Below are 55,444 nucleotides of genomic sequence, written 5' to 3'. Positions count from 1 at the left end.
CGCGGGCCGCTCGACGCTCGTGCGCTGCCACGCCGGGCTCAACCGGTCGGGCCTGGTCGTCGCGCAGACGCTCGTCGAGCTCGGGCTCACCGTGCCGGAGGCGATCGCACTGGTCCGGCAGCGTCGGTCGCCGTGGGCGCTGCACAACGAGCTGTTCGTGCAGTACCTCGAGAGCGGGCTGCCGACTGCGCGCCTGCTGGTCGGGCTCGGATCTTGAGAGCCTCCGGCGCACCGGGGTGCGCCGGAGGGCTCGGCTAGCAGTCCCGCAGCTCGGGGCTCTGGTTGAGCAGCTGGCCGCGCGGCGAGACGAACGCGCGGTAGCGGTCACCGTCCATTTCGGACGTCTTGAACACGGCGACCCGGTGGCAGTTCTGGAAGGCCAGCTTGACGCCGAAGTGGCGCTCGAGGCCGCCGCGGATCGCGTCCGAGGCCAGGGCCCGCAGCAGCTGCCCACGGGCCGTCTCGCTCGGTGGCGGCGTCTCGTTGTCGGCGAAACCGTCCGCCGCACCCTCGGCGTCGGCGATGACGCCGGTGATGACCTCCCAGGCGTACGGCAGGGATTCCTTGACGCAGGTGACGAACTCGGCGTCGGTGACCTCTCCGCGCTCGGCCTTCTCCAGCAGCGCGGGTGACACGTCCAGGGACATCGAACCTCCAGTTTGAGCAGGGCCACTCTCTTGGCTACCGGCCGGGCGACCCCGCCACAAGAGAAAACGATGATCATCACCAATATGGCGGAAGCGCCGGTCACTCCCAGCGGAAGAAGCGCGCCGCCAAGGCCGTTCCGAGCACCGCGAAGCCGGCGAGCACGACGAGTTGCAGCGGCTGCACGCCGGCGCCGACCCAGGCGTCCTGCAAGGGCTGCGTGCCCGGCGGGACGTAGTCGCCGATCCGCCGCAGGACCTCCGGCAGCAGTGGCCGCGGCAGGTACACGCCACCGAAGAACATCGTCGGCAGGAACGCGATCAGCGCGAACGCGCCCGCGGCCTTCGCCGTCCGGGCGACCGCCGCCGCCAGCAGGCCGAACGAGAACATCGAGACCGTGCCGAGCAGCAGCGTCAGCAGGAACAGCAGCGGGTGCTTCGGCATCGGGACGTCGTAGGCCGCGTGGGCCACCCCCAGCGTCAAGCCGATGCCGGCCAGCGCGACCACGACGTGGATCAGCAGCTGTGCGCCCAGCAGGTTCGCCGGGTGCACCGGCGTCGTGGCCAGCCGGCGCAGCACGCCCTGCTCGCGGTAGGTCGCGACGGCGCCCGGGATCGACTGCAGTGCCAGCATCGCGAGGCTGATGACGATCACCGATGGCACCCAGGCGTCGATGAACCGGAGGCCGCCGGCCGCCGGACTGGGTTCCGTCATGCCCGGGATGGCGCCGACCGCCAGCAGCACCGCGGCCGGCAGCAGGAGGCCCGCGATGGCCATGAACGGCGTGCGGAGGAAGAGTTTCGCTTCGGTGGTGGTGATCTTGGCGAACGTGTTCACCGGGTGCTCCTCGTGAGCGAGACGAACGCGTCGTCCAAAGTGGAGGCTCCGGCCGCGGCGCGGAGCTCGGTCGGGGTGCCGGTCGCGACCACGCGGCCGGCGTCGAAGACGGCGACGCGGTCGCAGAGCCGCTCGGCCTCGTCCATGAAGTGGGTGACCAGCAGGACCGTGACGCCGGTGGCGCGCACGCCTTCGACCAGCCGCCACGTCTCGCGGCGGGCGTGCGGGTCGAGCCCGGTGGTCAGCTCGTCGAGGATGGCCAGTTCGGGGTTGCCCACCAGCGCGAGCGCGATGGATACGCGCTGCTTCTGGCCGCCGGAGAGCTTGCCGAAGAAGGCGCGCTGGTGGTCGCGCAGGTCGAGCCGGTCGAGCAGGACGTCGACGTCGGCCGGGTCCGGGTAGAAGGACGCGAACAGCTCCAGCGCCTCGCGGACCCGCAGCTTCGCCGGCAGCCGGCTTTCCTGCAGCTGGACGCCCACGCGGCGGGTCAGCGCGGCGCGGTCGGACGCGGGGTCGAGGCCGAGCACGGAGATCTCGCCGCCGTCGGCCTTGCGGAGGCCCTGCAGGCATTCGACGGTGGTGGTCTTCCCGGCGCCGTTCGTGCCGAGGATGCCGAAGATTTCGCCGCGGTCGACGGTGAAGGAAACGCCGTCGACCGCGACCCGGGAGCCGTAGCGCTTGCGGAGTTCGGTGACTTCGATGAGTGGCATGGCTACGAAACTACGAAGCTTCGGCGTCGCGCAGAATGACGCTGAATCCCCAGCTCAAGTAGGGTTTTGCTGACGCGGGGGTGGGGCTGGGCCCACCCCGGTCGTGGGGCTTCGGGCAGTGCGCGGGCAGCGGTGGTTCAGCGAAGATCCCGGGGGAAGGAGGTGCCGGATGACGTACCTGCGTGCCCTCGGGCGGGCCTGCGCGCTGGCCGCGTTCGCGTTCGTCAGCTGGTTCGACGTGCTCGTCGAGCTGGCCGCGTTCGCGCTGCTGTGCGTCGGGCTGGTCTTCTTCCTCGGGCCCGCGGTCGAATGGGCGCGCGGCCGGGCGCGGGTGGCGCGGACGCTGGCCGCGCGCTGGTGCGGCGTCGAGGTCCAGCCGCCGTACCAGGCCGAGCCGCCGGAGCCGGCGCGGGAACGCGACGGCTGGTACCGCGACGGCAACCAGCTCTACAAACGGGTCTTCTGGATCCGCTGGCAGCGCCGGCTCACGTGGGCGCTGGAGGACCCGGCGGCCGGACGCGAGTTCACGTGGCAGCTGCTGAACCCCCTGGCCACGGTGCTGCTGCCGGTCGCCGTGCTGCTCGGCGGGCCGGCGGTGCTGCGGGGCTACGGTCGGTGGACGCGCTGGTGGATCGGTGTCCGGCCGCCGTCGAAGCCGCACCGGAACTGGCTGCACCGGCACCTCGAGTCGCTGGGCCACCAGCTCGCCATTCTCGCGCTTTCCCTGGTGCAGCTGGTTTTCTCGATGTGGCAGCTGATCGTCATCGTCGCGGCCGCGCCGGTGGCGGCGCCGGTCGTGCTGTGGAGCCGGACCATCACCGACACGCTGCGCCGCGAGGCCGGGAACTGGACCGGTGTGCGGATCGGACGCCCGTACCTGCCGCCGCCCGGCCTGCCGGTGCCCCGCGCGGACGGGCTCTTCCAGGTCGGCAGGCAGCTGTACGAAGAGCCGTTCTGGCCGGTCCAGCACGCTCGCAGGCGGTGGATCCTGCGCGACCGCGCCACGTGGCGCGACCTCGCCGGTGGCGGCCTGATCCCCCTCGTGTCGCTTGCGCTCACGCTGCCGACAGTCGCGCTGACCGGCTGGGGTGTGGTCGGCCTGCTGACGCTGTGGGTCTGGCGGCCGCTGGCGAGGTCGGTCGCGTGGTTCCCGCTACCCGAGGTCTCGACGCACTTCGGCGCCGCCGTGCAGACGCCGGTGGCGCTCGCGTTGATCGTCGCCGGGATGGCGCCGACGACGTGGCTGGCCCGGCAGCAGGCCCGCTTCGCGCGGGTTTGGCTGGGGCCGACGGACGCGACCCGGCTCGCCCAGCGCGTCGAACGGTTGAAGCAGACGCGCGCGGACGTCACGGTCACGCAGGCGGCGGAGCTGCGGCGGATCGAACGCGACCTGCACGACGGCATCCAGTCGCGGCTGGTCGCGATGGGGATGAAGCTCGGCGCGGTCGAGGCGCTGGTGGACACCGATCCGGCAGCGGCGAAGCGGCTCGCGGCCGAGCTGCGCGCGGCGTCGTCGGAGGCGCTCACCGAGCTGCGGGTGCTGATCCGCGGCATCCACCCGCCGGTCCTGTCCGAGCGCGGGCTGCTGGACGCCGTGCGCGCGCTGGCGTTGGACAGCCCGCTGAAGGCGCAGGTCACGGGCTCGCTGCCGGGGCGCGTCGAGGAGCCGGTGGAGGCGTGCACGTACTTCGCGGTGTCGGAGCTGCTGGGCAACGCGGCGAAGCACGGCGCGGGACGGGTGACGATCGACCTCGGGTTCGCCGACGACCAGCTGACGGTGGTGGTGACCGACGACGGCAAGGGCGGCGCGAACCCGGCGCTGGGCTCGGGACTGCGCGGGATCGAGCGTCGGCTGGGTGGCTTCGACGGTAGGTTGACCCTGACCAGCCCGATCGGCGGGCCGACGAGGGCGACCGTGGAGATTCCGTGCCAGCTCGACCCAGAACCGTCATCGCCGAGGATCAATACCTCCTCCGAGACGGCCTGACGCACCTACTGGCCGCGCACGGTTTCGACGTCGTGGCGGCGGTCGGCAGCGGTCCCGAGCTGGCGGCGGCGCTGCGGTCGCACCGACCTGATGTGTCCATTGTGGACGTCCGGATGCCTCCGACGAACACGGACGAAGGCCTGCAGGTTTCGCTGGCGGCCCGCCAGGAGTTCCCGGGGTTGCCGATCCTGGTGCTGTCCCAGCACGTCGAGCAGCTGTATGCGCGCGAGCTGCTGGCGGACGGCACGGGCGCGATCGGCTACCTGCTGAAGGACCGCGTGTTCAACGCGGACCAGTTCATCGACGCGGTCCGCCGCGTGGCCGCCGGCGGCACGGTGATGGACCCCGAGGTGATCGCCAAACTGGTGGCCGGCAACGCTTCCGACCCACTGGCAGCGTTGACGCCCCGCGAGCGTGAGGTCCTCGGCCTGATGGCGGAGGGCTGCTCCAACGCGGCGATCGCCGGAAGGCTGCACTTCAGCGAAGGCGCGGTCGGCAAGCACACGGCGAACATCTTCCAGAAGCTCGGCATCTCGGCTTCGGACGATTCGAACCGTCGTGTGCTGGCCGTACTCGCGTACCTCGGTGCCGGTTAGCCGCGCGAAACCCGCGTCATCTCTTCGCGCTCCACGACCTTGATCCGCTCGCGACCGGCAGCCAGGCCCAGCGACTTCTCGTGCGAGTCGAGCTTGCCCCAGCCTTCCCAGGTCGTGAACGGGATTCCCCGCGTCGCCAGGAATTCGAGGATCGCGTCCGGGGACGAGTACTTCGGGGCCGCCAACGTGTCCGCGTCCGAGAGCAGACTCGCGATCGTCTCCGCCGCGTCGCCCTTCGTGTGGCCGATGAGGCCCACCGGGCCGCGCTTGATCCAGCCCGTCACGTACACGCCCGGGAGCTGGTTCTCGTCCAGGTCCAGCACGCGGCCCGCCTGGTTCGGCACCACGCCGGCCGCGTGGTCGAACGGGAGCTCCGGCAGGTGTGACGACAGGTAGCCCACCGCGCGGTACACCGCCTGGACGTCCCAGTCGTGGAACTCGCCCGTGCCGCGCACGGTCCCGTCGCCCGTCAGCTCCGTCCGTTCCGTGCGCAGGCCGGAAACCCGGCCGTCCGTGCCCAGAACTTCCGAAGGCGAGTGGAAGAAGTGCAGGTGGAGCCGCTTCGGCCGCGAACCCGGCTCGCGGATCGCCCACTCCTGCAACGTCTTCACGACCATGTCGATCTGCTTCGACGCCCGCAGCGCCGCGATGCTGCCGTCGTCGAACTCGATGTCCTCCGGGGCCACGATGACCTCGACGTTCGGCGAGTGGTCCAGCTCGCGCAGCTCCAGCGGCGTGAACTTCGCCTGGGCCGGGCCGCGGCGGCCGAACACATGCACGTCCGTGACCGGGCTGGTCTTGAGCCCCTGGTAGACGTTGTCCGGGATGTCCGTGGTCAGCAGCTCGTCGGCCGTCTTCGCCAGGATCCGCGCGACGTCCAGCGCCACGTTGCCGACACCGAGGACCGCGACCGAAGACGCGGTCAGCGGCCAGGTGCGCGGCACGTCCGGGTGGCCGTCGTACCAGGAGACGAAGTCCGCGGCGCCGTGGCTGCCGGCCAGGTCGATGCCCGGGATGTCGAGCTCGCGGTCGGCGGACGCGCCCGTCGAGAAGATCACCGCGTCGTAGAACTCGCGCAGCTCGTCGAGCTTGATGTCGGTGCCGTAGTCGATGTTGCCCAGCAGGCGGATGTTCGGCTTGTCGAGCACCTTGTGCAGCGCCGTGACGATGCCCTTGATGCGCGGGTGGTCGGGCGCGACGCCGTAGCGGATCAGCCCGAACGGGGCGGGCATCCGTTCGAAGAGGTCGATCGTCACGTCGGCGTCGGACTTGTCCAGGATGTCGGCGGCGTAGATGCCCGCGGGACCAGCGCCCACGACGGCTACGCGAAGAGATCGGCTCACGCCCTCCACGGTAAGTTAGGGTCGCCTAACCAGAAATGTGATTTACCGTACGGTCCACCAGTTGGGAGCCGGTAGGCTCGACGCCATGCGTGTTCTCGTCGTCGACAACTACGACAGCTTCGTCTACAACCTGGTCCAGTACCTGGCCCAGCTCGGCGCCGACTGCACGGTCTGGCGCAACGACGTCGTGGACCTCGACCGCGTGCCCGAGTTCGACGCCGTGCTCGTCTCGCCTGGCCCGGGAACCCCCGAACGCGCTGGTCAGAGCATGGACGTCATCCGCAAGTGCGCCGAGACGCGCACGCCGATGCTCGGGGTCTGCCTCGGCCACCAGGCGCTCGGCGTCGTCTACGGCGCGACCGTCGACCGCGCGCCCGAGCTGCTCCACGGCAAGACGAGCCAGGTCCGCCACGCCGGCGTCGGCGTCCTCAAGGACCTGCCGGAGGAGTTCACCGCCACCCGGTACCACTCCTTGACCGTGGTCCCCGACACCATCCCGGCCGACGTCTTCGAGGTCACCGGCCGCACGGAGTCCGGCATCGTGATGGGCATGCGCCACCGCGAGCTGCCGCTGGAAGGCGTCCAGTTCCACCCCGAGTCGGTGCTCACCGAGGGCGGCCACCGGATGCTGGCCAACTGGCTGGCCGCGGCGGGCCACCCCGTCGACCCGGCCCGCGTGAACGAGCTCGAGCGGGCGACCAAGGCGCTCCAGAAGGCCGCTGTTGCGTGATCCGGCTCGAGGGAGTCGGCAAGCGGTACGGGCGCGGTGACTTCGTCCTCCACGACGTCGACCTGAGCGTCGAGCCCGGGCACGTCGTCGGCGTCCTCGGCAGCAACGGCTCCGGCAAGTCGACGCTGCTGCGGATCATGGCCGGCGTCTCGCACCCGACCACCGGCACCCTCACCGGCACGCCGCGGATCGGCTACCTGCCGGACCGCTTCCCGGCCGGCCAGCGCATGGGCGCGCGGGCGTACCTGCGGCACATGGCGCGCATCCACGGGCTCGCCGACCTTTCGGTGATCGACCCGCTGCTCGAACGGCTCGCGCTGGTCGGCGGCCCGACGGCGCCGCTGCGCACGCTGTCCAAGGGCAACGCGCAGAAGGTCGGGCTCGCGCAGGCCGTCATGGTGCGGCCCGACCTGCTGATCCTCGACGAGCCGTGGTCCGGGCTCGACGTCGGGACGCACGCCATCCTCGGCGAGGTCGTCGCCGAGACGCGGGCGCGCGGCGCGAGCGTCGTGTTCACCGACCACCGGCCGCAGGTGGTGCACGACCACGCCGACGTCGTCCACCTCATGAACGACGGCAGGCTCACGGCCGAGAGCGCCGAGCCGACGACGCGGATCGTGCTGCGCGGCCACGGGACCGATTGGGCCGACGAGCCCGGCGTGCGCCACGCGGTCGTCGAGGGCGCCCGGATCGTGCTCACGGTCGAGGTCGCTTCGGTGGACGCCGTGCTGCTGCGAGCGTTGAAAGACGGCTGGTCCGTGCGGGAGGTGGCGCCGTGCTCGCCATGACCCGCTACTACTTGGCCCTGCTCGGCCATTCGCAGCGGTACCTGCCGGCGCTGCTGGCCTACCTCGCGCTGTGCGTGATCCTCTACGCCGACCCGCACTCGCCGCCGCTGCCCTTGTTCGGCGTGAGCGCCGGCGGGCTGCTCGTCGTGTCGTGCTGGCTGACGATCGCGCTGCTCGACATCGAGGACCCGGTGCAGCGGCTGGTCACCCTGAGCCACGCGCGCCAGTGGCGGCGGATGATCACCGGCGCGATCTTCACCGTGCTGGTCTGCTCCGCGGTCCTCACCGTGATCACCGAGGTGTGGTCGGCCGTCAAGTCGTTCAAGGTCCAGCCGTCGGCGCTGGGCATCGGGCTGCTCGCGCACCTCGCGTGCGCGTTGCTGGGCATCGCGATCGCGCTGCCGTGCTCGCGGCTGCTCGTGCAGCGGGTCGGCTGGACGGTGCTCGCCGCCGTGGTGACGCTGATCGTCGTGCTGCTGGCGAAGATCCCGCTGGTCCACCCGCTGCTGCACGCCCTGACCGACGAGGAACCGGTCGGCGGCCCGCTCGTCTTGGCGGTGGTGACGTCGGTGGCGGTGCTGGCCGCGAGCTTCCTCGTCGTTTCGCGGCTCGTGCAGCGTCGTTCCTGAGTGCAATTTGCAATCTTCAATTTCCGCGACAGGCTTCCGGCGGGTCATCGGAGCCGACTAAGGTTCGGGTCCTCTCCGAATCTGGGCGAAGGGAGACCGGGTGACGGCTGGGATCGTCGCGATCACCGGGCCGGACTCCGACGGCGAGCTCCGGGACCTCGCCGCCTGGCTCCGCGGGGAAGACGAGCTCCGCGGCCGCGTCCAGCTGTTCGACGCCGTCGTGGTCGGCGTGACCAGCAACTCCGCCGGCGTCTTCTGCCGTTCACTGTTCGCTTGGCTGCGGCGTTGCCGCGAAGCCAGTGTCTCCCTGAAGATCAAGCGCTCGGGCGCGGCCGAGGAGCTGGAGCTCGACTGCGGTCCCGCGAGCGATGCCGAGCAAGTTCTCGGTGCCGTCCAAGGATTTCTCGACAAAGCATGAACGACGAAGAAGGCCCGCACGGCGAACCCGTGCGGGCCTTCTTCGTGTCATCGGAATCAGGGGCCAGTGGAAGACGTGGGGAACAACGGGCCCTCCGAAACCCCGACCGTCACGTTCTGGTCCTTGTCGATCTGCGTACCCGGCGGGACGCTCTGCTTGGTGATCGTGCCCTCGGGCTTGTTGCTGGTCCGGTCGGACTGCTGCCGGAGCTGCTGGGTCCAGCCCATGCTTTCCAGCTTCTGCTGCGCGTCGTCGACCGTCATGCCGATCAGGCTCGGCATCTCGATCTTGTTGTCCGGCTGACCCGTGGAGACGGTCAGGGTGATCGTGCTGCCGACGGGCACCGAACCGCCGTTCGGCGTCTGCTGGACGACCTGTTCCTTCGGCTGGTCGGACTGCTGTTCCACCCGCTTCACGGAGAAGCCCAGGCCGGTGAGGGCGGAGTTGGCCTCGCTGAAGGTCTTGCCGATGTAGTTCGGGACCTGCTTTTGCTGCTTGCCCTTGCCGATGGAGATGGACACGCTCGTGCCCTGCTGGACGTCGTTGCCCGCCTGCGGCGTCTGGTTGACGACCTTCCCCACCTCGTCCGGGTCGTTGGTGTCGACTTCCTGCACCGACGGGCTCAGGGTCAGGCCGGCTTCCTTCAGCTTCGTTTCGGCGTCATCGCGGGAGAGGCCGTTCAGGTCCGGGACTTTCGCCGTGCCCGGCTTCTGGCCGATCGTGAGCGTGATCTGCGCCGTGGTCGCGACCGGCGTGCCCACCGCGGGCGTGATGTCGATGACCTGGTTGATCTGGTCGGTGGTGCACGGCACGTTGCCGCTCGCGTCCGGAATCCCGCACGGCACCATCTTGTTCGGCGCGAAGTTGTTGAGGTTCTTCTCGCGCAAGGTGTTCTTGGCCGCCAGCTCCGACTGCCCCTTGACGTCGGGGATCGGGACGGTGGTCGCCTCGTCGTTGCTCTTGAACGCGTTCGACAGCCACATGATCAGCAGCACCGCGCCGAGCACGAAGACCGCGGCCAGCACGGCGAGGATCGTCCGGCGTCGCCGCTTGGCCTTCGGGTCCTCGTCGTCCGGGGTGTCGTACTCCTCGTAGCGCTGCGGCTGCCGCCGGTCGGAGTTCATCACCTGCGTGCGCTCGTCCTCGGACATCACCATCGGTGCCGCCGGGCGCTGGCCCGAGAGCGTGCGCACCAGGTCCGAGCGCATCTCCGCCGCCGACTGGTAGCGGTTCGCCGGGCCCTTGGCCAGTGCCTTCAGCACGACCGCGTCCAGCTCGGGCGCCACCGCCGGGTTCACCGACGACGGCGGGCTCGGGTCTTCACGGACGTGCTGGTAGGCGACCGCGACCGGGGAGTCCCCGGTGAACGGCGGCTCGCCGGTGATCAGCTCGTACAGCACGCACCCGGCGGCGTAGACGTCGGAACGGGCGTCGACCGACTCACCGCGGGCCTGCTCCGGCGACAGGTACTGCGCCGTGCCGATCACCGCGGCGGTCTGGGTCATGGCGGACTGGCCGTCGTGCATCGCGCGCGCGATGCCGAAGTCCATCACCTTGACCGCGCCGTTCTTCGTGATCATCACGTTGGCCGGCTTGACGTCGCGGTGCACGATGCCGTGGCGGTGGGAGAAGTCGAGCGCCGCGCAGACGTCGGCCATGACCTCCATGGCCCGCTTCTGCGACATCGGGCCCTCGGTCTTGACGATGTCGCGCAGCGTCCGGCCTTCGACGTACTCCATGACGATGTACGGCAGCGGGCCGAACTCGGCGTTCGCCTCGCCGGTGTCGTAGACCGCGACGATCGCCGGGTGGTTCAGCGCGGCGGCGTTCTGTGCCTCACGGCGGAAGCGCTCCAGGAACTGCGGATCCCTGGCCAGGTCGGCACGGAGGATCTTGATCGCGACTTCCCGGCCCAGTCGCACGTCGTGGCCGTGATGGACCTCGGACATGCCTCCGTAGCCGAGCGTTTCGCCCAGCTCGTACCGGTTGGAGAGCAGTCTGGGTGTGCTCATCTCTGGGTGCCGTTCCATTCCGTCCAAGGTGTGGTCATGATGCCTTGCTGGCCATCGTCGGTCGTGCCGGGAGCGTCCGCCGGGTAGGCGCCGGAAGCGGGGGGCTCCTCCGCGGGCGGCTGTCTGCCCGGGACCACCTGGCTCGTCGTCTGGCCGGTGTGCGGTGGCGAGCCCGAGCTGCCGATCATCTTCGCCACCAGGACGATGCCCGCCACCAGGACAACGAGCAGGATGGCCGCGAGGAGCGCCCACCAGCCCCACTGGGTCTTCTTCCGGGTCACCGGCACCATGACCGGACGCATCACGGGCCGGGACGGCGGGCCGATGGCGACCATCGGGTTCACCGCCGGCGACGGCGGGCCGACCGGCATGTGCTGCTGCTGCGGCGGGACCTGCTGCTGGACCGGCGGTTGCTGCTGCTGCGGCGGTTGCTGCACGGGCTGCTGGCCCGTCGCGTACGCGGCGTTGACCAGCCCGCGCGGCGTCGGCAGCGGCATCCCGGCGCGGACCGCGGCGACGGCGGCCGCGAACTCGCCGCCGCTGTTGTAGCGCTGCCGCGGGTCCTTCACCAGCGTCGCCTCGATCACCGCGCGAGCGGCGGGCGGGACGTCCGGCGGCAGCGGCGGCGCGATGTCGCGGATGTGCATCATCGCGACCGTCACAGCGTTTTCGGACAGGAACGGCCGGTGCCCGGCGAGGCATTCGTAGCCGCACACCGCCAGCGAGTAGACGTCGGACGCCGGCTCGGCCGCGTGCCCGAGCGCCTGCTCCGGCGCGATGTAGTGCGCGGTGCCCATGACCATGCCGGAGCGGGTGACCGGAGCGGCGTCGGCCGCCTTCGCCACGCCGAAGTCGGTGATCTTCACCTGGCCCGCCGACGTCACCAGGATGTTGCCCGGCTTGACGTCGCGGTGGACCAGGCCTTGCTCGTGCGCGGCCTGCAGCGCGTTGCCCGCCTGCTCGAGCATGTCGAGGGTGAACTCCGCCGACAGCCGCCCGTGCTTGGCCAGCAACCCGGCCAGCGGGTCGCCGTCGACGAGCTCCATCACCAGGTAGGCGATCGAGAGGTCACCGTCGAAGATGGTCTCGCCGTAGTCGTGCACCGCGGCGATGCCGGGGTGGTTCAGGGACGCCGTCATCCGCGCTTCGGTGCGGAAGCGGTGGAGGAACTCGGCGTCGCCGGAGAGTTCGGCCTTGAGGATCTTGACGGCCACGGTCCGGTCCAGCCGGGTGTCGCTGGCCTGCCAGACCTCGCCCATCCCGCCGACGGCGATCCGGCTCGTCAGCTTGTACCTCTCGGCCAGCAGCTGGCCCGAGGACAGCATTCGCTATCCACCCCCGAGCTTGGCGTTGATCGCGGCGCGGCCGATCTCCGCGGCGACCGAGCCGCCGGTGGCCGCGAGCCCGCGGTTGCCGCCGTCTTCGACGATGACGGCGACCGCGATCTGCGGGTCGTTCGCCGGGGCGAAGGCGGTGTACCAGGCGTGCGGGGCGGTGTTCTTGGAGTCCGTGCCGTGCTCGGCGGTGCCGGTCTTCGACGCGATCTGGATGTCCGGGCGCTTGCCGCCGCCCTTGGTGAAGCCCTCGGAAGCGATCATCATGTCCTTGAGGATCGCGGCGTTCGACGACGAGAGTGCCGCCGTGCCGGTGAGCTCGGTGGGACTGTAGTCCTCGATGGTGGACAGGTCCGGCGCCAGTACCGACTGCACCAGTTGCGGCTTCATCGCCATCCCGCCGTTGGCCACGGTGGCCGCGAGGAGGCAGTCCTGCAGCGGGGTCAGCCGGACGTCGCGCTGGCCGATGCCGCTCTGGTAGAGCGCGCCCTGGGAGTCCAGCGGGCCGACCGTGGACGGCGCGACCTTCATCGGCACGGTCAGGTCGGTCTGCCCGATGCCGTAGTTCGCCGCCGTCTTCTTCATCTTGTCCGCGCCGAGCTGGCCCGCGAACTCCGCGAACGGCACGTTGCAGGAGTGCGCCAGCGCGTCCTTGAACGTGGTCCCCGGGCAGGCTTCGCCGGCGTAGTTCTCCAGCGTGACGCTCGTGCCGGGCAGCTTCGTGTTCGGCGCCGGGTTGACCGGGGTGTCCGGCCCCTTGCCGTCCTCGAGCGCGGCCGCGGCGGTGACCAGCTTGAACGTCGACCCCGGCGGGTAGGTCTCCGAGATCGCCCGGTTCAGCATCGGGTTCTTGTCGTCCTTGACGTACGAGTTCCAGGCGTCGGTCTGCGCCTTCGACGTGTGCGACGCCAGCTTGTTCGGGTCGTACGACGGCGTCGACACCATCGCCAGGATCCGCCCGGTCTTGGGCTCCAGCGCCACAACGGCGCCGGTGTAGTTCCGCTGCGTCATCAGGTCGTACGCGGCCTTCTGGACGGCCGGGTCGATGGTCAGCCGGACGTTGCCGCCACTGGGGTCGCGGCCGGTGACCATGTCCGACAGGCGGCGCACGAACAGCCGCGGGTCCGAGCCGTTGAGGACGTCGTCCTCGGACCGCTCGAGGCCGCCGGAGCCGTAGTTGATCGAGTAGTAGCCGGTGACCGGGGCGTACATCGGCCCGTCGACGTACGACCGGGTGTACTTGTACTTGTCGTTCGACGGGTCGACCTTCGCCAGCACTTCGCCGTTCGCCTGCGAAACGATCTGGCCGCGGCGGCGGGCGAACTCGTCGTAGAGGACCCGCGCGTTGCGCGAGTCGGTGCGGTAGTCGTCGGCCTTCACCACCTGGATGTAGGTGGCGTTCGCGAGCAGCAGGACGACCATGACGAGCATCGCCATGCCGACCTTGCGCAGCGGGGTGTTCATGCCTGGGCACCCCCGTCCGCCGGCGGGCGCTGCACGAGGACGGTGTGCGCCTCGGCGATCGGCGCCTGCGGCTGGGCCTGCGGCTTCGGGCGGGCCGTGGGGCGCCGGGCCGCGTCGGAGATCCGGAGCAGCAGCGCGACGAGGATGTAGTTCGCCAGCAGCGACGAACCACCCTTCGACAGGAAGGGAGCGGTGATACCGGTCTCCGGGATGAGTTTCGTGACCCCGCCGACGACGACGAAGATCTGCATGACCATGGTGAACGCCAGCCCGCCGCCGAGCAGCTTGCCGAACGTGTCCCGCACCGCGAGCGCGCTCCGCATGCCGCGCATCGCGACCAGCAAGTACAGCATCAGGACGGCGGCGAGGCCGATGAAGCCGAGCTCTTCGCCGATCGCGGCGGTGATGAAGTCGGTGTTCGCCTCCGGGACCATGTCCGGGCGGCCGGCGCCGAGCCCGGTGCCGCCGATGCCGCCGGTGCCGAGCCCGAACAGGCCCTGCGCGATCTGGTAGCCGCCGCCGAGCTTGTCGTAGGTGGCCAGCGGGTCGAGCCAGTTGGCGACGCGCTGCTGGACGTGCGTGAAGAGGTTGTAGGCGATCAGGCAGCCGCCGACGAAGAAGCTGAGGCCGAGGACGACCCAGATGATCCGCTCGGTCGCGACGTACAGCATCATCAGGATGACGCTGAAGAACAGCAGCGACGTGCCGAGGTCCTTCTCGAACACCAGGATGCCGATGCAGGCGACCGCGGCGATGAGGATCGGGCCCAGGTCACGGGCGCGCGGCAGCTCGACGCCGAGGAACTTCTTGCCCGCCACCATGAACAGGTCGCGTTTCGACACCAGGAACGAGGCGAAGAAGATCATCAGCAGGATCTTCGCGAACTCGCCCGGCTGGATCGAGAACCCCGGCAGCTTCAGCCAGACCTTGGCGCCGTTGACCTCCGACAGGCTCGACGGCAGCAGCGCCGGCAGCGCCAGTGCCACGATCCCGACCAGGCCCGCGGTGTAGCCGTACCGGGTCAGCGTGCGGTGGTCGTTGACGAAGACCAGCACCGCGACGAAGAACGCCAGCGAGATGACCGTGAACAGCACCTGCGCGGTGACGGCGGGGGTGTAGTCCTTGCCGTTCTGCGCGGCCCGCTCGGCCAGCGCCAGGTCGATCCGGTGGATCATCACCAGGCCGATGCCGTTCAGCAGGGCGACGCAGGGGAGCAGCACCGGGTCCGCGTACGGCGCCCACTTGCGCACCGCCAGGTGCGCCGCGGCGAAGATCGCGAGGTAGGCGAGACCGAGCCAGACGATCGACCAGGTGAGCTGCTGCTCCTGGTTCGCCTCCACCAGCACCAGGGCGATGGTGACGATGAACGCGGCGAACCCCAGCAGCACCAGCTCGGTGTTGCGGCGGGTCGGGACGTCGCGCGGCGGGTTCGTCTGGAACTGCGCGGCGAGCGGCTCGGCGGCACGCGCGGCGGGCTGGCTCATCAGTTACCGCCTCCCGTCGTCGGTGCCGTCGAACTCGGCGTCGAGCAGTCCCTCCCCGCTGGCTGGTTCGCCGACGACGGAGCAGTGGAGCCGGCCGGGGCCGACGGAGTGGACGTCGGCGTGACCGTGGGGGTCGGCGTCGGGGACGGTTGACCGCCCGCCGGCGCGCAGTTGTTCAGGCGCTTGTGCAGCTGCAGGAAGTCGTCGATGTACTTCCGCGCGTCGTCGAGGCTGTCCTTCTTGACGCCGTTCTGCACCGCCAGCCGCGCGTCCTCCTGGAGCTGGTTGACGCGCAGCTTGTCCGTGCACACCTGGTTGGGCGGGCAGGAGCCCTGCTCGTAGGTGTGCAGGTCGATGCCGAGGATGCTGCCGGGGACGCCGCGGTAGATCACGACCTCCTCGTCCGCACCTTCGCCGACATAGTACTGACTCAGGACGAAGTACCGGGTCGCGATGGCGGCCGCGGCGAGCACGACGAGGACGACCAGCGCACCGGCGAGCCAGCGGAACCGCTTCCGGCGCTTGGCCTTCGGGTCCACGCTGGGCTGCGGCAGCTCCGGACGCGGCTGCTGCGGCGGCTGGGTCAGCGCCCGCGCCCGTGCCGCGGGCGAGTCGCCCTGGTGCAGCTCGTCGCTGCCGTCCCCGGCGGCGCCGCCCACGATGGGCGCGTCCTCACCGAAGTCGACGTCGACGACGTCGGCGATGATCACCGTGACGTTGTCGGTGCCGCCGCCCTTGAGCGCCAGCTCGATCATCCGGTCCGCGCACTGCTGCGGGTCCGGGATCTGCACGGCTTCGGTCAGCGTCTCGTCGCTGACCATGCCGGACAGGCCGTCGGAGCAGATCAGGAGCCGGTCGCCGGAGCGGGCTTCGCGCACGGTCAGGCTCGGCTCGACCTCGTGACCGGTGAGCGCCTTCAGCAGCAACGACCGCTGCGGGTGCACCGCCGCCTCTTCGGGCGTGATGCGGCCCTGCTCGAGCAGTTCGTTGACGAAGCTGTCGTCGCGCGTGATCTGCGCGAACTGGCCGCTCCGCAGGAGGTAGGCGCGCGAGTCGCCGACGTGCACCAGCCCCAGGCGGGTGCCGGCGAACAGGACGGCCGTGAGCGTCGTGCCCATGCCGTCCAGGTCGGGGTCCTGCGAGACGAGCTCGGCGATCGCGGCATTGCCGTTCGCGACCGCCTCTCGCAGCTGGGCGAGCAGGTCGTCGCGGGGTTCGTCGTCGTCGAGCGGCGCGAGCGAGGCGATGACGACCTTGCTGGCCACCTCACCTGCCGCGTGGCCACCCATACCGTCGGCGAGCGCGAGCAGGCGAGGGCCGGCGTACACGGAGTCCTGGTTGCTCGAACGCACCAGGCCCCGGTCGCTGCGGGCTGCGTAGCGGAGGACGAGAGTCATGGGCGAAGCTCGATCACCGTCTTGCCGATCCGGATGGGGACTCCGAGCGGGACCCGGAGGGGTGCAGTGACCTTAGCCCGGTCGAGATACGTCCCGTTCGTCGAGCCCAGATCTTCCACGTACCAGTCCTCACCGCGCTGGGCGATCCGGGCGTGCCGGGTCGACGCGTAGTCGTCGTCGAGCACCAGCGTGGAGTCGTCGGCACGGCCGATGAGGATCGGCCGTCCGTCGAGCGCGATGCGGGTTCCGGCCAGCGCGCCATGGGTCACCAGCAGCTGCTGCGGCGACTTGCTGTTGCGCGGCTTCTTCTCTTTCTTGCGTCCGAAGGTCGGCACCTGGACGCGCATTCCCGACGCCGCGTAGAGGTCCGAGCGGACGACTCTGAGCGCGGCGAACACGAAGAGCCAGAGCAGCACAAGGAAGCCCACCCTGGTGAGTTGTACGACCAGCTCTGGCACTTGGTGTGTCCGCTCCCGACTCGTCCGTGCAGCCGCGACGCGGGTACGCCGCGGTCCCCCCGCACGTCAATTCTGCGGGAACAGTATTCCGTGCCCCCAGTCAGCCCTGCGTACGGAACACGAGCGAGGAGTGCCCCACCCGGATGACGTCGCCGTCCGCGAGCTGCCAGGTCTGGACCGGAGTGCCGTTCACGGTCGTTCCGTTGGTCGAGCCGATGTCGGCGAGCGTCGCGCTCTGGCCGTCCCAGGTGATCTCCAGGTGCCGGCGCGAGACGCCGGTGTCCGGGAGGCGGAAGTCCGCGTCCTGGCCGCGGCCGACGACGTTCCCGCCCTGCTTGAGCGAGTACGTGCGGTTCGAGCCGTCGTCGAGCTGCAGGCTCGCCGCGAGCTGGCGGCCGGCCGCGGGCGGGGCGTACCCACCCTGCTGCTGGCCGTACGGGTCGGCGGCGGCCGGCTGGCCGTACGCCTGCTGCTGCCCGTACTGGTCGTAGCCGCCCTGCTGCTGGCCGCCGTACTGGTCGTACCCGGGCTGCTGCTGGCCGGCGTACTGGTCGTAGCCACCCTGCTGGTAGCCGCCCTGCTCGTAGCCGCCCTGCTGGGGCTGGGCGTAGCCGCCTTGGTCGTAGCCGGGCTGCTGGCCCTGGCCGTAACCCTGGTCGTAGCCGCCCTGCTGGGGCTGGGCGTAGCCGCCCTGCTGGTCGTAGCCGGCCTGCTGCTGGCCGTACCCCTGGTCGTAGGCACCGCCCTGCTGGGGTTGGCCGTACTGGTCGTAGCCACCCTGCTGCTGGCCGTAACCCTGGTCGTACCCGGGCTGCTGGCCACCCTGCTGTCCGTAGCCGTACTGGCCCTGCTGGCCGTACGGGTCACCCTGGTCGTATTGGCCGTAGCCGGGGGGCTGGCTCATTGCTGGGTCTCCTGCGTTGCTGGGTCGTGCCGCCCGCGGTGAACCGGCGCCTGAGGGGCGGGCGTCGGGATCGACGGACGAACGGGTCTTGAACTGTCCAGTATGCAGCGCCTCGTTGCGCTCGAGTGATACGACGACGTCACCATAGGTGTCCAGGCCTTCGGCGGCGAGGTGTTCCGCCACCGCCTTGGCCAGCACCTGGGTGACCCGTTGCTCGTCACCGGCCATGCGCTCGTGGTCAGCCGCCCCCAGGGACACGATGTAGTGATTGGGGGCGAGCTGCCGACCGCCTGCCAGCTCACGAACGTTCTCCTCACTCTCCCGCTCCAGGGCGATCGCCACTTCCTGCGTGACGACGTTGCCACCGAACATGCGCGCGAAAGTGTTCCCCACCAGGTTCTCGAGTCGTCTGTCAAAACGCTCGACGCGGCTCACCGGGGAAAACCTCCTCACACGTGTGCTTCCGCTATCGATCCTATCCGGGTGAGCCCGCCTCGACACGGCCCCCGGTGAAACCTGTGGAAACCACCTGCTAGTCTTCTCCTCGCTGTCAGTGAGAAGCACTCGGGCGAGTGGCGGAATGGCAGACGCGCACGGTTCAGGTCCGTGTGTCCGAAAGGACGTGAGGGTTCAACTCCCTCCTCGCCCACATCGAAAGGGCCCCGGCTGGTTGCCGGGGCCCTTTTTCGTGTGCATCGGACGGGCGGAGTCCTTCTGCTCAGGTGGGGAATATCACCCGTTTGGCTCTGCGTGGTGTTCGCTCACGGCTGAGTTCTGGGTGTATCAAGCCGTCGTTTTGGCGATCCACGCTGCCAGGATGTCGACTCGGCTCGCCGTTTCGATGCCCGCGTGGGGGCAGCCCGGGCCCGTCGCCTCCACGGCCACCAGTTCGGTCCCCGTGAAGTAGGGGGCTCCGGAGTCGTACGTGCAGGCGCTCGTCGTGATCTCGGGAGCCGCGCCGCGGACACCCAGGGTGGTCGGCTCCACCTTCGCGACCGCGACCGTGCCCTGCTGCATGCGGCTCGCCGGCTTGGGGTCCGTGCCCGTCAGGCTGCCCCAGCCCGCCAGGGTCAGCTGCCGGCCCACCTTCGGCGCCGTCGAGCCGGCCTTCAGGGGCTGGACCGTGCTCACCGGGGTGTCGAGCTTGATCAGGGCCACGTCGTTCTCGGTGGCCTGGACCACCTCGGTCACCTTGCGGGCGACGCCGGACTCCGTCGCCTCGTCGACCAGGCCCAGCGTCGCCGTCGTCGGGTAGGGGACCTTGCCCGAGACGCGGTTGCGGTTCGCGTCGTGGAAGCAGTGGCCCGTGGTCAGGACCCAGGCGGGCGCGATCAGGGAGCCGGTGCAAAAGCTGCTGTACGTCGAGCCGTCCGGACGCGGGATCTTCGTCATCGCGAGCTTCGCGACGAACCCGAACTGACCCGGTGGGACGTCCGAGCCGTGAGCGACCCTGGGCGCGGCGAAGGCGGCGGGGGCGGTGGTGATGGTCAGGACAACAGCGGCGAGCAGGGCGCGCAGGCGCATTCTTCCCCTTCGTCGAATCGATGGTCGACGTTCGACGTTAGGGCCGCCGCGCTCCCCGCGGAATTCCCTGGCCGGGCGTCACCCGGTGGACCACCGGGTGACGCCCGGACGGGTCAGCCGGTGTGCGAAGCGATCCAGTCCGCGACCACGTCCACGCGCGAAGTGGTCTCGAGCTGGTTGTGCGGGCAGTCCGGGCCGGTCGACTCGACGGACACCAGCTGCCCGCCGGACCCGCCCGCGACGAAGTAGGGCGCACCCGAGTCGTACACGCAGGCGCTGGTGGTCGTCGTCGGGGCGACACCCTGGACGCCGACCGTCGAGGCGGCGACCTGGCCGACCTTCACCGTGCCCTGCTGCAGCTTCGTGGACGGCGTCGGGTTGGTGGCCGTGAGGCTGCCCCAGCCGGCGAGGGTCAGCAGCTGCCCCACCGACGGCGTGACCCGGTTGACGGTCAGCGGCGTGATGCCGGTGACGTCCGCGTCCAGCGTCGCGATCGCGATGTCGTTGGCGCTCGCCTGGTAGACCGTGACGACGTTGCGCGTCACGCCCGGCGTGCTCTGGTCGACGGTGCCGAGCAGCACCGACGTCGGGTAGGGCACCGGTCCGGAGACGCGGTTGCGGTTGGCGTCGTGGAAGCAGTGGCCCGCGGTGATGATCCACTTCGCGGCGATCAGCGCGCCGGAACACGCGCTGTTGTACTTCGTGCCGTCGGGTTTCGGGATGTTCGTCATGGTCAGCTTCGCGGCGAACTGGAACGTCCCCGCCGGGACGTCGGAACCGTTGGCCACGGCCGAGGCCGGCGCCGCGGTCGCGAGACCGGCGGCCAACGTCAAAAGGGCAGCAGAGAACACAGCGCGAACGCGCATCGGTGGATCCCCCTTGTCACGCACCGGCGGTCCGGCGCCGGTGATCACCTTCGAGGGTAGCGACGGCTCGCGGCGCCGAACTGCGCTGCTTGGAGCAATAAAACGGCCCCCGGCGCGCTGCCGGGGGCCGTTTTGCCGGGAATCAGTCGGATCAGCCGGTGTGCGAGGCGATCCAGTCCGCGACCACGTCCACGCGGGCGGTGGTTTCGGCCTGGTCGTGGGGGCAGTCCGGGCCGTCGCTCTCGATGGACACCAGGCGGCCGCCGTTCTTGCCCGACGGGACGAAGTACGGCGCGCCCGAGTCGTACGTGCACGCGCTCGTCGTGGACGTCGGGGCCAGGCCCTTGATGCCGGTGTAGAGCGCGTCGACCGTGGCGACCTTCATCAGGCCCTGCTGGAGCTTCGTGCCCGGCGTCGGGTCGACGGCGGTGAGGCTGCCCCAGCCCGCCAGCACGACCTTCTGGTCCACCACCGGCGCCTTGTGGGCGATCGACAGCGGCTCGATCCCGTACACCGCCTTGTCGAGCTCCGCGATCGCGATGTCGTTGCTCGGTGACTGGTACACCGTCACGACGTTGCGGGTGACGCCCGGCTTGTCCACGGTCGTCGTGCCGAGCAGCACGGACGTCGGGTACGGCACCGGGCCGGACACCGGGTTGCGGGCCGCGTCGTGGAAGCAGTGCCCGGCCGTGATGATCCACTTCTTGGCGATCAGGGAACCCGAGCAGGCGCTGTTGTACTTGCTGCCGTCGGGTTTCGGGATGTCCGTCATGGTCAGTTTCGCGGCGAACTTGAACGTCCCCTGCGGGACGTCGGCGCCGTTGGCCACGGCCGAAGCCGGTGCCGCGGTGACCACCGCCGCGGCGAGCGCGAAGAGCGTTGCGGACAGAAGAGCGCGAGTGCGCATGGAAGAACCCCCGTTCAAGGCCGGCTTCGAGGCCGGCGACGGGGGCGAGACTAGCGAAAACGACCAAGCGGTGGCGGGAATCCCCCGCCACCGCCGAAAGTCAGTTAACGCCGACGAGGTCGACGACGAAGATCAGGGTCTCGCCGGGCTTGATGACGCCGCCCGCGCCGCGGTCGCCGTAGCCCAGGTGCGGCGGGATGACGAGCTTGCGGCGGCCACCGATCTTCATGCCCGCGACGCCCTGGTCCCAGCCGGAGATGACCTGGCCGGCGCCGAGGCCGAAGCGCAGCGGCTCACCGCGGTTCCAGGAAGCGTCGAACTCTTCGCCCGTCGAGTGCGAGACACCGACGTAGTGCACGGTGACGGCCTTGCCGGGCGTGGCCTCTGCGCCGTCACCAACCGTGATGTCGGTGATCTCGAGGTCGGCCGGAGGGGTGCCCTCGGGGCGGTCGATCTGGGGCTTTTCCAAGGTCATGGCACTCACCGTACCCACGCGCGCGAGGCTGCGCCGAACGGACTACGTCCAAGGGCTGAAAAACGCGAAAAGTCTTCACACTTCTGCTACTGCTCGGTAGCGTGCGCTTCGTCACTCTTCTGACTGAGGGGAGCCCGGCATGCGACGTGGCATCCGCGCCCTGACCTTGACGGCACTGGGGGCCCTCGTGGCCGGCCTCACCCAAGTCGCCGTCACCGCTCCGGCCGCCCAGGCGGCCGCGTCGCCCGACGACTACTGCGGGGGGCAGTGCAACGACATCCTGCCGCCCGGCGAACAGGGCAGCGCCACCCTCGCCGAGATCCTGGCGCACAAGGTGCTCGGCACCCGGCCCGACCACGCGGCGGACCAGATCGGCAAGTACTCGTCCCTGGCGGGCGGCTACAAGACGCTGACCACCGGCACGATCAGCCAGTACTTCAACGACTCCTCGTTCGGCGTCGCGGCCGACCAGGTCGCCAGTACGACGAAGCCGCGTTCGGACGTCACGATCGTGCGGGACAAGGCACTCGGCGTCCCGCACATCACCGGGACCACCCGCGCCGGCACCGAGTTCGGCGCCGGGTACGCCGCCGCGCAGGACCGGCTGTGGCTGATGGACGTGCTGCGCCACGCCGCCCGCGGTCAGGTCACGCCGTTCGCCGGTGGCGCCGAGGCCAACCGCGAGCTCGAGCAGCAGTTCTTCTCGAACGCGCCGTACACCGAGACCGAGCTGCAGCAGCAGATCGACCGCGTCGCGAGCAACGGCCCGCGTGGCGCGCAGGGTCTCGCCGACGCGCAGGCCTACATCGACGGCATCAACAAGTACATCGACGACTCCCACAGCGGCCGGTACTTCCCGGGCGAGTACGTGCTGACCGGGCACGTCGACGCGATCACCAACGCCGGCACGATCGACCCGTTCAAGCTCACCGACCTCGTCGCGCTCGCCTCGCTGGTCGGCGCCGAGTTCGGCGCGGGCGGCGGCGGCGAGGTGCAGAACGCCGTCGCGAAGCTCGCGATGCAGGAGAAGTACGGCGTCGTGCAGGGCGAGAAGGTGTGGCAGAGCCTGCGCGCGGAGGACGACCCCGAAGCCGTCAAGACGCTGCACGACGGCCAGACCTTCCCGTACGGCAAGACGCCGGCCAACGCGGCCGGGCAGGCCCTGCCGGACAAGGGCTCGGTGACCGGGCAGCAGCTGGTGTTCGACAAGACCGGCTCGGCCTCGACCGCGACGCCGTCCACTGTGGACGTCCCCGCGCCCGCCGAGCAGGAGCCCGCCCGCGGGATGTTCGACAACGGCGTGCTGCCGGGGAACATGCTGAGCGAGAAGCACGGCATGTCCAACGCGCTGCTCGTCTCCGGCGCGAAGACCGCCAGCGGCCACCCGGTCGCGGTGTTCGGCCCGCAGACCGGCTACTTCGCGCCGCAGCTGCTGCTGTTGCAGGAGCTGCAGGGCCCGGGCATCAGCTCGCGCGGCGCGGCCTTCGCCGGCCTGAGCATGTACACGCTCCTCGGCCGCGGCCAGGACTACTCGTGGAGCGCGACGACGTCCGCGCAGGACATCATCGACACCTACGCGCTGACGCTGTGCGACCCGAGCGGCAAGGCGCCGACGAAGGACTCGAACTACTACACCTGGCAAGGCCAGTGCATCCCGATGGACACCGTCGAGGTCAAGAACGCCTGGAAGCCGACCGTGGCCGACGGGACCGCGGCCGGCTCGTACACCTTGCGCAGCTACCGGACGAAGTACGGGCCGGTGCAGAGCCGGGCGACCGTGGGCGGCAAGCCGGTGGCGTACGCGGCCCTGCGCTCGTCCTACTTCCACGAAGTCGACTCGCTGATCGGCTTCCAGGAGCTGAACGACCCGGGCTTCGTCAAGTCCGCGGCCGACTTCCAGAAGGCCGCGGCCGACATCAACTACACGTTCAACTGGTTCTACGCCGACTCCAAGGACATCGCCTACTTCAACTCCGGCAGCAACCCGTCCCGGCAGTCCAATGTGGACCCGAACATGCCGGTGTGGGGCGACCAGGGCCACGACTGGAACGGCTGGAACCCGGCCGGCAACGTCGCGAACTACACGCCGGCGTCGCAGCACCCGCAGTCGATCAACCAGGACTACTACGTCAGCTGGAACAACGCGCAGGCCAACGGCTACGCGGCCGCGGGCGCGGACAAGTCCGCCGTGCACCGCGTCGACCTGCTCGACTCGCGCGTCAAGCAGCTGATCTCCAGCGGCACCAAGGTGACCCGGGTCAACCTGACCCAGGCCATGGAATCGGCCGCGCTCGCCGACCTGCGGGCCGAGCGCGTCCTGCCGCTGCTGCTGCAGGTGCTCGACAAGACGCCGACCACCGGCGCGGCCGCGGACGCCGAGGCGAAGCTCAAGACGTGGCTGACCCACGGTCAGCAGCGCACGGAGACTTCGCCGGGCAGCAAGGCGTACTCCGACGCCGACGCGATCCGCATCTTCGACGCCTGGTGGCCGCTGCTCGTCCAAGCCGAGTTCAAGCCGGATATGGGCGACGACGTCTACAACGCGATGACCGGCGTGCTGGGCATCAACGAAAGCCCGTCCGGCTTCCAGAACGGCAACGGCCAGCACACCGGCCAGCCCCACAAGGGCTCGTCGTTCCAGTTCGGCTGGTGGGGCTACGTCAGCAAGGACATCCGGCAGGTGCTCGGCCAGCCGGTGGCCGGCCCGCTCGGCCAGACGTTCTGCGGCGGCGGGAACGTCACGACGTGCCGCCAGGCGCTCGTCGACTCGCTGACCACGGCCGCCGGTCAGGCCGCGAACACCGTCTACCCCGGTGACGCGTCCTGCTCGGCCGGCGACCAGTGGTGCGCCGACACGATCGTGCACACCGCGCTCGGCGGCATCACGCAGGACAAGATCAGCTGGCAGAACCGCCCGACGTTCCAGCAGGTCGTCGAGTACACCGCCCACCGCGGGGACAACATCGCGAACCTCGCGCCGGGGAAGACGGTCAGCGCCACGAGCGCCGAGACCGGCTTGTACAACTCGCCGGCGTCGAACGCGATCGACGGGAACGCCTCGACCCGCTGGGCCAGCGACTGGAGCGACGACCAGGCGATCACCGTCGACCTCGGTTCGGTGCAGCAGGTCTCGCGGGTGGCGTTGAGCTGGGAGTCCGCGTACGGCAAGAGCTACAAGATCCAGACTTCGCCGGATGCGGTGAACTGGACGGACGCGGCGGTCGTCACGGACGGGAACGGCGGGCAGGACACGATCTCGTTCGCGCCGGCGTCGGCGAGGTTCGTCAAGATGCAAGGCGTCCAGCGCGGCACGAAGTACGGGTACTCGCTCTACGAGTTCGAGGTGTACACGCACTGAACGAGCCAGGCCGGGTCGCCCGCGGACGCGCGGACGGCCCGGCCGTCTTCGTCACAGTGACCGGCGCATGACCTGCGGTTACCGTGATCGCATGGACGACTGGACGCCCCGCACCAAGGCCATCGCCGCCGGCCGGCCGCACGGCCCCGGCGAGCCGCTCAACACCCCGCTCGTCGCCACCAGCACGTACCAGGCCGGTGGTGATTTCGTGTACGCGCGCGGCGACGGGACGCCGACCTGGCACGCGCTCGAGGAAACCATCGGCGCGCTGGAAGGCGGGATCGCGACGGCGTTCGCGTCCGGCGTCGCGACGCTGTCCGCGGTGCTGGACCTGCTGCCGGTCGGGTCGCGGGTGGTCGTGCCGACGTTCAGCTACGCCGTGACGCGCGGCGTGCTCGCCCACGCGCAGAAGCTCGGCAAGCTCGCTGTCACCGAGCTCGACCCGACCGACACCGAGGCCTGGGTCGCCGAAGCCGCGACGTCCGACCTGGTCTGGCTCGAGTCGCCGACCAACCCGACGCTCGACGTGATGGACATCGAGACGATCGCCGCCGCCGCGCGCGGCCGGGTCGTCGTCGACAACACCTTCGCGACGCCGTTGCAGCAGCGGCCCCTGGAGCTGGGCGCCGACGTCGTCGTGCACAGCGCGACCAAGCTGATCGGCGGGCACAGCGACCTGCTGCTGGGCATCACGGTGGCCAAGGACCCGGCTGTCGCGGAGGAGCTTCGCGGTGCACGGACGCGCGTCGGCTCGACGCCGGGCGCGCTCGAAGCGTGGCTCGCGCTGCGCGGCTTGCGGACGATGCCGGTCCGGCTGGCCGAGCAGTCCCGCACCGCAGCGCTGCTGGCGTCGCGCCTGGGCGAGCACCCCGCGGTGACTCGCGTGCGTTACCCCGGCTTCGGGATGATGGTCGCCTTCGAGCTGGCCGACGCCGAAACGGCCGACCGGTTCTGCGCGTCGGTCCGCCTGATCGTCCCGGCGACGAGCCTCGGCGGCGTCGAGAGCCTGGTCGAACGGCGCGCGTGGCTCCCGGGCGAAGAGCGTGTGCCCGCGGGTTTGATCCGGTTCAGCGTCGGTCTTGAGGATCCTGACGACCTGTGGCGGGACCTGAACAGCGCGTTAGCGGAGTAACGCCCGTCGGCGAATCCTCGATAGTCGCGGCAATCAGGTCAACCGCCGTTGGGAGTCATCGTGGGTAGAACGCTGAACCGGGTCGCGGGTGTCGTTTCGGCGGCGGCGCTGGCCACCTTCGTCGCCGCGCCGGTCGCGCTGGCGCAGGAGACGGACACCACCACCCCGGAGACGACGACCACGACGTCCACTTCGGAAACGACGACGACCACGACGGCTCCGACCTCGACGACGGCGACCACGACCCCGTCGACCCCGGTCACCACCACGACGACGGGAACCACCTCGGCGCCGTCCACGACCGGCACCAAGCCGGAGACCTCGACTTCGACTTCCGCATCCAGCGAACCGCCGAAGGACGACTACCAGGACAACACCGGCCACGGCTTCGTCGGCCTCGGCGGCGAAGGCGTCCTGGTCATCGCTTGCGCGTCCGGCAAAATCGGTCCGGTCGAGACCCAGTACCTGACCATCACCGGTGGCCCGGACCAAGACGAGGCCGACCCTCGCCTGCACAACTACTCGATTCGTGTCGTCGACGCCCCGGCCGGCACCACGACGGCCAAGTTCAGCTGGACCTGCGACGGCGTCGAGGGCAACGGCATCGTCGACTTCCAGCAGCCGGAGGAGCCGCCGACCTCGACGAGCCCGAGCACCAGCACGGTCCCGTCGAGCACCGCACCGGTCACCACGGCGACCAGCTCCGCTCCCGGCAACGCTGCTCCGAAGGCCCAGGTCAAGGTCACGCCCCAGGGCGGGATCGAGACCGGCTTCGGCGGCACGGCCAGGTGACGATCCGCCGGGCGGGCGCGGTCCTCGCGCTCGTCCTGACGCTGGCCGCCTGCAGTACTCCCGAGCAGCCGAAGGCGGCGGCGCCGGTTCCGGCCTCGGTGCCGGTGACCGCGCCGTTCAAGGGACTCCGGCCGACCTCGGTGAAGATCCCCAAGATCGGCGCGGAGTCCAGCCTCCTCGCCGTGGCGGTCAAGACCGACGGCTCGATCTCCGTTCCCTCGGTGCACCAGCCGATGCAGGCGGCCTGGTACAAGCTTTCGCCGGTGCCCGGGGACGTCGGCCCGGCTATCGTGCTCGGGCACGTCGACGGCGACAAGAAGCCCGGCATCTTTTACAAGCTCAAGGACCTCGCGCCCGGCGACGAGGTCGACATCGACCGCAGTGACGGTAGGACGCTGAAGTTCGTCGTCGACCGCGTCACGCAGGTTCCGAAGGACACGTTCCCGAAGGACGCCGTGTACGGCAACAGCGACAAGCCCGAGCTGCGGCTGATCACCTGCGGTGGCGCGTTCGACCACGCCGAGCACAGCTACGAGGACAACATCGTCGTCTACGCGAACCTCGCGGCTTAGCCGACGCCGCCCGGGTACGGGAACTTCGGCTCGAGCACGGTCCCGGGACACACCCAGCGGCGCATGCCCGCGTCGCAGGCGGCGTAGCCCCAGTTGATCAGGTTGTCCTGCACCTTTTCGGACATCCTGGTCAGCCGCGTCTTGGTTTCGGCCAGCGCGCGCGTCCGATCGATCGGTGCGGGCAGCGCGTCCGGCAGCCCGAAGTGCGTGATGTCGCTGTAGGTCGCCCAGTACGTGCCGGCGAACTGCTTGTCCTGGTAGGACTTCAGCAGCGAGCCGGTGCGCAGCTCGCGGACCTGGTTGTCCATCACGGTCAGCACGCGGAACAGCTGCATCGGCCAGTTGTGCTTCGGCCGTTCCTCGTGCTTCATCTTCTTGCCCGCGTCGCTGACCAGGACGGTCGCGCGCTGGTTCTCGATCGGGTCGAGGCCGAGGTTGTCGTACACGCCGGCGTCGCTGAGCACGATCTTTCGGTCCGGCTTGTGCGGATCCGGGATCACGACCGGGGAAAGCAGCGGCGGGAAGGCCGACGACGCGGCCACGGCGGTCGCCAGCGGCACCTGCCCGTGCGGGCCCTGCTGCCGGAAGAACCACCACAGCGAGCCGTCCTGCAGGCTGGTCGCGGTGAACACGAAGTTCGGGCCGGCCGGGTCGAGGTCCGCGAGGCGGCAGTCGCCGAAGAGGTGCTTCGCGTAGCGGCGACCCAATTCCTCACCGGCGCTGCGCCACGGCATCACCATGGCCTTCAGCGTCACCGGGACGTCGAGGTTCGTGCGGGCCAGTTTCCGCAGCGGCTGCAGGACTTCCTTGCCGAAGTTCTCCGCGACGCCGTCGTCGCCGAACCACAGCCTGTGCCACGCGTGCGCCAGGACACCGGCGGCGATCGAACCGCCGGAGACGCTGGAGACGGTGGTCAGCTTCGGCAGCCAGCCGAGTTCGTTGAGCCGCCAGAGCGCGCCGGCGTGGAAGAGCATCGCGCGGTAACCGCCCCCGGACAGCGCGAGCCCGACGCCGTCCCGTTTCGCCGTGTCCATCGCGCCCAGTCTAGGACCGCAGCAACGGCGCGAGCAGCGGCCGTTGCGCGGCGGGCACGTATTCGGCGTAGTTGTCGTACAACGCCTGCTTGGCCAGGTGGGCCGCGCCGGCGCCGTCGGCCGAGCGGATCGCGTCGAGCACCTCGGCGTGGTGGGAGAGCCACGCGCGCATCAGCGACGTCCGGTTGCTGGCGTGTTCCAGCTTGTCTTCGATCAGTTCCAGCACGACGCCGCGCACGACTTCTTCGCTGACCACCAGCAGGGGATTGCGCGAGATGCGCGCGATGACTTCGTGGAAGGCGACGTCGGCGCGGCTGAACTCCGCGTAGCCGTGTGAGACGCCTTCGCGCATCGCTTCCCACGCCGCGTCGAGCCCGGCCAGGTCGTCGTCGGTGCGGAGCTCGGCGGCGAGCAGGTGGGCCGAGCCGTCGAGGATCATCCGGAACTGCAACAGCTCGGCGAGCCCGACGTGGTCGGCGCGCGCGAGCCGGTGCATGGACCGGTGCAACGCGGCGGGTGACGCGGCCAGCACCTCGGGCCCACGCGGGTCGCCGGGTCGCGACCGGATCATCTCCGCGGCCTGGAGAACGCGCAGGGCTTCCCGGACCGTCGAGCGGCCGACACCGAACTGCGTCATCAGCTCGCGTTCGCTCGGCAGGCGTTCCCCCGGCTTGAGCGCGCCGCTGACCACGGCCTGCTCGATCTGCTCGACGACCCGCTCGTACGCGCGGACCGGAGCCACCGGTTCGAACCGCATCCCTTGACCTCGTCGTCCGCTCAGTGCAGGCTACTGGTCAGACCAGTGTACCGACCTGGAGGCCGAATGAAAGCCCGACTTCACGTGCTGGCAGTGGCGCTGCTGCTCGTGGTGTCCGGCTGCTCGGCCGGCTCGTCGGCCAGCGTTTCCGCTGGTCCGGACACACTTTCCGTCGGCTTCACGGCCGAGCCGGCGAACTTCGACTTCACCCGCACCGACGGCGCCGCGATCCCGCAGGCGCTGCTCTACAACGTCTACGAAGGCCTGGTGAAGCTCGACTCGCAGGGCCGGGTCGTGCCGTTGTTGGCAAAGTCGTGGACGATCAGCCCGGACCGGAAGACCTACGACTTTCAGCTGCAGCCCGGCGTCAAGTTCAGCAACGGCGCGCCGTTCACCGCCGAGGACGTCAAGTTCTCCTTGCTGCGCGTGAAGACCGACTGGACGATCTCGATCAAGTCCACGATGGACGTCGTCGACCACGTCGACGTCGTCGCGCCGGACCACGCGCGGGTCGTGCTCTCGAAGCCGTCCAACGGCTGGCTGTTCAGCCTCACCAGCCGGCTCGGCGCGATGTTCAGCCCGACCGGTGTCGCCGACCTGGCGAACAAGCCGATCGGGACCGGGCCGTACGTCGTGGCCGCTCGCAAGCGCGGCGACTCGGTGGTGCTGAAGGCGAATCCGGCGTACTGGGGCCGGAAACCGGCGTACAAAACGGTCGTCCTCAAGTACATCAAGGACCCGACGGCGTTGAACAACGCGCTCTACAGCAACGGCATCGACGTCATCTCGGCGATCACCGCGCCGGACTCGATCCCGCAGTTCCAGGCCGACGACCGGTTCCAGGTCGTCCAGGGCACGTCGAACAGCGAGGTCACGCTGGCCATGAACAACGCGCGGGCGCCGCTCAACGACGTCCGCGTGCGCCAGGCGCTGACCTACGCGATCGACCGGAAGGCGTTGCTGGACACGGCATGGGCGGGTCGCGGCACGCTGATCGGCAGCATGGTCCCGCCGACCGACCCCTGGTACGAGGACCTGGCGAATGTCTACCCGTTCGATCCCGCGAAGGCGAAGGCGCTGCTGACCGAGGCCGGCGCGACGAACCTGAACCTGCGGCTGCGGATCCCGAACCTGCCGTACGCGGTGTCAGCGGCGCAGGTCGTCCAGTCGCAACTCGCCGACGTCGGCGTGCGGACGACGATCGAACCCCTCGACTTCCCTGCGGTGTGGCTGAAGCAGGTGTTCACCGACCACGACTACGACCTGTCGATCATCCAGCACGTCGAGGCCCGTGACATCACGACGTTCGGGAAGCCGAAGTACTACTGGGGTTACGACAGCAAGCGCGTCCAGCAGCTGCTCGCCGACGCCGACAGCGGGACGCCGGAGCAGCAGGTCGCGGACATGAAGCAGGTGGCGCGGCAGCTGAACACCGATGCCGCCGCCGACTGGCTGTTCCTGTTCCCCAACGTCATCGTCGCGAAGGCCAAGGTCGGCGGGTTCGTCCAGAACCAGGTGAGCGAGTCGTTCGACCTCACCGGATTGGCACCGCGATGACGGCCAGGGTGCTACGCCGGGTGGCGATCTTCGTGGTCAGCGTGCTGGTCGCGTCGATCGTGGTGTTCCTGTTCATGGCCGTGCTGCCGGGCGATCCGGCGCAGGTCGCGCTGGGCGTCAACGCGACGCCGGAGCTGCTGGCCAAGACACGCGCGGAGTTCGGCATCGACCGGCCGCTGGTCACGCAGTACTTCGACTGGATCGGCGGCGTGCTGCACGGCGACTTCGGCCGCTCGTACGTCACGCGTGACACCATCGGCCCGCAGCTGCTCGACCGGCTGGGCGTCACGTTGTGGCTGGTCGGCGCGGGAATGCTGGTGGCGCTGGTGATCGCCATCCCGGCGGGCACGTTCGCCGCCGTGAAGCACCGGAAGGCGTCCGGTGCGGGCGTTTCCGGGCTGTCGCAGATCGGCGTCGCGATTCCCGCGTTCCTCGCCGGGATCATCCTCGTGCAGATCTTCGCCGTGCAGCTGCGCTGGCTGCCGTCCGGCGGGTGGACGCCGCCGGACCAGGACTTCGGCGAGTTCTTCCGCGGGCTCGTTCTTCCCGCGTTGTCCCTCGGTTTGGTGCAGGGTGCGGTGCTCACGCGCTATGTGCGGTCGGCCGTGCTCGACACGCTGGGCCAGGACTATCTCCGGACCGCGCGGTCCAAAGGTCTGCGCCCGGGACAAGCGTTGGTGCGTCACGGATTGCGCAACGCGTCGGTCCCCGTCGTCACCGTGCTCGGCCTGCAGCTGGCGACGCTGCTGATCGGCGCGGTCGTCGTCGAGCGCGTGTTCGTGCTGCCCGGCCTGGGCTCGATGCTGCTGGACGCGGTGTCGTCGCGTGACCTGCTGACCGTGCAGGGAATCGTGCTCGTCCTGGTGGTCGGAGTACTGCTGGTCAACTTCGTCGTCGATCTCCTCTACACCGTGCTCGACCCGCGATTGCGAGGTTCGTGATGCGCAATCTCGTCATCGGCGGGGTGCTCGTCGGCCTGGTGGTGCTGGCCGCGGCGCTGTCGTTCTTCTGGACGCCGTTCGACCCGGTGAAGGTCGACGCGGCCCACCGGCTGCTGGGTTTCGGCGGAGAGAACCTCTTCGGCACCGACAAGTTCGGCCGTGACCTGCTCAGCCAGATCATGGTCGGCGCGCGGACCACGCTGTACGTCGGTGTGGTCGCGGTCGGCATCGCCGCGGTGATCGGCACGCCGTTGGGCATCCTCGCCGGCATGTCCCCGCGGTGGCTGGGTGAGTTCGTCATGCGCGTCAACGACCTCGTGCTCGCGTTCCCCGCGCTGCTGCTGGCGATCATGTTCGGCGCGGTGTTCGGGGCGGACACGCTGACCGCGATGGTCGCGATCGGCATCGCGACGATCCCGTCGTTCGCGCGGATCGCCCGGTCCGGGACGCTGCAGGTGATGAGCACCGAGTTCGTGCTCGCCGCGCGCGCCGGCGGCCGGTCGAAGCTGACCATCGCCGTTCGGCACGTGCTGCCGAACATCTCGGGACTGCTGATCGTGCAGGCGTCGGTGTCGTTCGCGATCGCCGTGCTCGCCGAAGCGGCGCTGTCGTTCCTCGGGTTCGGCACGCGGCCGCCGACGCCGTCGTGGGGCCGGATGCTGCAGGAGTCCCAGGAGCTGCTGACCGTGCAACCGCGGCTGGCGCTGGTGCCGGGCATCGCGATCGCCATCGCCGTCCTCGGGTTCAACCTCCTCGGCGACGGCCTGCGCGACCGCCTGGACCCCCGATTGGCGGCGAAGGTATGACGGTCTCGGTGTCGGGGCTCAGCGTTTCTTCGCTCGTCCGTGATGTCTCGTTCGAGATCGGCGAGGGCGAGCGCGTCGGGCTGATCGGAGAGTCCGGGTCCGGGAAGTCGTTGACGGCGCTGTCGATCATGGGCCTGCTGCCCGAGGAGCTGCGCGCGTCCGGTTCGATCCGGCTCGGCGACCGCGAGCTGCTCGGAATGTCCGAAAAGGACCTGTCCCGGCTGCGCGGCAACGAGCTGGCGATGGTCTTCCAGGAGCCGATGACGGCGTTGAACCCGGCCATGCGCGTCGGCCGCCAGGTCACCGAACCCGGCCGGATCCACGGCCGTCGTCACCGCGCGGAAGCACTCCTCGACGCGGTGGGCCTGCCGGGCACGGCCCGCGCCTACCCGCACCAATTGTCCGGCGGCCAGCGGCAGCGGGTGGTGCTGGCGATGGCGCTGGCCAACGAGCCGTCGCTGCTGATCTGCGACGAGCCCACGACCGCCCTCGACGTCACGGTCCAAGCCCAGATCCTCTCGCTCATCAAGACGTCGCTTTCCCGTGAAAGCTCCCTTCTCTTCATCACCCACGACCTCGCGGTGGTCGCGTCGGTGTGCGAGCGCGTGCTGGTGATGCTGGACGGCGAGATCGTCGAAGCGGGCTCGACGCGCGAAGTCCTGACGTCGCCGAAGCACGAGTACACGCGCAAGCTCCTCGACGCCTCGGACCTGGAGGCCCGGCGATGACGATCATCGAAGTCCGCGACCTCGAACGCCGGTACGCCCGGCGGGACGTGCACGCGCTGCGCGGCATCAGCTTCGACGTCGAAGCGGGGCAGCGGTTCGGCATCGTCGGCGAGTCCGGCTCGGGCAAGTCGACGCTGGTCCGGCTGCTGGCCGCGCTCGACAAGCCGACCGCCGGCAAGGTCTCGTTCCAGGGCCGGCGCATCGACGACCTGCCGGAACGCAAACTCGGTTTCCTGCGGTCGGAGCTGCAGATCGTCTTCCAGGACCCGATGGGTTCGCTCGACCCGCGGATGCGCGTCGCCGACATCATCTCCGAGCCGCTCGGCCGCCGGAACTCCAAACTCGTCGACGAACTGCTGGCGGCGGTCGGACTTCCCGCGGACGCGGCGGGGCGGTACCCGCACCAGTTCTCCGGCGGCCAGCGGCAGCGGATCTCGATCGCCCGCGCGCTGGCGCCGAACCCGAGCGTGCTGATCGCCGACGAGCCGGTCAGCGCGCTCGATGTGTCGGTGCGCGGCCAGATCCTCGACCTGCTCGCGTCACTGGTGGAGCAGTTCGCGCTGACGCTGATCTTCGTGTCGCACGACCTCGGCGTCGTCCGGCACGTCTGCGATCGGGTCGCGGTCATGCGCCACGGCGAGATCGTCGAGCTGGGAGACGCGTCGCAGGTCTATGACGCGCCGCAGCACGAATACACCCGGGAACTGCTCGCCGCCGCACCGAACCTGCGCGCGGAGCTGGCCCGGTTGAGCGGAGGTGAAGATGGCTGACTACCCGGACGGCCTGCCGGTCGGCACCGGCTGGGTGTCCACTGTGGATACCGAAGAAATCGTTTTCCCTTACGACGGGAGTGTCGTCGGCACCGCGCCGATCGGGACGCCGGAGCTGGCTCGACGTGCTGTCGACGAGGCTGTCGCCGTCGCGCGTGAAGTGGCTTCGCTGCCTTCGCGGACTCGCCGCAAGCTGCTCAACGACGTCGCTGCCGCACTGGCCGAGCGGCGGGGAGAGTTCGAGAACCTGCTCGTCCTGGAAACCGGAAAGCCGCTGGTCGACTGCCGCGTCGAGGTCGCCCGCACGATCGTCACCTGGGAAGCCGCGGCCGAAGAGGTGTCGCGGCTGCACGGCGAGACCGTGCCGCTGGACCTCCTGCCCTCCGGCGACGGACTAGTCGGGTTTTGGAAGCGCAAGCCGATCGGTGTCGTCGTCGGCATCGCGGGTTTCAACTACCCACTGCTGCTGGCGTCGCACAAGATCGCGCCCGCCATCGCCGCGGGCTGCCCGGTGATCGTCAAGCCGGCGCCACAGACCCCGCTGGCCACGCTCTGGCTGGTGCACCTCGTGCGTTCGATGGCGCCGCTCGCCGCCATGGTCCAGCTGGTCACCGGGGACGCGTCCGTGGGTGCGGCGCTGACGACCGACCGCCGGATCGGCGCGGTGTCCTTCACCGGCTCGGCCGCGGTCGGGCACCGCATCGCCCGCGACGCGGCCCCGACGAAGACGCTGCTGGAGCTGGGCTCGAACGCCGCCTTGGTCGTCGCCGGCGACGCCGACCTCGAGGCCGCGGTGGACGCCGTGGTGCGCGGCGGCTTCTACGCGTCCGGCCAGGCGTGCATCTCGGTGCAGCGGGTCTTGGTCGTTTCTTCGATCGCCGAGGAGTTCACCGGACGGCTGCTGGCCCGGCTCGACGAGGTCGTCGTCGGCGATCCGCGTGACGAGAAGACGCGCGTGTCGGCGCTGATCGACGCCGGGTCGACCCAGCGGGTGTCGGCTTGGATCCAGAAGGCCGTCGACGCCGGCGCGCGGCAGGTCGGCGGCGGAATCGACGGCACGGCGCTGCGTCCGACGGTCCTCCTGGACGTCCCGGACGGCGTCGCGGCCTGGGACGAAGAGATCTTCGGCCCGGTCGTCTGCCTGCGCACAGTGTCTGATGTGGACGAAGCGTTCGCCGCGGTGAACGCCTCCCGCTACGGTCTCCACGCCAGCGTCTACAGCCGGTCCCTGAACACGGCGTTCCGCGCGCTCGACGAGTTGGAGGTCGGGGGCGTCGTCGTCAACGAGGTGCCCGGCTTCCGCTCCGACACCATGCCCTACGGCGGGGTGAAGGACTCCGGCATCGGCCGCGAAGGGCCGCGGTTCGCCGTCGAGGAACTGACCGTGACGAGGATGGCGGTGCTGCGCCCGTGAACTACGAGAACCTCTTCCGCCTGGACGGCCGCCGGGCCGTCGTGCTCGGCGCGGGCGGCATCGGCCGCGAAGCCGCGCGGGCGCTGGCCGCGCACGGTGCCGACGTGGTGTGCGCCGACCGCGACCTCGAAGCCGCACGCGAGACCGGCGTCGGCGAGGCGTACGAGATCGACCTGCTCGAACCCGGCGCCGTCGACCGCGCCGCGACGGACCTCGGCCCGCAGGACGTCGTCGTGCTGACCGCCGCGACGAACGTCCGCAAACGTTTGCTGGACTACACGCGGGACGAGTTCGACCGGGTCATCGCGCTGAACCTCGGCGTGAGTTTCGAGGTCGTCCGCGTCTTCGGCGCCGACATGGTCGCGCGCGGGCGGGGGAGCATCATCGGCTTCTCGTCGATCCGCGGGACGACCGTCGAGCCCGGTCAAGGCCCGTACGCGGCAACGAAAGCCGGTCTCGTCCAGCTGTTCCGGACGGCCGCCGCGGAGTTCGGCCCGGCCGGGGTGCGGGTAAACGCGATCGCCCCCGGCGTCGTCGAAACCCCGCTGACCGCGCAGATCAAGGCGAACCCCGAGTGGTACGACGCGTACGCGACGAAGGGCGCCTTGGGGCGCTGGGCGCGTCCGGACGAGCTGGCCGGCGCCGTCGTGTACCTCGCTTCGGACGCTTCGTCGTTCGTGACCGGCTCCGTGCTCGCCGTCGACGGTGGCTGGACCGCCGTCGACGGCCGCTTCGAACCGCCCGCCTCTTGAGGAGCGTTCATGCCTGAGTTGCCCGACCTGACCGCCGTCGAACTCGTCGCGCAGTACCGCGCGAAGACGCTCTCGCCGGTCGAGGTGACCGAAGCCGTCCTCGCGCGCATCGAGGCGCGAGAGCCCGAGCTCCACGCTTTGTACGCGTACGACCCTTCGGGCGCGCGAGAGGATGCGAAGGCGGCTGAAGCGCGTTGGCACTCAGGCGAACCGCTGGGCCCGATCGACGGCGTCCCGCTGACGCTCAAGGAGAACATCGCGACCCGCGGCACGCCGGTTCCGCTGGGCACGGCGGCCACCGCGCTGGTCCCGGCCGCCGAGGACGCGCCGGCGGCCGCGCGCGTCCGTGAATCCGGCGGTGTGCTGCTCGCCAAGACGACGATGCCGGACTACGGGATGCTGACGTCCGGGCTGTCGAGCTTCCACGAGACGGCGCGGAACCCGTGGCGGCCGTCGGCTTCGCCGGGCGGGTCGAGTGCGGGTGCGGGCGCGGCCGGCGCCGCGGGGTACGGCCCGCTGCACGTCGGCACCGACATCGGCGGCTCGGTCCGGCTGCCCGCGGGCTGGTGCGGGCTGGTCGGGCTGAAGCCGAGCTTCGGCCGCGTGCCGGTCGACCCGCCGTTCCTCGGCCGCGTCGCCGGCCCGATGACCCGCACGGTCGCCGACACGGCGTTGCTGATGAGCGTCCTGTCCGGACCCGACGCGCGGGACCACCTGAGCCTGCCGCCGGCCGAGCTGGACTGGTCTTCCCTCGACTGTTCTCTCCAAGGACTGCGTGTCGGCCTGCACCTCGACCCCGGCGTCGGCCTTCCGGTGGACCCGGCGACGCGCGACGCGGTCACGGCGGCGGCCCGGGCCTTCGAAGCCGCGGGCGCGGTCGTCGAGCCGGTCGGGCCGTTCCTCACGCGCGAGATGCTCAGCGGCCTGGACGTCTTCTGGCGCACGCGCGCCTGGTCGGACATGGTGGCGTTGCCGGCGGAGCGCCGCGCGAAGGTCCTTCCGTACATCGCGGACTGGGCCGCGGGCGGCGCGGAGCTGTCCGGAGTGGACGTCTACCGCGGCTTCGCCCAGATCGACGCGATCAGCGTGGCGGCCCTGCGCGCGACGTCGGCGTTCGACATCGTGCTGTCGCCGACGTGCCCGGTCGCGGCCCCGCCGGCGGAGTGGGCGTCGCCGACGAACGACCCGGCCCGCCCGTTCGAGCACATCGCGTTCACGGTGCCGTACAACATGTCCGGCCAGCCGTCGGTGTCGCTGAACTGCGGCTACACGGACGACGGCCGTCCGATCGGCCTCCAGCTCACGGGCCGCCGCTTCGACGACGTCGGCGTCCTGCGCGCGGCCGCGGCGTACGAAGGCCTTCGCGAGCCGCAGCGACCCTGGCCGATCGGATAGGGAAGAAAGTCCGGGCCCGCGGCGAAGTGGTGGTGAAGCTGTCGCCGACGGGAAGGGACCCCATGACAGAGGCAGGCCCATGACGGCCGCCCCGGTGCTCGGCACCGAGCAGTTCACCGACGTCCACGACCGTCATTTCGCCGCGATCTACCGCTACGTGGCCGGACGGCTCGGCGCGCAAGCCGCCGAGGACATCGCCGCCGAGACGTTCCTCGTGGCCTTCGACCGCCGGAAGACGTTCGACCCCACCCGCGGCGACCTGCGTGCCTGGCTGTTCGGCATCGCGACGAACCTGGTGTCGCGGCACCGCCGCAAGGAAGCCCGGCACTACCGCGCGCTGTCGCGGCTCGAGGCTCCCCGGCCCGCCGAGGGCCACGAAAACCGCGTCGTCACGAGCGGGCAGCTGGGAAAAGCGTTGACGCGGCTGACCGCCGGCGAACGCGACGTCCTGCTTCTGGTCGCCCTCGCCGACCTCGGCTACGCGCAGGTCGCCGAGGCACTCGGCATCTCCCCGGGCACGGTCGGCTCCCGGCTGACGCGCGCCCGCAAGAAGCTCACCCCCGTTCTCGCTCCGGAGGCCACCGATGAATGACCTCGAGACCCTGCGCACGGCGCTCCTGCCCGACGAGCCGTCCCAGGACGTCGTCGACCGCAGCCGGCACCGGCTGCAGAACCGGATGCTCGGCCGCCGCCGGCGGATCCGCCCGCTCGCGGTCGGCGCCGGCCTCGTCGCCACCGCGGCGGTCGCCGCCGGCGTCGTGGTGGTGGTGACCCGGCCCGCCGCCCCCGTCGAAACCCCGCCCCAGGCCGTGGCACCGGTCGAGACCGGTCCGGCGGTCCTGCTGGCCGCCGCCAAGGTCGCCGAGCACGCCCAGGTCGGCACCGGGAAGTACTGGCACACGACCACGAAGGTGGGCAAGGCGACCTGGGAGTACTGGACGACCACCGATGGGCAGGAGTGGTACCGCGACGAGAACCACGGCGGCAAACTCAGGCACATGCCCCGCGCCCGGCCCATCCGGATCAACGGCGACGACATCGTCACCCTCAGCACGATCTTGACGCTGCCCCCGGACCCGGCGGCCCTGCGAAACTGGCTCGTGGACGGGCTCACGCGGAGCCACTACCCGGCGGACCAGCTGGACATGGCGGTGCTCGGCTCCCTGATCGACCTGGTCTCCACCGTGCCGTCGCCCCCGGCGGTCCGGGCGGCGGCCTTCCGCGCGATCGCCGCGTACCCGGGCGTGCGCCCGCTGGACGACCGGAGCGTGCGGCTGCCGGGCGGCGGCCGTCTCGTCGTCGACCCGAAGACCGGCCAGGTGGACGGGTCATCGGTGTTCATCGGCCCGGACGGCAAACCGGTCACGAACGGGAACGGCGACACGTTCGCGGTCAGTGGCGAGTGGACGGACGACCTGCCGAAGTGAGCCGTCGGACCGGGGCCGTCAGCTCTTGACGGCCTCGGCCAGCGCCAGCACTCGCCGCGCGTTGTCGACGTGCAGGTTTTCGATCATCCGGCCGTCCACGGTGACCACACCGCTGCCGGCCTTCTCGAAAGCCTCGATGATCCGCCGCGACCGGTCGATCTCCTCCTCGGACGGCGCGAAGATCCGGTTGCACGGCTCGACCTGGCCCGGGTGGATGAGCGTCTTGCCGTCGAAGCCGTACTGACGGCCCTGCTTGCACTCCTCTTCGAACCCGGGAAGGTCCTTCACGTCGTTGTAGACGCCGTCGAGGATCACCTTGCCGGTCGCGCGCGCGGCCAGCAGGCACAGCGACAGCCCGCCGAGCAGCGGGCCGCGGCCCGGGACGAACTCCGCGTGCAGCTCCTTGGCCAGGTCGTTCGTGCCCATCACCAGCACGGTCAGCCGCTCGGAAGCCGCCGCGATCTCCTCCGCGTGCAGCATCGCGACCGGCGTCTCGACCATCGCCCAGATCTTCGTGTGCTCCGGCGCGCCGCCCAGCTCCAGCGCGCGCTCGATGTTGTGCACCTCGGCGGCCGAGTTCACCTTCGGCACGACGACCGCCGCGGGCCCGGCCGAAGCGGCCGCGCGGAGGTCGGCGTCGTGCCATTCGGTGTCGAGGCCGTTGACGCGGATCGTCACTTCGCGGTCGCCGTAGTCCCCGGAGGAAGCAGCCGCGCAGACGCGTTCGCGAGCGGCTTCCTTCGCGTCCGGCGCGACGGCGTCCTCCAGGTCGAGGATCAGCGCGTCCGCCGGGATGGTCTTGGCCTTCTCCAGCGCACGCTCGTTGGCGCCGGGCATGTAGAGAACGGAACGTCTCGGCTTCAGCTCGGTCATCCGAGGGCCTCCTTGGTGGCGGCGTCGTAGGCCGCGGCGAGCTCGGGGTCGTCCGCCGCGAGGGCGTCGGCCAGTTCGGCGACCACGCGGCACTGCTTCACCGACGCGTCGTCCTGCATCTTCCCGTCGATCATCACGGCGCCGGTGCCGTCGCCCATCTCGGCGATCACCTTGCGCGCCCAGGCCACATCGGACGGCGAAGGCGAGAAGACCTTCTTCGCGATGTCGATCTGCACCGGGTGCAGGCTCCACGCCCCGACGCAGCCCAGCAGGAACGCGTTGCGGAACTGGTCCTCGCACGCGACGACGTCGCGGATGTCCCCGAACGGCCCGTAGTACGGCAGGATCCCGTGCATCGCGCAGGCGTCGACCATCCGCGCGACCGTGTAGTGCCAGAGGTCCTGCTGGTAGGTCGTCCGGCCTTCGGTCAGGTCGTCGCCGGTCGGGTCGGTGCGCACGAGGTAGCCGGGGTGGCCGCCGCCGACGCGGGTCGTCTTCATGCGGCGGCTCGCGGCCAGGTCGGCCGGGCCGAGCGAGATCCCCTGCATGCGCGGGCTCGCGCCGGCGATCTCCTCCACGTTGGCCATGCCGCTCGCCGTCTCGAGGATCGCGTGCACCAGCAACGGCTTCGTCAGCCCGGCGCGCGCTTCGAGCTGGGCCAGCAGGCGGTCGACGTAGTGGATGTCCTGCGCGCCCTCGACCTTCGGCACCATGATCACGTCGAGCTTGTCGCCGATCTCGGTGACGAGCGTCACCAGGTCGTCGAGCACCCACGGCGAATCCAGGCTGTTGACCCGGGTCCACAGCTGCGTCTTCCCGAAGTCGTTCGCCTTGGCGATGGCGACGAGCCCGGCGCGCGCGGCCTCCTTGCGGTCGGCGCGCACGGCGTCCTCGAGGTTGCCCAGGAGGACGTCCACCTTCTTCGCGATGTCCGGCACCTTCGCCGCCATCTTCTCGTTGCCCGGGTCGAAGAAGTGGATCATCCGGGACGGCGTCACCGGGATCTCCCGCACGGGGGCGGGCGCGCCCAGGGCGAGCGGGGCGAAGAAGTCCTTCGGGGAGCGCATCGGTCCTCCACGGCGGCGACTAAGTGACTGGTGGGTAACTTTAGTCCGGGGCACGCGACACCGCTGCGGCGTAAGTCACCGCCGTGTGGGTGACGGTAGACATGCGCAGCTCAGCGGCCCGCGTCCACTGTGGATTTTCCCCGGGTTGCGCCGAACGGGCTAGTCGGGCCCGGTAGGCGAATCCTGCCCCCGGTAGTCGGTCGCGGGCGGACGGTAGTGCCACTCACCCCGCGATCACTCGGTTGGCCGCACCGTTCGACCGAAGTCGGATGACCGCCTACCGACCGGTCATCGACCGCTGGGCGCCGCCGATCGCAGCCACTCGCACTACCCGGCGACGCCGCGCCGCCACGCTGTTAGACAGATTGAGTGCCGGTTTTCACCGGTCACGAAGCGGTGCAGGTTAGAAGGAGGCGGACTCGTGGCGGCTACACCTCAGAACACCGAGCGCTCGACGGTCGCCGGTGGCGCGAAGCGCAGCCGGTCGATGCCGAGCCGGGTGGTGCCGCCGATCGAGCTCCCCGCGAGCGTCGACGAACTCGCCCGCACCGCCGCCGCCCAGCTGGGCTGGAACGGCATCGTCCTCCCCGAGACCACCATCCTCGGCCGCAAGGTCTGCGTGGTCGCCAAGCTTCGCACCGACGTGCACGCCGAACGCATCGCGATGGGTGCCGGCCCGGTGGCCGACCGCGCCACCGTCGACACCTGGACCTGGCCGGAGCTGGCCGGAACCGCCCCCGCCCCGGCCGCCGAGATCGTCGGCGTCCTGGCCGTCGCGCGCCACTGGCGCACCGCGATGGCCTCCGCGGTTCCGTTCGCCCGCTACGGCGAGGCCGCGATGGTGCTGCCGTCGCCGGCCGTCCTCACCGAGGACTACGTCGGCAACTGTCTGCCGCGGGCCCGCGCGTACGGCCTCGCCGTCGTGACGGCCGACCCGAACGCGGTCGTCGACCTCGACCTCGAGGGCCGCACCGAGCGCGTCGTGCTGGCCGAGGACCCGGTCTCCCGCTTGGTGAACGAGCTCGTCTACGACCACCTGCTCCGCACGGCCGAGGCCCCCGCTTCCCTCGACTGACGGTCCGGAACGAACAGTAATAGGGTCGGCTCATGCGAGTCGTCATTGCAGGTGGACACGGTCAGATCGCGCTGCGGCTCGAGCGGCTGCTCGCCGCGCGCGGTGACGAAGCGGTCGGCATCATCCGCAACCCCGCCCACGCGGCGGACCTCGAGGCCGCCGGCGCCCAGGCCGTCGTGCTCGATCTGGAGAACTCCGATGTGGACGCCGTCGCCGAGGTCCTGACGGGCGCCGACGCCGCGATCTTCGCGGCCGGCGCCGGCCCGGGCAGCGGCACCGCCCGCAAGGACACTGTGGACAGGGGTGCTGCGGCGCTGTTCGCCGAAGCGGCGGAGCGAGCCGGGGTCCGGCGGCACATCCAGGTCGGCTCGATCGGTGCCGACAACCCGGAGAACCCCGACGTCACCGAGGAATTCCGGCACTACCTGCGCGCCAAGCGCGCGGCGGAGGACGACCTCAAGGCCCGCGACCTCGACTGGACGATCCTCCGGCCCGGGCAGCTGACCGACGATCCCGGCACCGGCCTGGTCCTGCTGGCCGAGCAGACCGGCCGCGGCCCGATCCCGCGCGACGACGTCGCCGCGGTGCTCGTCGGCCTGCTGGACGCGCCGGAGTCCGCGCGGCGCACCCTGACGCTGATCTCTGGTGAGGTCGCGATCGGCGAAGCGATCTCCGCGCTGTGATCAACCAGGCTTCGAGAGAGATCGCCGTCTTCAGCGGCAGCGCGCACCCCGAGCTGGCCGAAGAGATCTGCGCCCAGCTCGGCGTTCCGCTGCGGCCGGCCGAGGTCCGGCGGTTCGCGAACGACTGCCTCGAGGTGCAGCTGCAGGCGAACTGCCGTGAGCGCGACGTCTTCATCATCCAGCCGCTCGTGAAGCCGGTGCAGGAGCACCTCGTCGAGCTGCTGCTGATGCTCGACGCGGCGCGCGGTGCGTCGGCGTCGCGGATCACCGCCGTGATGCCGCACTACTCGTACGCGCGCTCGGACAAGAAGGACGCGCCGCGCATCTCCATCGGCGGCCGCCTGGTCGCCGACCTGCTGACCACGGCCGGTGCGAACCGCGTGCTCGCGATGACCCTGCACTCACCGCAGGTCCATGGCTTCTTCAGCGTCCCGGTCGACCACCTGCACGCGCTGCAGGAGCTGGCCAAGCACTTCCGCCAGTACGACCTCTCGCGCACCACCGTCGTCTCACCCGACCTGGGTAACGCGAAGGAGGCGTCGCACTTCGCGCGGCTCCTCGGCGTCCAGGTCGCGGCCGGCGCGAAGGAGCGCTTCCCGGACGACCGCGTCCAGATCAGCTCGGTGATCGGCGAGATCACCGGCCGCGACGTGATCGTGCTGGACGACGAGATCGCCAAGGGCAGCACGGTGCTGGAACTGCTGGACAAGCTGGCCGAGCTGGAGCCGCGGTCGATCCGGGTGGCGTGCACGCATGGGCTGTTCGCGGCGAAGGCCATCGAGCGCATCGGCAGCCGGCCGGAGGTGCTGGAGATCGTCTGCACCAACACGGTCCCGGTGCCCGAGGAAGAACGCACCGAGAAGCTGAAGATCCTGTCGATCGCGCCGGCCCTGGCCGAGGCGATCCGCCGGATCCACAACGGCGAATCGGTGTCCGCGCTGTTCTAGCCGACGGGCCCGAGAACCCGGTCAAGGTAGGTGTTCGTGAAGACGCCGCTCGGGTCGGTTTCCTTGCGCACACGCAGGAAGTCGTCGAAGTGCGGGTAGCGCGAGCGGAGGACGCCGGCGTCGAGGTCGTGCATCTTGCCCCAGTGCGGGCGGCCGCCGACCGCGCCGGCGATCTTCTCGAACGCGCTGAAGTACTCGCGGTACGGCATGCCGGTGAACTGGTGGATGGCGATGTAGGCGGAGTCGCGGCCCTGCGCCGTCGACAGCCAGATGTCGTCAGCCGCGGCGACGCGGACCTCGACCGGGAACATCACCGGGTCCTTCAGCGTCGGCACTACCGCCCGTAGCTCGGCGAGCACGTCGAGCACTGATTCACGTGGAACAGCGTATTCCGTTTCGGTGAAGCGGACGTTGCGCGCGGTGACGAAGACGCGGTGGGAGAGGTCGCTGTACTCGCGCGCGCTCAGGACGTTCGACGCGAAGCTGCCGAGCGACGGCACGAGCCGCGGCATCAGCCGGCCCGTCCGGCAGAGGCCGCCGAACGCGACGTTCTCCATGATCTGGTAGTCGACGAACTCGCGCACCTTGCTTAGCGGCTCGGCCGTCTCGCACCGGTTGTTGCGCTTGACCAGCGCGTTCTTGCCGTAGGGAAACCAGTAGAACTCGAAGTGCTCGTTCTGGTCGGCGAACTCGTGGAAGCCCTCGAGGACCTGCTCCAGCGGCTCCGGCCGTTCCTGCGCGCGCAGCACGAACGACGGCTCGCACTTGAGCGTCACGGTGGTGATCACGCCGAGCGCGCCGAGCCCGACGCGAGCTGCGGCGAAGAGATCGGGTTTCTCCTCGGCGGAACAGGTGACGACCGAGCCGTCCGCGAGGACGAGCTCGAGCGCGGTGATCTGGGTGGCGATGCCGCCGAGGCGTGCGCCGGTGCCGTGGGTGCCAGTCGAAATCGCGCCGGCGATGGTCTGTGCGTCGATGTCGCCGAGGTTGGTCATGGCCAGCCCGAGCGCGTCGAGCTCGGCGTTGAGCTGCTTGATCGTGGTACCCGAGCGGACGGTGACCTGGCCGGTTTCGAGGTCGGCGCGCTCGATGCCGGTCCAGTGGCGCAGGTCGAGGGCATCGGAGTCGGCGACGGCGATCGCGGTGAAGGAATGTCCGCTGCCCCAGGGGCGCACGGTCCGGCCGGCTGCGGCGATGCCTTCGACTGTCGCCGCGATCTCCGCCGCGCTGCGCGGCTGGTGAACGTGTTGTGGCGAGGCGGACGCCGTGCCCGCCCAGTTGGTCCACCGGGTCATGCGCGCACCCTCCATCGGTCGAGTGCCCGAAACAGTATGTGAACAGTATTCGCGTTTCAAGCCTTCGTGTCGTACTTTAGACCTCGTGACCAGTGCGACGGTGTACGACTTGGCGACCAAGGACCTCGATCCACCCTTGGCCGTGGTCGACTTGGCGGCCTTCGACGCGAACGCCGGCGACCTCCACCGCCGTGCGGGCGGCAAGCCGATCCGCGTCGTCAGCAAGTCGGTCCGCTGCCGGGCGTTGCTGGAACGCGTGCTCGCGATGCCGGGTTTCGAGGGCCTGATGTGCTACTCGCTGGCGGAAGCGATCTGGCACGTCGAGGAAGGCACGACGGATGACATCGTCGTCGCCTACCCGACGGCCGATCACGAAGCCCTCCGCCGCCTGGCCGCATCCGACAAGGCTCGCGCGGCGATCACGATCATGGTCGATTCGCCGGAGCACCTGGACCTGGTGGACGCGGCTCTCGGCCACGGCCACCCGGAGATCCGGGTGTGCCTGGAGCTGGACGCGTCGTGGCGCCCGCTGCCGGGAGTCCACGTCGGCACCCGGCGTTCCCCGATCTTCACGCCGAAGCAGGCGTCGACGTTCGCCCGGCAGGTCGTGGCGCGGCCGGGCTTCCGGCTGGTGGGCGTGATGGCGTACGAGGGTCAGATCGCCGGCCTCGGCGACGCGGCCGGCCGCAGGGTGAACCAGGCGGTGATCGGCTGGATGCAGCGCCGTTCCGCGGCCGAGCTGAACCGCCGCCGCGGCGAAGTGGTCCGAGCGGTCCTCGAAGTGGCGGACCTGGAGTTCGTGAACGGCGGCGGCACGGGAAGCATCGAGTCCACGGGCGCGGACGCGGTGGTCACGGAGATCGCGGCGGGCTCGGGTCTGATCGGCCCCACGCTCTTCGACGGGTACACGCGCTTCAAGCCGCGCGCGGCGGTGCTGTTCGCGCTGCCGGTGGTCCGCCGCCCGACGCGCAAGATCGCCACGCTGTACTCCGGCGGCTACATCGCTTCGGGGCCAACGGGTCCGTCCCGCCAGCCGACGCCGTACCTCCCGACCGGCCTGAAGTTCCTCGGCTTCGAGGGAGCGGGAGAGGTCCAGACCCCGGTGACGGGCCGAGCGGCCCGAACCCTGAGCCTGGGCGACCGGGTCTGGCTGAGGCACGCCAAGGCGGGCGAGCTGGCCGAGCGCTTCACGCACTACCACCTGGTGATGGGCGACCGGGTGGAGCGCACGGTCCCGACGTACCGCGGTGAGCACCAGAACTTCGGCTGACCCAAGGCCGGAACCCCGCCCGGCTCTCGACCGACGTGCCCCTTTAGGTGTCCCGGCAACGCCCGGCGCAGGTCGGTGCCAGCGGTGTCTTGAATGAGTCATTCAGGGCATCCAGCGTCCTGAATGACTCATTCAAGACGTTTGCCTGGGGCGCCACGCCCGCTGACCGGCTCCGGGCAACCAGATCGGTCGACTTCGCCGGATCTGGCACACCGCTCATCGGCCGGGCCCACGCGCGGCCCACCCTCCCCGGGGGAACCCCCGCTTCCAGTCTATCGGTGCACCCTGACGAACCCGGCCGAAACCCGGCAGTTGTCCACAGCTGTGCATACCTGTGGACAACTTCTGTGGACAGCTACGACTGCTCTCCGAACCGAGCCGCCAAGTAGCCCTTCACCACGTACTTCGCCTCGGCGACGATCTTCTCGTCCCCGCTCGGCTCCTTCCGGAAGGCCAGCTTCAGCAGGGCGTCGGCCACCTCGTTGGCGATCCCGATCGCGAACCGCAGGTCTTCCACCGGCCGATCCACCTGGAGGGCGACCAGATCCGTCAGCGAATCGACGAGCACCGCGTTGTTGTCGCGCGTCTCGTCGAGCAGCTGCCGGTCGATGATGTCGCCGAAGTGGACCTTCGAGAATCCCGGGATCGAGCGGTGCATGTCCAGGTAGATGTCGAGGATCGAGTCGACGACGTCCCACCAGTGCTCCGGCCCGAGCTGCTTGAGCCGTTCGTTCACCGCGCCGACGAACCTCTCGAGGTTCCGGGCGGTAAGCGCTTGCACGACCGCGCGCTTGTCCGGGAAGAACTGGTACAGCGAACCGACCGCCACACCCGCTCGTTTGGCGATCAGGGTCGTCGTCAGTGCGTCGTAGCCGAGTTCGTCGATCAGCGCCGCGCTCGCGTCGAGCATCTGCTCGACTCGCTTCGCGCTTCGCTGCTGGACCGGCTGACGGCGCAAGGGGGTGGCTTCTGCCGGCACCTTCGCGGCCTGGATGTCGGACACGGCGCTCCTCCTCGTCTGATCTGGGACTTTATCGTGCCGACGGGCTTCCCCACGGACGAGTGAAGACCTAGTATATGAGAACTTTTCATGTTCACCCGTACGGGTGGCTGAACGAAGGGGTCAGCACCGGTGCAGAACCCGATCTTCCCGCCCGGCTTCCTCTGGGGTGTTTCGACCTCGGCGTTCCAGATCGAGGGCGCCACCAGCGAAGGTGGGCGCGGACCGTCCATCTGGGACACGTTCACCGCGACCGAGGGCAAGATCGCTCGCGGTGAAGAGGCAAAAGTAGCGGCCGACCACTACCACCGCTACCCCGAAGACATCGCCCTGATGGCGGAACTCGGCGTCGGTGCCTACCGGATGTCCATCGCCTGGCCCCGCATCCAGCCCGACGGCAAGGGCGCGCCCAACCCCGAGGGCCTCGGCTTCTACGACAAGCTCATCGACGCCGTCTGCGAGGCCGGGATCGCCCCCGCGGTCACGCTCTACCACTGGGACACCCCGCAGGCGATCGAAGACGACGGCGGCTGGCTCTCCCGCACGACCGCTGAGCGCTTCGCGGAATACGCTCACATCCTCGGAGAACGCTTCGCCGATCGGGTGAAGCTGTGGATTCCGCTCAACGAGCCGATGGTGATGTCCATCTTCGGCTACGCGATCGGCGAGTACGCGCCCGGCCGGACGCTCCTGCTCGACGCCATCCCGACCGCGCACCACCAGAACCTCGCCCACGGCCTCGCCGTCCAGGCCCTCCGCGCGGCGGGCGCGACCGAGGTCGGCACCGCCAACAACCACTCGCCGATCTGGCCGTCCGATGACTCCACTGCCTCTCCCGAGGACGAAGCAGCCGCCAAGTGGCTCGACGCGCTGCTCAACCGGCTGTACGCCGACCCCGTGCTGCTCGGCAGCTATCCCGAGCAGCTCCACGAGCACCTTCCCGCGGGGTTCGCCGACGACCTGCCGACCATCGCCCAGTCGCTCGACTTCTACGGCGTCAACTACTACGAGCCGCAGGGGGTCGCGAAGCCCAGCCCGGGCAACCCGCTGCCCTTCGACCTTCGCCCGGTCGAGGGCTACCCGATGACGACCAACGACTCGCCGATCGTCCCGCACGCCCTGCGTGAGCTGCTGCTCGACTTCCACCGCCGCTACCGGGACAAGCTGCCGCCCATCCAGATCACCGAGAACGGCTGCAGCTTCGACGACGTCGTCGCCGAGGACGGCGGCGTGCACGACCCCGAACGCATCGACTTCCTGCACAGTCACCTCGTCGCGCTGCGCGAGGCGATGGACGCCGGCGTCGATGTCCGGGGTTACTTCTGCTGGTCCCTGATGGACAATTTCGAGTGGTCCAAGGGCTACGCGCCGCGCTTCGGCTTGGTGCACGTCGACTACGAAACCCTGCGGCGCACGCCGAAGGACTCGTTCCACTGGTACCGGAAGCTGGTGCGGGATGAGCAGTGAGACCACTGAGGCGACCGGTTTGCCGGAAGCCCTCGCCGAACCCGTCGTGCGGGTGCGGCCCGGCTGGATGAGCCTGCTGTTCTTCGCGAACATCGCGCTCTGGCTGGGGATCTACGCGCCGATCCAGGTGCTGCTGCCGCAGCAGGCCGAACTGCTCGACCAGGTGAACAAGGAGTTCGTCCTCGGCATGGTGATGGGCGTCGGCGCGATCGTGGCGCTGATCGTCAACCCGGCCGTCGGGCTGCTGTCCGACCGGACGTGCTCGCGCTTCGGCCGCCGTCACCCGTGGACGGTGATCGGCGCCGTCGTCGCGGCCGTCGGCCTGCTGGTGCTGGCCTTCGCCCCGGACGTCGCGCTCCTGATCGTCGGCTGGTGCCTCGTGCAGGCGGGGCTCAACGGCATGCTCGCCACGCTCATGTCCGCCATCGCCGACCGCGTCCCGGTCGGGCAGCGCGCGCAGGTCGGCGGGCTCGTCGGCATCGCGCAGATGCTCGGCACGGTACTGGGTGCGGTCGTGGTCGTCGTGATGCTCGGCATCGCCGGGATCCCGCTGGCGTACGCGGTCTGCGCGGTGATCGTCGTCGTGGGCGCCGCGTTCTTCGTGCTCCGGACGCCGGACGCGCGGCTGCCGGTCGAGTTCCGGCCGTCGTCCCAAGCCGGCGAGGTCCTGCGCAACCTGTGGGTCTCGCCGCGACGGCACCCGGACTTCGCGTGGGCGTGGTCGTGCCACTTCATGATCAACCTCGGCAACGCGTTCGGGACGCTCTACCTGTTGTTCTTCCTCAAGGACGCGGTGCACTACGAGGACCCGGACACGGGCCTGCTCATCATGATGGGGCTGTACGGCGTCGCGCTCGTGATCGGCGCCGTGCTCGCCGGCCACTTCTCGGACAAGTCCGGACGGCGTAAGCCATACGTCCTTGCGGCGTCCGGCGTGATGGCGTTGGCCGCTTTGTTGCTGGTGATCTGGCAGAGCTGGCCGGTCGCGCTGGCGGCGTCCCCGCTGCTCGGGGTCGGATTCGGCGCGTACATGGCTGTCGCGCTGGCGATGCTGACGCAGGTGCTCCCGACGGCGCAGGACCGCGCGAAGGACCTGGGTGTCATCAACATCGCGAACTCGCTGCCGCAGGTGGTCGCTCCGCTGCTGACGCCGCTGGTGCTGGCCTACCTGGGTGGCTATTCCGGGCTCTTCGCCGCTTCGGCCGTCGCGACGCTCTTGGCCGCGGTGCTCGTCTTGCGGGTGAAGGCGGTTCGCTGAGGTTGGAACCGCGGGCCGGTGCCGGTCGGGGGAGGGGAGTGCAACGGCACCGGCCCGCGGAATTCAGGGGCCGCTCACAGGCGGGTCACGTCGAGGCGAACCAATGGTCCAGGCCTCTTCGATGATCAATCTAGCGGGGGATTACCGCCTGGGCTAGGCCTAACGCGTATTTTTTTCGATTAATCGCGGTGGGGACCGGAGTGGGGGCGGCCGAGGACTGGTTCGCGCTGCTCGGGGGTGCGGGCGAAACAGTCCCCGGCCGGGCGAGTGCCGGCGCGGGTCCGATGGGGCGATCGGTCGGCCGCGCTCGCCGGATCAGGAGGTCCGGGTCGCCACCGCGGGAGGTGGCGACGGCCCGGGTCCGTCAGGCCGTGACCGCTCGGCGCGGGTTCACCAGCGCGTGGCGCCCGGTGGTCTCGGCCGCGGAGGGTGCCGGAGCCGGCCGGCCCTGCGCCGGGACCGTGCGACGGCCCTGCAGCCGGCTGTCCGCCGAAGGCTGCTGCTGCGGGGCGAGTCCGCCCGCCACCAGGTGTTCGTGCGCGACCTGCCAGACCGAGCACGGCGCCTTGCAGCGGTGCCACCGGGTCGAGCAAGTGGGGCAGTCGCCGCGCTCGTCGGGCTCGTGCATCTTCAGCATCGCGCGCCACGCCTCCGTCAAGCGGGGGAGTTCGGAGCGTGCGACCGAGACGAGCGACTGGGCGTCAGCGCGGTTCGCCAGGTCGGTCAGCATGTCGAGGCGCTCCCAGACCGCATTGCGGAGGACCTGCCCGAGTACCTGATCCATGATCAGCTCACCGTTACCTTTCCGCCATTTTGGCGGCTTCGTTGAGCGCGGCGCGCAGCTGTCCGAGCTGGCCGGAAGTCAACCGCGCGGTCTCGCCGGGGGGCGAGACCAGTACCACCTGGTTGTCCTCGACGAACACCGTCACCGCGCGCTCGCGGCTGATGAGGTCGCCGCACTGCACGCGCCACACCAGCTGACCGCCCTCGTAGTGCCGGACGTTCGCGGTGCGGGGGTCCACCGCGGCGGCGGGGGTGACCGGGCGGACGGCGGAGATGGGAGAGACGACCGGCCGTACGGCGCGGGTCGCCGTGCCGGCATGTCCCCCTGCGAACGAGTCCACGAACTCCACGCCCTTCTCCGCTCTGTCGTGCCGTCTTCGAGTCCGTCGGGCTTCGAAGATGCCTTCTGCAACATCGCCTTAGTCATGAACACTGCGGTTTTCGTAGCTCTCCGTGATCGCTGCCGGTGTCCGGGCGGTGACGGAGATCTGACAACTACAGTGAGGTGAAACCGGGTGCGATAGAAGGTCGAAATGGCGTCACAGCGGTGACCGGACCGGGTTCCACGGTAAGCGGTCAACGGACTTCGCCCGGACCGATCAGGGCGCCAGTTCGGCTGTTCACACGGTTTCGCAGGTTTGCCTACGCTGTTTCACAGACGCCCGACCGGACAGTGGAGGGGGCGCGATGGACGCCAGTAACGGTGGCAGTGCCGAAGCCCGGCAGAGCCACGCAGTTCCCGCTGACGCGTGGGAGCAGCCGGAGATGAGAGCGGCTCTCGCGTCCCGCGAGATCAGTGGCGTCTACCGGCTCCTGCGCAAGCATGGTGTCTCGCAGCGCCAGATCGCCGCGATGACCGGCCAATCCCAGTCCGAGGTGTCGGAGATCCTCAAGGGTCGCCAGGTCATGGCCTACGACGTCCTCACGCGGATCGCCGACGGCCTGGGTGTCCCCCGTGGATACATGGGCCTCGCCTACGACGAGGCCACGGCGATACGCGTCGTCGGCTCCGCCGACGGCCAGCAGGCTGAGGAGGACGAGTCCGTGAAGCGACGGAGGTTCCTCGCGCACGCCGCCCAGGTCACGATGGGTGCGGCGGTGTTCGGTCCGGAATCCGGCACGTGGTCGGCGGGGCCGGCCAGGACACCGGCGCCCGGGCGCATCGGCATGACCGACGTGCGCCAGGTGGAGGCCGCGACGCGCGCCCTCCGGGCGCTGGACTACCAGTACGGCGGCGGTTTCTGCCGCGACGCCGTCGTCGCGCAGCTGTCCTGGGGACAGCAGATGCTCGAGGCGCACGGCACGGACATCGTCAAGAACCGGCTGTACGTGGCGCTCGCCGACCTCCACTCGCTGGCCGGCTGGACGTCCTTCGACACCGGGCTGATGGACTCCGCCCGCGGCCACTTCGCGAACGCGCTGGACCTGGCCAAGCAGGGCGAGAACCACCCGCTGGTCGCCAACGTGCTCTACCGCATGGGCCGCGTCTACCTGCACCAGGACGCCCCGAACGACGCGCTGAAGCTGTTCCAGCTGGGCCAGATCGCCGCCCAGGAATCCGGCTCCGAGCTGGCGGTCTCCGTGCTCTGCGCGAACGAGGCCTGGGCCTACGCGATGATGGGCAACGAGGAGCAGGCGGTGAAGCTGCTCGGCCGGAGCAAGGACGAGTTCGAGCGCGCCAACCTGGCCGAGGCCGAGTCGTGGGTGAAGTTCTTCACCGAGACCGACGTCTACGCCATGGTCGGCACCGTCCACACGGTCCTCGCGCAGCAGAACTCCGAGCACACGAAGTACGCGATCCCGGCGCTGACCAGGGCCGTCGAGTCCTACGACGACGATATGGCCCGCTCCAAGACGTTCATGCTGAGCGCCCTGGCCACCAACCACCTGCTGGACGGCGACCTCGACCACGGCTCCAAGGTCGGCGGCAAGGCCATCGACTGCGCCGAGGGCATCAAGTCCGAGCGGGTCAAGGACCGCATGCGGCCTCTGCAGGACGAGGCCGAGCGCCGCCGCAACAACGCCGATGCCCGTGACCTCGCCGACCGCCTCAACGCTTTCTACGCCGCATAACGCCGAAGGCGCCGGCGTCTTGGACGGCCGGTTCACCTCCGGCAAGCTGCGTGACGTACTGGCCGAAACCTGCGCGCTGCTGGGTTTCGACCCGGCTGGCGCGCGGCTGCTGAGGTTCACCAACAACGCGGTGTACGCGCTGGTCACCGCGCCTTTCGTGATCCGGATCGTCGGCTCCACCCGGCTCCGGCACCGCGTCGAGACCGTGGTCCGCGTGGCGCGGCACTTCGAGCTCCACGACGTCCCCGCGATCCGGCTGCTCGGCACCGTGGAGCAGCCGTTGCCGGTCGGCGGGCACCTGGTGACCGTGTGGCACCAGGTGCCCAGCATCGGCCGCCCGGCGACGTCCACCGACCTGGCCCGGCTGCTGCGCCAGGTGCACGCCCTGCCCGCGCCCGACGGCCTCGCCGAGTGGGCGCCGTTCGCCGCGGTGCGGGCCCGGGTGTCCGACGCCGAAGAGCTCAACGGCGGCGACCGCGAGTTCCTGCTCGACCGCTGCGCCGAGCTCGAGGCCGCGCTGGCCGAGCTGGAGTTTCCGCTGCCCAGGGGCCTGGTCCACGGCGACGCGTACCCGGGCAACGTCATCCCCGGCCCCGACGGGCCGGTGCTCTGCGACTTCGATTCGTCGTGCGTCGGGTCGCCGGAATGGGACCTGACGCCGCTGGCGGTCGGCCGCGAGCGGTTCGGCGACCCGCCGGTGCGCTACCGGACGTTCGCCGCGGCGTACGGCTTCGACGTCACGTCGTGGCCCGGGTTCGCCGTGCTCCGGGCGATCCGCGAGCTGAAGCTGACGACGAGCGTGCTGCCCATCCTGCGCAGCCGGCCGCAGGTGCGGCCCGAGCTCCACCGCCGGCTGGACGACCTCCGGAACGCCCGGACGGACACGCGGTGGACGCGTTACCGCTGACCGTCATCTGTCACTTCATGTGACCGGCGCCACAATCTGCACGTGCATTCGACGACAGCAAATGACCGTTCGTCGCTTCCGAAATGCGGTCAGCTCTGGGTAGAAAGTTCGGTCCGACCGGTCGCCCCCAATGGTCTACCCCTCATCCCAATGCGCAAGTTGCAGCTACTCGCCGTGACCTAAGACCGGCTCTACCTGCGGGGAAGGGCTTTCAGGACGCGACGACCGGCGCCCGCGTCAGCACCACGGCGAAGCCGAACGCCAATCCCATGACGGTCAGCTCGAGCGTCGCCCACGCGGCGAGCGCCGTCCGGTTGTGCCGGACGATCTGCGGCATCAGCCGCCAGCGGGTGTACGCGCCGAGCAGCGCGATGACGCCGGTGCACAGGAACTTCAGGACGAAGAGCTGCCCGTACGGCGTCGTGAAGATCGCCGCCCAGAAGCCGATGGTCGGGTTGAGCGAGATCTCGACCAGTCCGTTGAACAGCCCGGTCGCCGCGGACAGGACCAGGCAGAGCGTCGCGAGCTTCGAGAACCGGGGCAGCGCGTGCGCCAGCAGCGTCCGGTTCGCGACGAGGAGCACGGTCATCGCGCCGAGGCCGCCGGTCCAGGCGACCGCGCTCATGACGTGCAGCTCCATCGAGATCATCGTGTAGTCGTGGTAGTTCCAGTTCGACGCGTGCCCGGTGACCGGCAGCGGCAGCAGCGCGAACAGGCCGAGCCCGACCCGGACCTCGGCGGGCACCTTCTCGCCGAAGCGCAGGGCCAGCGCGCCGATCCCGGCGTGGACGAGCGCGAGCGCCGCGACGATGACGAGCGCCTTGCCGGCGCCGACGGCCGCGATGTAGTCGCCGATGTCGCCCGGCGAGAGCGTCGACGAGCCGGGCTTGTACTCCGCGGTCTGCAGGATCAGCGCGACGACGGCGGTCGTGGCCCAGACGAGCGCGGCCGCGACCCCGGCCGGCCGGGCCAGCCGCATGATCGGCTCGGTGAGCTTCGGCCGGTCGTAGCCGACGAGCACCGACAGCAGCGCCAGGCCGATGGTCGTGACCGCGGCCAGGTCGAGCAGGACCCGCACGACCGGGATGCCGGCCGAGACCACCGCGCTGGGCTGCACCACGCCGGGGACCGGGGTGGTGGCCATGAGCGCGACGCCGATCAAGGCGCCGAGCAGGCCCGCCGTCGCGACGCACAGCAGCGTCGAATAGCGGGGTTTCGTGGTGGTCTCGGCCTGGGTCATCGCTGCTACTTCTTCTCTTCCACGGACCGGCCCGAGCGCAGGGCCACGGTCAGCCCGATCGCGAGCAGGACGACCGCGCCGGCGATCCAGACCCAGATCGGCACGCCGGTCGAGCCCGATTGCGGCGCCGCGGACGACGAACCTCCCGGCGACTTCGCCGCGTCGACGGTCGCCGGCGTGCCGGTGCCCGCCGCGGTCAGGGTGAAGGTGAGCTCACCGGTCACCGGGTGGCCGTCCGCGGACAGCACGCGGTAGCCGATGGTGTACTTCCCGGCCGGGCCGAGCGGCCGCAGGGGCGCGCTGATGACGTTGTTCACCACGCTGATCGGTCCCTCGGCCCACTGGCCGCCGCCGGGTCCGGTCACCGCGATCTGGTTGACGTCCGCGCCCTGCACGTACTGGTCGAACGTCAAGCTGACCTTCTGCGGACCGGCGGCGACGGACGAACCGTTCGCCGGGTCCGAAGAGGCATCATCGGCCTGATCGGCGCGGCCGTCTCCAACTACGGCGACGCGCTGTTCCGGCCGCTGTTCTCCACCACGCTCGCGGTGTACGTCGGCTGC

54 protein-coding genes and 1 tRNA gene (1 of these 55 cut by a window edge) are annotated in these 55,444 nt (G+C 70.1%); 30 read left to right on the top strand and 25 right to left on the bottom strand.

From position 1 onward, the window contains the following. A protein-coding gene (locus AB0M59_RS21720; protein ID WP_364617595.1) for a protein phosphatase crosses the window boundary here: on the top strand, positions 1 to 217 show its 3' portion. 278 nt of this gene lie to the left of the window's left edge; the window shows 217 of its 495 coding nt (coding positions 279-495); the start codon falls outside the window, past its left edge; its stop codon occupies positions 215 to 217. A gap of 37 nt (positions 218 to 254) precedes the next feature. Here AB0M59_RS21720 and AB0M59_RS21715 read toward each other — a convergent pair whose 3' ends face one another. From AB0M59_RS21715 to AB0M59_RS21705, 3 genes are all read right to left on the bottom strand, one after another. Continuing rightward, positions 255 to 647 carry an SCO5389 family protein gene (locus AB0M59_RS21715; RefSeq protein ID WP_364617593.1) on the bottom strand — a complete coding sequence of 131 codons (393 nt, stop codon included), beginning with the start codon at positions 645 to 647 and terminating at the stop codon, positions 255 to 257. Between the two features lie 100 nt (positions 648 to 747). Beyond that, the gene (locus AB0M59_RS21710; RefSeq protein WP_364617591.1) at positions 748 to 1,482 is read right to left on the bottom strand and encodes an ABC transporter permease; all 735 of its coding nucleotides are present in this window, start codon (positions 1,480 to 1,482) and stop codon (positions 748 to 750) included. After that, entirely contained in the window at positions 1,479 to 2,192 is a 714-nt protein-coding gene (locus tag AB0M59_RS21705) for an ABC transporter ATP-binding protein (RefSeq protein ID WP_364617589.1), read from the bottom strand. Before AB0M59_RS21705 ends, AB0M59_RS21710 begins: the two co-directional genes overlap by 4 nt. A gap of 169 nt (positions 2,193 to 2,361) precedes the next feature. On the opposite strand from AB0M59_RS21705, the gene AB0M59_RS21700 reads away from it, so the two are divergent. Next, positions 2,362 to 4,179, top strand: a complete 1,818-nt coding sequence (locus AB0M59_RS21700; RefSeq protein WP_364617587.1) for a histidine kinase — start codon at positions 2,362 to 2,364, stop codon at positions 4,177 to 4,179. Next, positions 4,119 to 4,775, top strand: a complete 657-nt coding sequence (locus AB0M59_RS21695) for a response regulator transcription factor (RefSeq protein ID WP_364617585.1) — start codon at positions 4,119 to 4,121, stop codon at positions 4,773 to 4,775. The genes AB0M59_RS21700 and AB0M59_RS21695 overlap by 61 nt, the downstream gene beginning before the upstream one ends. Here the strand turns inward: AB0M59_RS21695 and AB0M59_RS21690 are convergent. Next, on the bottom strand, positions 4,772 to 6,091 hold the full coding sequence (locus tag AB0M59_RS21690) for an FAD-dependent oxidoreductase (RefSeq protein WP_364617788.1): 1,320 nt from the start codon (positions 6,089 to 6,091) through the stop codon (positions 4,772 to 4,774). The genes AB0M59_RS21695 and AB0M59_RS21690 overlap by 4 nt on opposite strands. 112 nt (positions 6,092 to 6,203) lie before the next feature. Between AB0M59_RS21690 and AB0M59_RS21685 the strand changes: the two genes are divergently transcribed. From AB0M59_RS21685 to AB0M59_RS21670, 4 genes are all read left to right on the top strand, one after another. Next, a complete protein-coding gene (locus tag AB0M59_RS21685) occupies positions 6,204 to 6,848 on the top strand; it encodes an aminodeoxychorismate/anthranilate synthase component II (RefSeq protein WP_364617583.1) in 645 nt (214 codons plus the stop codon). Then, positions 6,845 to 7,636, top strand: coding sequence for an ABC transporter ATP-binding protein (locus tag AB0M59_RS21680; protein ID WP_364617581.1), 792 nt, complete (start codon positions 6,845 to 6,847; stop codon positions 7,634 to 7,636). The genes AB0M59_RS21685 and AB0M59_RS21680 overlap by 4 nt, the downstream gene beginning before the upstream one ends. After that, on the top strand, positions 7,624 to 8,265 hold the full coding sequence (locus AB0M59_RS21675) for a hypothetical protein (protein ID WP_364617579.1): 642 nt from the start codon (positions 7,624 to 7,626) through the stop codon (positions 8,263 to 8,265). The genes AB0M59_RS21680 and AB0M59_RS21675 overlap by 13 nt, the downstream gene beginning before the upstream one ends. Before the next feature lie 100 nt (positions 8,266 to 8,365). Further along, positions 8,366 to 8,683 carry a hypothetical protein gene (locus AB0M59_RS21670; protein WP_364617577.1) on the top strand — a complete coding sequence of 106 codons (318 nt, stop codon included), beginning with the start codon at positions 8,366 to 8,368 and terminating at the stop codon, positions 8,681 to 8,683. A 56-nt stretch (positions 8,684 to 8,739) separates the two neighbouring features. Here AB0M59_RS21670 and pknB read toward each other — a convergent pair whose 3' ends face one another. The 7 genes from pknB to AB0M59_RS21635 all read right to left on the bottom strand — a co-directional run bounded on the left by pknB (position 8,740) and on the right by AB0M59_RS21635 (position 18,171). After that, entirely contained in the window at positions 8,740 to 10,695 is a 1,956-nt protein-coding gene (gene pknB, locus AB0M59_RS21665) for a Stk1 family PASTA domain-containing Ser/Thr kinase (protein ID WP_364617575.1), read from the bottom strand. Further along, positions 10,692 to 12,020, bottom strand: a complete 1,329-nt coding sequence (locus tag AB0M59_RS21660; protein WP_364617573.1) for a serine/threonine-protein kinase — start codon at positions 12,018 to 12,020, stop codon at positions 10,692 to 10,694. The genes pknB and AB0M59_RS21660 overlap by 4 nt, the downstream gene beginning before the upstream one ends. 3 nt (positions 12,021 to 12,023) lie before the next feature. After that, positions 12,024 to 13,493 carry a penicillin-binding protein 2 gene (locus AB0M59_RS21655; protein WP_364617571.1) on the bottom strand — a complete coding sequence of 490 codons (1,470 nt, stop codon included), beginning with the start codon at positions 13,491 to 13,493 and terminating at the stop codon, positions 12,024 to 12,026. Next, entirely contained in the window at positions 13,490 to 14,977 is a 1,488-nt protein-coding gene (locus tag AB0M59_RS21650) for an FtsW/RodA/SpoVE family cell cycle protein (RefSeq protein WP_364617569.1), read from the bottom strand. Before AB0M59_RS21650 ends, AB0M59_RS21655 begins: the two co-directional genes overlap by 4 nt. Continuing rightward, complete coding sequence (locus AB0M59_RS21645; protein ID WP_364617567.1) at positions 14,977 to 16,374, bottom strand: PP2C family serine/threonine-protein phosphatase; 1,398 nt, start codon at positions 16,372 to 16,374, stop codon at positions 14,977 to 14,979. Before AB0M59_RS21645 ends, AB0M59_RS21650 begins: the two co-directional genes overlap by 1 nt. Next, positions 16,371 to 16,832 carry an FHA domain-containing protein gene (locus AB0M59_RS21640; protein WP_003079002.1) on the bottom strand — a complete coding sequence of 154 codons (462 nt, stop codon included), beginning with the start codon at positions 16,830 to 16,832 and terminating at the stop codon, positions 16,371 to 16,373. Before AB0M59_RS21640 ends, AB0M59_RS21645 begins: the two co-directional genes overlap by 4 nt. A gap of 100 nt (positions 16,833 to 16,932) precedes the next feature. Then, positions 16,933 to 18,171, bottom strand: a complete 1,239-nt coding sequence (locus AB0M59_RS21635; RefSeq protein WP_364617565.1) for a DUF3662 and FHA domain-containing protein — start codon at positions 18,169 to 18,171, stop codon at positions 16,933 to 16,935. Between the two features lie 131 nt (positions 18,172 to 18,302). On the opposite strand from AB0M59_RS21635, the gene AB0M59_RS21630 reads away from it, so the two are divergent. Next, positions 18,303 to 18,385: transfer RNA gene (locus AB0M59_RS21630), tRNA-Leu, on the top strand. 134 nt (positions 18,386 to 18,519) lie between these two features. Here AB0M59_RS21630 and AB0M59_RS21625 read toward each other — a convergent pair. The 4 genes from AB0M59_RS21625 to AB0M59_RS21610 form a co-directional block, all read right to left on the bottom strand. Then, complete coding sequence (locus AB0M59_RS21625) at positions 18,520 to 19,260, bottom strand: trypsin-like serine protease (protein ID WP_364617563.1); 741 nt, start codon at positions 19,258 to 19,260, stop codon at positions 18,520 to 18,522. A gap of 113 nt (positions 19,261 to 19,373) precedes the next feature. Then, positions 19,374 to 20,126, bottom strand: a complete 753-nt coding sequence (locus AB0M59_RS21620; RefSeq protein WP_364617561.1) for a trypsin-like serine protease — start codon at positions 20,124 to 20,126, stop codon at positions 19,374 to 19,376. Between the two features lie 151 nt (positions 20,127 to 20,277). Next, positions 20,278 to 21,033: a trypsin-like serine protease gene (locus AB0M59_RS21615; protein ID WP_364617559.1), complete on the bottom strand. Its 756-nt coding sequence runs from the start codon at positions 21,031 to 21,033 to the stop codon at positions 20,278 to 20,280. Between the two features lie 100 nt (positions 21,034 to 21,133). Beyond that, a complete protein-coding gene (locus AB0M59_RS21610) occupies positions 21,134 to 21,508 on the bottom strand; it encodes an FKBP-type peptidyl-prolyl cis-trans isomerase (RefSeq protein WP_364617557.1) in 375 nt (124 codons plus the stop codon). Between the two features lie 139 nt (positions 21,509 to 21,647). Here AB0M59_RS21610 and AB0M59_RS21605 point away from each other — a divergent pair, with 139 nt between their 5' ends. From AB0M59_RS21605 to AB0M59_RS21590, 4 genes are all read left to right on the top strand, one after another. After that, the gene (locus AB0M59_RS21605) at positions 21,648 to 24,866 is read left to right on the top strand and encodes a penicillin acylase family protein (RefSeq protein WP_364617555.1); all 3,219 of its coding nucleotides are present in this window, start codon (positions 21,648 to 21,650) and stop codon (positions 24,864 to 24,866) included. A gap of 91 nt (positions 24,867 to 24,957) precedes the next feature. Next, complete coding sequence (locus tag AB0M59_RS21600; RefSeq protein ID WP_364617553.1) at positions 24,958 to 25,998, top strand: PLP-dependent transferase; 1,041 nt, start codon at positions 24,958 to 24,960, stop codon at positions 25,996 to 25,998. Positions 25,999 to 26,058: 60 nt separating this feature from the next. Beyond that, entirely contained in the window at positions 26,059 to 26,790 is a 732-nt protein-coding gene (locus AB0M59_RS21595) for a hypothetical protein (RefSeq protein ID WP_364617551.1), read from the top strand. Further along, entirely contained in the window at positions 26,787 to 27,362 is a 576-nt protein-coding gene (locus AB0M59_RS21590; RefSeq protein ID WP_364617549.1) for a class F sortase, read from the top strand. The genes AB0M59_RS21595 and AB0M59_RS21590 overlap by 4 nt, the downstream gene beginning before the upstream one ends. Here AB0M59_RS21590 and AB0M59_RS21585 read toward each other — a convergent pair. Next, on the bottom strand, positions 27,359 to 28,396 hold the full coding sequence (locus tag AB0M59_RS21585) for a patatin-like phospholipase family protein (protein WP_364617547.1): 1,038 nt from the start codon (positions 28,394 to 28,396) through the stop codon (positions 27,359 to 27,361). The genes AB0M59_RS21590 and AB0M59_RS21585 overlap by 4 nt on opposite strands. Before the next feature lie 10 nt (positions 28,397 to 28,406). Next, positions 28,407 to 29,153, bottom strand: coding sequence for a FadR/GntR family transcriptional regulator (locus AB0M59_RS21580; RefSeq protein ID WP_364617545.1), 747 nt, complete (start codon positions 29,151 to 29,153; stop codon positions 28,407 to 28,409). 66 nt (positions 29,154 to 29,219) lie between these two features. On the opposite strand from AB0M59_RS21580, the gene AB0M59_RS21575 reads away from it, so the two are divergent. From AB0M59_RS21575 to AB0M59_RS21530, 10 genes are all read left to right on the top strand, one after another. Then, positions 29,220 to 30,710, top strand: coding sequence for an ABC transporter substrate-binding protein (locus tag AB0M59_RS21575; protein ID WP_364617543.1), 1,491 nt, complete (start codon positions 29,220 to 29,222; stop codon positions 30,708 to 30,710). After that, entirely contained in the window at positions 30,707 to 31,651 is a 945-nt protein-coding gene (locus AB0M59_RS21570; RefSeq protein WP_364617541.1) for an ABC transporter permease, read from the top strand. Before AB0M59_RS21575 ends, AB0M59_RS21570 begins: the two co-directional genes overlap by 4 nt. Then, entirely contained in the window at positions 31,651 to 32,457 is an 807-nt protein-coding gene (locus AB0M59_RS21565) for an ABC transporter permease (RefSeq protein ID WP_364617539.1), read from the top strand. Before AB0M59_RS21570 ends, AB0M59_RS21565 begins: the two co-directional genes overlap by 1 nt. Then, a complete protein-coding gene (locus AB0M59_RS21560) occupies positions 32,454 to 33,185 on the top strand; it encodes an ABC transporter ATP-binding protein (RefSeq protein ID WP_364617537.1) in 732 nt (243 codons plus the stop codon). The genes AB0M59_RS21565 and AB0M59_RS21560 overlap by 4 nt, the downstream gene beginning before the upstream one ends. Then, positions 33,182 to 33,955 carry an ATP-binding cassette domain-containing protein gene (locus AB0M59_RS21555; protein WP_364617535.1) on the top strand — a complete coding sequence of 258 codons (774 nt, stop codon included), beginning with the start codon at positions 33,182 to 33,184 and terminating at the stop codon, positions 33,953 to 33,955. The genes AB0M59_RS21560 and AB0M59_RS21555 overlap by 4 nt, the downstream gene beginning before the upstream one ends. After that, positions 33,948 to 35,369: an aldehyde dehydrogenase family protein gene (locus AB0M59_RS21550; RefSeq protein ID WP_364617534.1), complete on the top strand. Its 1,422-nt coding sequence runs from the start codon at positions 33,948 to 33,950 to the stop codon at positions 35,367 to 35,369. Before AB0M59_RS21555 ends, AB0M59_RS21550 begins: the two co-directional genes overlap by 8 nt. After that, the gene (locus AB0M59_RS21545) at positions 35,366 to 36,121 is read left to right on the top strand and encodes an SDR family oxidoreductase (protein ID WP_364617532.1); all 756 of its coding nucleotides are present in this window, start codon (positions 35,366 to 35,368) and stop codon (positions 36,119 to 36,121) included. The genes AB0M59_RS21550 and AB0M59_RS21545 overlap by 4 nt, the downstream gene beginning before the upstream one ends. A 9-nt stretch (positions 36,122 to 36,130) precedes the next feature. Continuing rightward, positions 36,131 to 37,516: an amidase gene (locus AB0M59_RS21540; protein WP_364617530.1), complete on the top strand. Its 1,386-nt coding sequence runs from the start codon at positions 36,131 to 36,133 to the stop codon at positions 37,514 to 37,516. Between the two features lie 79 nt (positions 37,517 to 37,595). Next, positions 37,596 to 38,108 carry a sigma-70 family RNA polymerase sigma factor gene (locus tag AB0M59_RS21535; RefSeq protein ID WP_364617528.1) on the top strand — a complete coding sequence of 171 codons (513 nt, stop codon included), beginning with the start codon at positions 37,596 to 37,598 and terminating at the stop codon, positions 38,106 to 38,108. Next, on the top strand, positions 38,101 to 38,943 hold the full coding sequence (locus AB0M59_RS21530) for a CU044_5270 family protein (RefSeq protein WP_364617526.1): 843 nt from the start codon (positions 38,101 to 38,103) through the stop codon (positions 38,941 to 38,943). The genes AB0M59_RS21535 and AB0M59_RS21530 overlap by 8 nt, the downstream gene beginning before the upstream one ends. 18 nt (positions 38,944 to 38,961) lie before the next feature. Here the strand turns inward: AB0M59_RS21530 and AB0M59_RS21525 are convergent, their stop codons facing one another. Further along, positions 38,962 to 39,816, bottom strand: a complete 855-nt coding sequence (locus tag AB0M59_RS21525) for a CoA ester lyase (RefSeq protein WP_364617524.1) — start codon at positions 39,814 to 39,816, stop codon at positions 38,962 to 38,964. Then, on the bottom strand, positions 39,813 to 40,883 hold the full coding sequence (locus tag AB0M59_RS21520) for a CoA ester lyase (protein ID WP_364617522.1): 1,071 nt from the start codon (positions 40,881 to 40,883) through the stop codon (positions 39,813 to 39,815). Before AB0M59_RS21520 ends, AB0M59_RS21525 begins: the two co-directional genes overlap by 4 nt. 421 nt (positions 40,884 to 41,304) lie before the next feature. On the opposite strand from AB0M59_RS21520, the gene AB0M59_RS21515 reads away from it, so the two are divergent. From AB0M59_RS21515 to AB0M59_RS21505, 3 genes are read left to right on the top strand one after another with little or no spacing between them, the layout of a single operon-like run. After that, on the top strand, positions 41,305 to 41,958 hold the full coding sequence (locus tag AB0M59_RS21515) for a hypothetical protein (protein ID WP_364617520.1): 654 nt from the start codon (positions 41,305 to 41,307) through the stop codon (positions 41,956 to 41,958). Between the two features lie 32 nt (positions 41,959 to 41,990). After that, a complete protein-coding gene (locus AB0M59_RS21510; RefSeq protein ID WP_364617518.1) occupies positions 41,991 to 42,641 on the top strand; it encodes an NAD(P)H-binding protein in 651 nt (216 codons plus the stop codon). Continuing rightward, positions 42,638 to 43,588 carry a ribose-phosphate pyrophosphokinase gene (locus tag AB0M59_RS21505; RefSeq protein WP_364617516.1) on the top strand — a complete coding sequence of 317 codons (951 nt, stop codon included), beginning with the start codon at positions 42,638 to 42,640 and terminating at the stop codon, positions 43,586 to 43,588. The genes AB0M59_RS21510 and AB0M59_RS21505 overlap by 4 nt, the downstream gene beginning before the upstream one ends. Here the strand turns inward: AB0M59_RS21505 and AB0M59_RS21500 are convergent. After that, the gene (locus AB0M59_RS21500; RefSeq protein WP_364617514.1) at positions 43,585 to 44,883 is read right to left on the bottom strand and encodes a D-arabinono-1,4-lactone oxidase; all 1,299 of its coding nucleotides are present in this window, start codon (positions 44,881 to 44,883) and stop codon (positions 43,585 to 43,587) included. The genes AB0M59_RS21505 and AB0M59_RS21500 overlap by 4 nt on opposite strands. 85 nt (positions 44,884 to 44,968) lie before the next feature. On the opposite strand from AB0M59_RS21500, the gene AB0M59_RS21495 reads away from it, so the two are divergent. Continuing rightward, positions 44,969 to 46,153, top strand: coding sequence for an amino acid deaminase/aldolase (locus tag AB0M59_RS21495; RefSeq protein ID WP_364617512.1), 1,185 nt, complete (start codon positions 44,969 to 44,971; stop codon positions 46,151 to 46,153). A gap of 355 nt (positions 46,154 to 46,508) precedes the next feature. On the opposite strand, the gene AB0M59_RS21490 is transcribed toward AB0M59_RS21495, so the two are convergent. Continuing rightward, positions 46,509 to 47,156, bottom strand: a complete 648-nt coding sequence (locus tag AB0M59_RS21490; RefSeq protein WP_364617510.1) for a TetR family transcriptional regulator — start codon at positions 47,154 to 47,156, stop codon at positions 46,509 to 46,511. A gap of 129 nt (positions 47,157 to 47,285) precedes the next feature. Between AB0M59_RS21490 and AB0M59_RS21485 the strand changes: the two genes are divergently transcribed. Together AB0M59_RS21485 and AB0M59_RS21480 are read left to right on the top strand one after the other, a co-directional pair. Continuing rightward, positions 47,286 to 48,620, top strand: coding sequence for a GH1 family beta-glucosidase (locus AB0M59_RS21485; RefSeq protein WP_364617508.1), 1,335 nt, complete (start codon positions 47,286 to 47,288; stop codon positions 48,618 to 48,620). Continuing rightward, positions 48,610 to 49,878, top strand: a complete 1,269-nt coding sequence (locus AB0M59_RS21480) for an MFS transporter (protein WP_364617506.1) — start codon at positions 48,610 to 48,612, stop codon at positions 49,876 to 49,878. The genes AB0M59_RS21485 and AB0M59_RS21480 overlap by 11 nt, the downstream gene beginning before the upstream one ends. Before the next feature lie 364 nt (positions 49,879 to 50,242). Here the strand turns inward: AB0M59_RS21480 and AB0M59_RS21475 are convergent, their stop codons facing one another. Together AB0M59_RS21475 and AB0M59_RS21470 are read right to left on the bottom strand one after the other, a co-directional pair. Next, the gene (locus tag AB0M59_RS21475; protein WP_364617504.1) at positions 50,243 to 50,662 is read right to left on the bottom strand and encodes a hypothetical protein; all 420 of its coding nucleotides are present in this window, start codon (positions 50,660 to 50,662) and stop codon (positions 50,243 to 50,245) included. A gap of 13 nt (positions 50,663 to 50,675) precedes the next feature. After that, positions 50,676 to 51,011, bottom strand: coding sequence for a hypothetical protein (locus AB0M59_RS21470; protein WP_364518366.1), 336 nt, complete (start codon positions 51,009 to 51,011; stop codon positions 50,676 to 50,678). 337 nt (positions 51,012 to 51,348) lie between these two features. On the opposite strand from AB0M59_RS21470, the gene AB0M59_RS21465 reads away from it, so the two are divergent. Together AB0M59_RS21465 and AB0M59_RS21460 are read left to right on the top strand one after the other, a co-directional pair. Continuing rightward, positions 51,349 to 52,734 (top strand): helix-turn-helix transcriptional regulator, encoded by a 1,386-nt coding sequence (locus tag AB0M59_RS21465; RefSeq protein ID WP_364617502.1) that lies wholly within the window; start codon positions 51,349 to 51,351, stop codon positions 52,732 to 52,734. A gap of 19 nt (positions 52,735 to 52,753) precedes the next feature. Further along, a complete protein-coding gene (locus AB0M59_RS21460; RefSeq protein ID WP_364617500.1) occupies positions 52,754 to 53,641 on the top strand; it encodes an aminoglycoside phosphotransferase family protein in 888 nt (295 codons plus the stop codon). 211 nt (positions 53,642 to 53,852) lie between these two features. Here the strand turns inward: AB0M59_RS21460 and AB0M59_RS21455 are convergent, their stop codons facing one another. Together AB0M59_RS21455 and AB0M59_RS21450 are read right to left on the bottom strand one after the other, a co-directional pair. Further along, positions 53,853 to 54,881, bottom strand: coding sequence for a CopD family protein (locus AB0M59_RS21455; protein WP_364617498.1), 1,029 nt, complete (start codon positions 54,879 to 54,881; stop codon positions 53,853 to 53,855). 5 nt (positions 54,882 to 54,886) lie between these two features. Continuing rightward, on the bottom strand, positions 54,887 to 55,444 hold a 558-nt coding region (locus AB0M59_RS21450), incomplete at its 5' end, for a copper resistance CopC family protein (RefSeq protein ID WP_364617496.1).

Source organism: Amycolatopsis sp. NPDC051371 (assembly GCF_040682155.1).
Lineage (GTDB): Bacteria > Actinomycetota > Actinomycetes > Mycobacteriales > Pseudonocardiaceae > Amycolatopsis.
This window is presented reverse-complemented; position numbering and strand designations above follow the sequence as displayed.

Excerpts from the sequence above, each read along its gene's own strand:
- AB0M59_RS21645 (WP_364617567.1), bottom strand. The coding sequence starts at position 16,374 with ATGACTCTCGTCCTCCGCTACGCAGCCCGCAGCGACCGGGGCCTGGTG.
- AB0M59_RS21540 (WP_364617530.1), top strand. The coding sequence starts at position 36,131 with ATGCCTGAGTTGCCCGACCTGACCGCCGTCGAACTCGTCGCGCAGTAC.
- AB0M59_RS21510 (WP_364617518.1), top strand. The coding sequence starts at position 41,991 with ATGCGAGTCGTCATTGCAGGTGGACACGGTCAGATCGCGCTGCGGCTC.
- AB0M59_RS21580 (WP_364617545.1), bottom strand. The coding sequence starts at position 29,153 with ATGCGGTTCGAACCGGTGGCTCCGGTCCGCGCGTACGAGCGGGTCGTC.
- AB0M59_RS21600 (WP_364617553.1), top strand. The coding sequence starts at position 24,958 with ATGGACGACTGGACGCCCCGCACCAAGGCCATCGCCGCCGGCCGGCCG.
- AB0M59_RS21685 (WP_364617583.1), top strand. The coding sequence starts at position 6,204 with ATGCGTGTTCTCGTCGTCGACAACTACGACAGCTTCGTCTACAACCTG.
- AB0M59_RS21520 (WP_364617522.1), bottom strand. The coding sequence starts at position 40,883 with ATGCGCTCCCCGAAGGACTTCTTCGCCCCGCTCGCCCTGGGCGCGCCC.
- AB0M59_RS21570 (WP_364617541.1), top strand. The coding sequence starts at position 30,707 with ATGACGGCCAGGGTGCTACGCCGGGTGGCGATCTTCGTGGTCAGCGTG.
- AB0M59_RS21585 (WP_364617547.1), bottom strand. The coding sequence starts at position 28,396 with ATGGACACGGCGAAACGGGACGGCGTCGGGCTCGCGCTGTCCGGGGGC.
- AB0M59_RS21705 (WP_364617589.1), bottom strand. The coding sequence starts at position 2,192 with ATGCCACTCATCGAAGTCACCGAACTCCGCAAGCGCTACGGCTCCCGG.
- AB0M59_RS21555 (WP_364617535.1), top strand. The coding sequence starts at position 33,182 with ATGACGATCATCGAAGTCCGCGACCTCGAACGCCGGTACGCCCGGCGG.
- AB0M59_RS21565 (WP_364617539.1), top strand. The coding sequence starts at position 31,651 with ATGCGCAATCTCGTCATCGGCGGGGTGCTCGTCGGCCTGGTGGTGCTG.
- AB0M59_RS21480 (WP_364617506.1), top strand. The coding sequence starts at position 48,610 with ATGAGCAGTGAGACCACTGAGGCGACCGGTTTGCCGGAAGCCCTCGCC.
- AB0M59_RS21530 (WP_364617526.1), top strand. The coding sequence starts at position 38,101 with ATGAATGACCTCGAGACCCTGCGCACGGCGCTCCTGCCCGACGAGCCG.
- AB0M59_RS21455 (WP_364617498.1), bottom strand. The coding sequence starts at position 54,881 with ATGACCCAGGCCGAGACCACCACGAAACCCCGCTATTCGACGCTGCTG.
- AB0M59_RS21475 (WP_364617504.1), bottom strand. The coding sequence starts at position 50,662 with ATGGATCAGGTACTCGGGCAGGTCCTCCGCAATGCGGTCTGGGAGCGC.
- AB0M59_RS21650 (WP_364617569.1), bottom strand. The coding sequence starts at position 14,977 with ATGAGCCAGCCCGCCGCGCGTGCCGCCGAGCCGCTCGCCGCGCAGTTC.
- AB0M59_RS21525 (WP_364617524.1), bottom strand. The coding sequence starts at position 39,816 with ATGACCGAGCTGAAGCCGAGACGTTCCGTTCTCTACATGCCCGGCGCC.
- AB0M59_RS21625 (WP_364617563.1), bottom strand. The coding sequence starts at position 19,260 with ATGCGCCTGCGCGCCCTGCTCGCCGCTGTTGTCCTGACCATCACCACC.
- pknB (WP_364617575.1), bottom strand. The coding sequence starts at position 10,695 with ATGAGCACACCCAGACTGCTCTCCAACCGGTACGAGCTGGGCGAAACG.
- AB0M59_RS21560 (WP_364617537.1), top strand. The coding sequence starts at position 32,454 with ATGACGGTCTCGGTGTCGGGGCTCAGCGTTTCTTCGCTCGTCCGTGAT.
- AB0M59_RS21620 (WP_364617561.1), bottom strand. The coding sequence starts at position 20,126 with ATGCGCGTTCGCGCTGTGTTCTCTGCTGCCCTTTTGACGTTGGCCGCC.
- AB0M59_RS21535 (WP_364617528.1), top strand. The coding sequence starts at position 37,596 with ATGACGGCCGCCCCGGTGCTCGGCACCGAGCAGTTCACCGACGTCCAC.
- AB0M59_RS21655 (WP_364617571.1), bottom strand. The coding sequence starts at position 13,493 with ATGAACACCCCGCTGCGCAAGGTCGGCATGGCGATGCTCGTCATGGTC.
- AB0M59_RS21575 (WP_364617543.1), top strand. The coding sequence starts at position 29,220 with ATGAAAGCCCGACTTCACGTGCTGGCAGTGGCGCTGCTGCTCGTGGTG.
- AB0M59_RS21610 (WP_364617557.1), bottom strand. The coding sequence starts at position 21,508 with ATGACCTTGGAAAAGCCCCAGATCGACCGCCCCGAGGGCACCCCTCCG.
- AB0M59_RS21660 (WP_364617573.1), bottom strand. The coding sequence starts at position 12,020 with ATGCTGTCCTCGGGCCAGCTGCTGGCCGAGAGGTACAAGCTGACGAGC.
- AB0M59_RS21700 (WP_364617587.1), top strand. The coding sequence starts at position 2,362 with ATGACGTACCTGCGTGCCCTCGGGCGGGCCTGCGCGCTGGCCGCGTTC.
- AB0M59_RS21605 (WP_364617555.1), top strand. The coding sequence starts at position 21,648 with ATGCGACGTGGCATCCGCGCCCTGACCTTGACGGCACTGGGGGCCCTC.
- AB0M59_RS21615 (WP_364617559.1), bottom strand. The coding sequence starts at position 21,033 with ATGCGCACTCGCGCTCTTCTGTCCGCAACGCTCTTCGCGCTCGCCGCG.
- AB0M59_RS21715 (WP_364617593.1), bottom strand. The coding sequence starts at position 647 with ATGTCCCTGGACGTGTCACCCGCGCTGCTGGAGAAGGCCGAGCGCGGA.
- AB0M59_RS21550 (WP_364617534.1), top strand. The coding sequence starts at position 33,948 with ATGGCTGACTACCCGGACGGCCTGCCGGTCGGCACCGGCTGGGTGTCC.
- AB0M59_RS21500 (WP_364617514.1), bottom strand. The coding sequence starts at position 44,883 with ATGACCCGGTGGACCAACTGGGCGGGCACGGCGTCCGCCTCGCCACAA.
- AB0M59_RS21465 (WP_364617502.1), top strand. The coding sequence starts at position 51,349 with ATGGACGCCAGTAACGGTGGCAGTGCCGAAGCCCGGCAGAGCCACGCA.